Source organism: Natrononativus sp. DTA114 (assembly GCF_059736515.1).
On sequence record NZ_JCASSN010000001.1, the window covers coordinates 274335 to 329023 of the forward strand.

The window sequence follows — 54689 nt, forward strand, 5'->3', positions numbered from 1 at the left end:
GGGACCTCCGCAGCCGTCCCGCTGGGGCTGCTCGTCGCACTGACCGCGATTCCCCTGGCGCTGATCGCGCGCGGCGAACTGCTGACGCGGGTCGACGATCGCGGACTTTCGATCCGATACTCGCCGTTTCACCGATCGGAGCGCCGGATCCCGTTCGATACGATCGAATCACTCGAGCGGGGGGAGCGACGTTCGCACGGGTACGGAATCCAGTGGACTCGAGCCGGTTGGGAGTACGTGCCGGATGCCACCGAGGGTCTCTGGATCCACCGCTATGACGCCGCATCCGTGTTCATCGGGTCGGAGCGACCGCACGACCTCGAGACGGCAATCAGAAACGGACTGCACAGTCACCGGTAGCCAGCCGAGCGACGCTGGCTAGGGAAGGGTGACGTCGACGCCGGTCTGCTCGCTGGCGGCTGCGACCGTGTTGTACAGCAACATCGCACGGGTCATCGGACCGACGCCGCCGGGTACCGGGGTGATCGCGCTCGCCTTCTCGGCTGCCGTCTCGAAGTCGACGTCGCCGACGAGTTCGTACCCCTTCTCGGTGTCGGCGTCCACGCGGTTGACGCCGACGTCGATCACGACTGTCCCCGCCGAGAGCATCGAGCCGTCGACGAGTTCGGGGACACCGACCGCGGCGACGACGATATCCGCGTTGCGCGTCTTCGACGCCAGATCCTCGGTTCGGGAGTGACAGACCGTCACCGTCGCATTGCCGTCGTCGGCCTTCTGCAGCAGGAGATTCGCGAGCGGTTTGCCGACGATCTGCGAGCGGCCGACGATCGTCACGTCAGCGCCCGCCGTCTCGATGTCGTACGCCTCGAGCAGCTTCTGCACGCCGTGGGGCGTACAGGGCCGAAACCGGGTGTCGCCGGCGACGAGCCGACCGACGTTTTCGGGGTGGAAGCCGTCGACGTCTTTGGCAGGGTCGATCCGACGGATCACCTCCCGGTAGTCGATGTGATCGGGAACCGGGTTCTGGACGAGGTAACCGTGGACGTCGGGATCGGCGTTGAGCTCCTCGAGCGTGTCGTACAGTTCCTCCGCGGGCGCGTCGCCGTCGACGTCCACGTGCGTGCCGTCGATGCCGACCTCCTCGCAGTCGCGCTGTTTCATGTTCACGTACGTCTGGCTCGCGGGATCGTCGCCCATCAGCACCGTCGCGAGACCCGGCCGTGAACCGGCGTCGGCAAGGGTCCCGATCGCGTCACCCAGTCCGTCCCGGATCTCGCTCGCCACGGCGTTCCCATCGATGAGTTCGGTCATACTCGAGACGGCGAGCGCGACCCTAATCAACCCTCGGGTTCGTGCCCAATATTCTCCGATCGGGATGAGAACTATACATGTGTGTGCATATTCTCGGGTGCACGAGAGCGGTTTCACTCCGTTCGCCGTGGCCCCATCGTTGCACACGAGATGCTTCGCATCGATAACTGCACAGACAGGAGAATTAGCTCGCGCACGCACGAGAAAACAGAAACATACGCGAGGAACGGACGCGTTCGTGGACCCTACTCGTACAGCGGGTTCGACGCACAGAGTTCGTCGACCGTTTCGCTGACCTCGGCTCTGACGTCCTCGTCGTCGGGCGCGTCGATCACGCGCGCGATACAGTCGGCGACCGTTCGCAGGTCGTCCTCGTCGAACCCGCGCGTCGTCAGTCCGGGCGTCCCTGCCCGAATGCCACTCGGGTTGAACGCAGACCGCGTCTCGCCGGGAACCGTGTTCGCGTTGAGGACGATACCGGCTGCCTCGAGGGCCTCCTCGGCGTCGCCGCCGGTCGTGTCGGGGTGGGAGTCGCGCAGGTCGACGAGCACGAGGTGGTTGTCCGTTCCGCCGGAGACCAACGAGAAGCCGTGCTCCGAGAGGCGTTCGCCGAGGGCCTTCGCGTTGGCCACCGTTCGCTCGGCGTACTGCTCGAACTCGGACTCGAGCGCTTCGCCGAAGCCGACGGCTTTCCCGGCGATGTTGTGCATGAGCGGGCCGCCCTGCCCGCCGGGGAACACCGCCGAGTCGACGTCGTCGGCGTACTCCTCGTCGCACATGACGATTCCGCCGCGACCGGAGCGGATCGTCTTGTGGGTGCTACCGGTGACGAAGTCGGCGATGCCGACCGGCGAGTCGTGGACGCCCGCCGCGACCAGGCCCGTGATGTGGGCGATGTCGGCGAGGTGAAGTGCGTCAGCGGCGTCGGCGGCCTCCTGGACGTGTTCCCACTCGACTTCGCGCGGGTACGCGGAGTAACCCGAGACGATGATGTCCGGGTCGAACGCCTCGGCGTGCTCGCGCAGGCCGTCGTAGTCGAGGTAGCCCGTCTCGGGGTCGACCTCGTACTGTTCGACCTCGTAGAGCTGTCCGGTGAAGTTCGCGGGGTGGCCGTGGCTGAGGTGGCCGCCGTGGCTCAGGTCGAGGGAGAGGATCTTATCGCCCGGCTCGAGCATGGCGAAGTAGACAGCCTGGTTGGCCTGCGTCCCCGAGTGTGGCTGAACGTTGACGTGCTCGGCTCCGAACAGCTCCGTGGCCCGTTCGATAGCGAGCTCTTCGACCACGTCGGCGTACTCACAGCCGCCGTAGTAGCGGGCGCCGGGGTACCCCTCGGCGTACTTGTTGGTTAGCGCACTTCCCTGGGCGTCGAGGACGGCGCGACTCACGTGGTTCTCGCTCGCGATCATCGAAAGCGTCGACTGCTGGCGCTCGACTTCGTTTTCGAGTGCGTCGGCGACGGCCGGATCGACGGCCCGAACGTGCTCGTGGTCCATATCCGATGGACCGTCTGGCTGCTGTATAAGTGTACCCTTCCGTCCCAATTCGAACAATCAGTGTCCGAACCGCTTCGACCCCGGTGAGTATCGATTTCCACCGCCGGAGACGCAGCTTCCGAACGCACGCTACTGCTACTCTCCCGGCATGGTTCCAAATGGATATTATCATAGCTATTGCAAATATTACACTGTCCTGGCCTGATCAGAACTTCTGACGTGAGGAACACCGACAAAAATAAGTATAATGATGGCAATTACTTATCCAGGGAAATGAACTCGAATTTACTAAACAATCAGATAGGGGATATCCTCGAGTCGGTTCTCGAGGAGACGACGGGAGACGTCTACCTGATCAACCCGTCCCGGGAGGCTATCGAGGAGTTCATCACGGTTGCGACCGGGTTCGACGGCGACCTGCCGACGGTTCATATGCTCGCCGACGAGCGAACGCTCAAGGACGTGATGGACGACTTCATCGTTGCCTCGAACGCGGCCGATCTCATCGACGCAGATGCTCTCGATCTCAGGGCGCTCACCCAGGCACCGGAGAACTCGCTGTTGATCACCGACGACCGCGTCATCGCGCTCGTCCACGCCGGCGACCGCGTCGGGGGTCTCGCAACCGACGACGAAGACTTCGTCGAAGCGGCCACGGATACCTACGCGAGTCGGTGGGAGGACGCGGCGGCGTTCAACCTCCGGACGCCACCGATCACGCGCGTCCGAGAAACCCTCTCCGAGGAGATCGGCGACGACGCCGAGGCGGATTTCACCGCGATCCTGGAGTCGCTCGAGACCGCCCGCGGCGACGGCGACGGCCTCGACGAGGTCACGATCTCGCTGCTCGTCGCGGCGAAGAATCAGGCGCTGCTGTACGACATCTCGAAGTGGGGCGAGGACGTCGGTATCGCTAGCAAGGCGACGTTCAGCCGGACGAAGACCAAACTCGAGGACATGGGCCTGATCGACACCGAGAAGGTTCCGATCGACGTCGGTCGCCCCCGCTTGCGCCTGAAGATCGGCGACGAGCGCCTCGAGGAGGCCGATAACGGGCAGCTGGCGACGGTGGCTGAGTCGATTCTCAACTAACAACCTTTTACTCTGCGTTCTGGCGGTCTGACGACAGCTATGCTGTCGCACAGCCCGCCGTCACTCGGTAAAAGGTTGATCAAAAGCACTCCTCGTTCCTCTCCGCTCGCTTTACTCGCGTCGAGTCAGTCGTCGGCCCGCTCGCAGCCTTCGGCTGCTCGCGGCGAGTGTCGGTGAACAGCCTCCCCTTCCCCGGGTCCCACGTCCTCGCAGCTCGCTCGGACGTGCTCCCGGCCACCGACCTCACAGCACGGCACAATCGGTCGCGTGGCGCAACTCCCAAGTCATCGCCGCGTAACCGTTCGAGTATGTACGAGGCGGTCCACGCCCATCCCGACGGAGAGAGCACGGTCGCCAGGGTCGCGAAGACGGCGGCCGACTACGGCTTCGAGGGTGTGGTGGTTCGGAACCACTCGAGCGCCCGCGCCGACTACGACGGGGCGCGGATCGCCGAGGAGTACGGGATCGACGTCGTTTCCGGCGTCGAGATCCGGGCGGACAGTCCCGAACAGGCGAGCGGCTCGGTCGGCAACTTCCGTCCCTCGCACACGATCCTCGCGGTCGAGGGCGGTTCGAACGCGATGAACCGATTCACCGTCGAACAGGCGAAAGTCGACGTGCTCGCCCATCCGATGGCCGGCGGTGGCGACATCAATCACGTTCTGGCGAAGGCGGCCGGCGAGAACGGGGTGCACCTCGAGTTCTCGCTCGCGCCCGCCCTCCGAAAGAGCGGCGGCCAGCGGGTGCGGGCGCTCCGGTCGCTGCGAAAACTCCGCGAGATCGTCGACTACTACGACGCGCCCTACGTCGTCAGCGCCGATCCCCGGAGCCACCTCGAGCTTCGCGCGCCGCGGGAGCTTCGCGCGGTCGGCAAACAGCTCGGCGTCGACGGCGAGTGGATCGCCGAGGGACTGCGAGCGTGGGGGCGACTCGCCGAGCGCAATCGCCGCGTCCAGTCCGATTCGTTCATTGAGCCGGGGGTCGAACGGGGCAGGTATGAAGAAAACGGTTGAGGAACACGCCGCCAGATTCGACGAGAAGGCCACCGAGTACGACGAGTCCAAATCCGACGAGTACCACGCGTGTGCGAACCTCGTGATCGAGCACGCCGCCCCGGGCGAGGACGACGTGGTCCTCGATCTGGCCACCGGAACGGGCGCCATCGCGCTCGCGCTCGCCACGGACGCAAAGCGGGTCGTCGGCCGCGATATCAGCGAGGGGATGATGGAAGAAGCGAGAGCGAAGGCCGACGACGAGGGCATCGAGAACGTCGAGTTCGACTACGGCACGTTCCGGGAGCCCGAGTACGACGGTCCCGTCGACGTGGTTACCTCGAACTTCGCGATGCACCACCTCTCGGACGAGGAAAAGCGCGAGGCGATCGACGTCATCGCGGGCCTCGAGCCCCGGAAGTTCGTCCTCGGTGACCTGATGTTCTTCGGCGAACCGGACCCCGACGAGCCGTTTTACGGTCCCGAGGTCGACGATCCGGCGACCGTCGGTACCCTCGCGGACGCCTTTACCGATGCCGGCTTCTCGCTGACGGCTGTCGAACGAATCCACGACCAGGTCGGCGTGCTCGTCGCGGAGGCACCCCGCGACGGCGCGGGTGACAGCGAGAGCGCGTAACTGCCGTGAAGCACCTTCCGAAACACCTCCGCCCGCGGTGGCGGTATCTCGCTGTCGGCCTCGAGGCCTGGCCGGACGCCTCGATCAGCCGGCGGTCGTTCCAGCGGGCGGTGTGGTACGCAGGGCAGAACCTGCTGGGGGACCCGGGAAGCGCCGACGCCGATCTCACGGTCGTCCGGTTTCGGTTCGCTGACGGCGTCGGCGAGGCGCTCGTGAAGGTCCGCCACGGCGAGGCCGAACCCGCGCGAGCGGCGATCGCCTGTATCGACGAGATTGACGGCGAGGCGGTCGGGATCAGGGTTCGCGGTATCAGTGGCACGATCCGTGCCGCTGAAGAAAAGTATTTAGGACGCCGCGGGCAAGTTCCGGAAGAGAGAAACGTCGTGTTCGAGAACGAAGAGCGAGTCGCTGTCACACGGAACGGAGCGGCAGATGTGCGACTCGACGATGCGTTCGTAGGCACGACAAACCTCGATTACGATTTAGCGTGATACTATGCAGGGACAAGCCCAACAGCAGGCGTACGACCGCGGCATCACGATCTTCTCGCCCGACGGCCGACTCTACCAGGTGGAGTACGCCCGCGAGGCGGTCAAACGTGGGACGGCGAGTATCGGTGTTCGAACGAACGGCGGCGTCGTCCTCGCGGTCGACAAGCGGATTCCCTCTCGACTCATGGAGGAATCGAGCGTCGAGAAGATCCACAAAGCCGACAACCACATCGGCATCGCGAACGCGGGCCACGTCGCCGACGCCCGTCAACTGATCGACTTCGCCCGCCGACAGGCCCAGGTCAATCACCTCCGCTACGGCGAGCCGATCGGCGTCGAGAGCCTCACGAAGGAGATCACCGACCACATCCAGCAGTACACGCAGGTCGGCGGCGCACGCCCGTTCGGTGTCGCGCTGATCGTCGGCGGCATCGAGAACGGCGAACCGCGCCTGTTCGAGACCGATCCCTCCGGCACGCCCTACGAGTGGAAGGCGCTGGCCGTCGGCGCCGACCGCGGCGAACTCCAGAGCTTCCTCGAGGAGAACTACGACGACGAGAGCGATCTCGAGGGCGGCATCGACCTCGCACTCGACGCACTGGCCTCGACTAACGAGGGCTCGCTCCTGCCGGAGGAGGTCGGCCTCGCGACGATCGACGTCGAAACCGAACGCTTCGAACAGTTCGACAACGACCGGATCGAGGAGGTCCTTCGCGAGAACGACCTGCTCGACGACGGCGAAGAGAGCGACGACGACGAGTAGCGAGACTACCCGCTTTCGAGCGTCTTCTCGCGGTTTCTATCGCCTCGAGACGAATCGCTGTTATCGCGGTCGTGTTTCGCTCTGCGATAGCGGAGGGCACCGGATCGGGTCCGGCGTACGGGAAACACTCTTTTAATTGGCGGAGATACCATCACGTATGATTTCGCTCGACGAGGCGGTGACCGCGCGACTCGAGTCCCACGGCGCGCGGTTCGAAGTGTTGGTCGATCCGGACGCAGCGCTCGCGATCAAACGCGGCGAGTTCGACGGCGACCTGGAGGAAGTGATCGCCGCCGAGGACGTCTTCGACAACGCCTCGACGGGCGACCGGCCCGCGGAGACGGACCTCGAGAAAGTGTTCGACACTACCGACCCCCTCGAGATCATCCCCGAAGTCATCAGGGAGGGGGAGATCCAGATCACGGCCGAACAGCGCCGCGAGATGCAAGAACAGAAGCGAAAACAGCTGATCAACCGAATCACGCGCAACGCGGTCAACCCCCAGATGGACAACGCGCCCCATCCACCGGAGCGCATCGAGAACGCCCTCGAGGAAGCCGGCTTCACGGTCGATCCGATGGTGCCGGTGAGCGAGCAGGTCGACGAGGCCCTGGACGAACTCCGGCCGATCATCCCGATCCGGTTCGAGGAGGTGACCATCGCGGTCCAACTACCCCCGGAGTACGCCGGCAGCGTCCAGGCTCGAGTCCGCCAGTACGGCGACCTGGAGCGCGAGGAGTGGCAGCCCGATGGCTCCTGGGTCGGCGTGGTCACGTTCCCGGCGGGGCTGCAAAACGACTTCTACGACCTGCTCAACGAACACACGAGCGGCGAGGCCGAGACGCGAATCGTCAAGGACAAAGACGAATTGAGCACGCGGTAGCCGAAAACGGGTTTTACCAGTAGCCTGTTCGTCGTTCGGAGTGGGTTCTGAAATGAAGCACTCGACTCGCAACGTTCGGCTGCGGACATAACGTACTTCGGTCCGCAGACAGTAGCGCTCGAACATGGGCGAGGACGACGGGATCGATCTCCACGGCGTCTACATGATCCTCTTGGGGACCATACTCCTGTCGTACCTCGCGTTCGTCCACGGCGACCCCCTCTCGACGGAACCGCTGTCGGAGACGCGACCGCAGCGGACGCCGATCTTCGGAACGGCAGCGAGCGTCGTCAGTATCGCTGTTGGATGGCTGCTAATACTGGGCTACGGCGAGAGAATTACGGCTCGTTTCGGGTAGCGCGTTGGCGGTTCTGTTCGCCGAGAGTACTCCCCCACTCCCCATTACAAGTAACGTCTTTCAAAACGGTCCTTGCTAGGACCAGTCCGTGCTACCTGTGTTTGCAAACGTACCTTTTTACTGCGGGTCCTCGCTCCCTACGGTCGCTCGAACCGCTTGCAAAAATCTACGCTAAAAAGGCCGCTCGCTCCCGCTGGTCGCTCGCGGGTGCAGCGCTGGATGCTCTTCCGCAGCGTTACCTGCACCGCCTGTATCGAACACGGAATTCTAGCCGGGCTGGATTGCAAATAACGATGGCGGCCTGCCATATATGTCTGCACACATATCATCTGTGGAAAACTCTATCAGCCCCGAGTGGAAAGCCGGACTATGCAGCCGAAGACGAGGCGGGGACTGCTTTTTCTTGGCGTCTTCCTCGTCCTGATCAGCCTCCCGTTCTTCTGGTCGACGTGTAGCGATGTAGGATACGGACCCGACGGGCCGCCAGGTGGCTACGAACTCAACGGGTTTACTGGCGTTACAGTCACCTATACACCCGACGGCGGGGTCAATACGTGTACCGCTGGGTTGGGACCGGTGTATCTTCCGCTCGGAATTGCCATGATACTGATTGCGTTCATTCGTTAACTGATTGCTCTGTGCTGGCCGTACCTTTCACGCTCAGAATTGGATACCAAAAGTGTACTCTGCTCTACCGAGACGGATTCGTCCGGCGACGAGTTATCCGCGGCGGAAGCCGATCATGAAGCCGGCGGTGAAGCCGACGCCGAGCGAGAGCGTCGAGATCAGCGACTCGAGCCAGGTCGGATCCGCGTGGTCGGTCGTGCTGATCAGTCCCGCCGACAGCGCGTTCCAGTCGACGATCAGAATGCCCTGTGACTCGAGGTACCGGAAGACGACCAGCTGGAGGCCGATGATGACGGCGATCAGTTTGGCGATTTTCTTCGCGGCGAACCCCATAATCGCGCCGATGACGGCACCGCCGCCGAACTCGAGGCCGAGCGTGGTTGGATCGATCTCTACCATTATCGACTCTGATTCGACTCAGGTAACAAGACTGTTGTGGTAAACAGAGTTTCAGTTTATCACGGGGTGTGTGCCGCCACGGGATTGAAGACGGTTCATCGCGTAGCGGTTACTATGAGTGTCGACCGCAGAACGGAGGTGACCGATCGGCATCCATAGCGTGGCTCCACCGACGACATCCGCCCCGGCGGACGCGTCTCAGAACGTCGTCAACAGTGCCACGAGGCGACGCGTTCCGCCGATGAGTGGCAACGCAGTCGCTTCTCCAATTCCATCCCCACCATGAGAGCGATCATCGCGAAACGCGTCGACTCAGGAACGCCGGACACGGAAGAGATCACCGATCTCGCCCGCGCGGCGGGCTACGAGGTCGTCGGCGAAGTGACACAGTCGCGAACGGCTGACGCCGCCCTCCAGCTGGGCGAAGGCAAGGCGAACGAGCTGGCCGAAAAGGCCGAAATGGCCGACGTCACGACGGTCATCTTCGACAACCGACTGGGGCCGTACCAGATGTACAACCTCGGCCAGCTGTTGCCCGAGGGCGTCGAGGTGATCGACCGCTTTACGCTGATCCTCGAGATATTCGGCCAGCGCGCCCAGACCCGGAAGGCACAGCTCCAGGTCGAACTCGCCGAACTGCGGTACGAATTGCCGCGCGCGGAGGCGAAAACCAGCCTCGCCAAGCGCGACGAACACCCCGGGTTCATGGGGCTCGGCGAGTACGACGAGAGCCGCGAGCGCGACATCAAGGCCCAGATCAGCCGGATTCGGGACGAACTCGAGCAGATCGAGCAGACCGAAGAACACCGCCGCGAACGCCGCCGGGACTCCGGTTTCGATCTGGCCGCCCTCGCCGGCTACACGAACGCCGGCAAGTCGACGCTGCTGCGGCAGTTGGCAACCGATCTCGAGGTCGGAGAGAACGAGGGACTCCATCCGGATCTAGACGCGACCGCCGAATCCCAGGACCGGCTGTTTACCACCCTCGGGACGACGACCCGGCGCGCCGACATCGAGCCGCGGGACGTGCTCGTCACCGACACGGTCGGCTTCATCAGCGACCTCCCTCACTGGCTGGTCGAGTCGTTCAAGTCGACGCTGGACTCGGTGTACCGAGCGGACCTCGTCTTGCTGGTCGTCGACGTCAGCGAACCGATCGACGAGATCCACGAGAAGCTCGTCACCTGCCACGACACGCTCTACGAGCGAAACGAGGCCCCGATCGTGACCGTGCTGAATAAGATCGATCGGGTAAGCGAGGACGAACTCGAGGAGAAGCGGAGTGCTCTCTCGGCACTCGCACCCAATCCCGTTACCGTCAGCGCCCGGGAGGGAACGAACGTCGAGGAGTTGCTCGAGCGGATCGACGCGGAACTCCCCGACTGGCGCGAGGAGCGACTGGTGTTGCCGATGGCCGACGAAACGATGAGTCTCGTCTCCTGGATCCACGACAACGCCCACGTCGACGACGTCACGTACGGCGACGACGACGTGCTGGTTTCCTTTGCAGCCCGGCCGGCAGTCATCGAGCGAGCCCGTTCTCGCGCGAGCGAGCTTCGGACCCCGTCGGCGGAATCGGCGTAACTCGTCGAAAGCCGTCACTGCTGACTTCCGCAGCCGTCGCCGACCGCGATCGGACCGCATTCCGGGCGTAGACCCCATCATATAAACCGTAGACGTGAGTCTGTGGGTGCATGGAACGTGTCGCGATCATCGGTTCCTCGATGACCCAGTTCGGCCAGCGCGACGGCTGGATCCGCGACCTCCTCGCGGAGGCCGGCATCGCCTGCCTCTCCGATTCGGGGGTCGAACCGGGCGACGTCGAGCACCTGTACGTATCGAACATGGCCAGCGGCGAGTTCGAGGGCCAGGGCGGGATCATGAACGCTCTCGCGCACGACCTCGGGGCGCTGCCCGCCTACACCGAGCGGGTTGACCAGACGAGTTCGAGCGGTGGCGCGGGCATCTACGCCGCCTGGCGCTCGATCGCCAGCGGTGCCAGTGAGATGACCTTGCTCGTCGGCGGCGAGAAGATGACCCACCGCTCGACGGCCGAGGCTACCGACGTAATCGCCTCGATCACACACCCCTGCGAGTACAAACATGGCGTCACTCTCCCCTCCTTCGCGGGGATGACCGCACGTCACTACCTCGAGCGCTTCGACGCGCCCCGCGAGAGCCTGGCGAAAGTCGCGGTGAAGAATCACAAACACGGCGTCGACAACCCCCACGCCCAGTTCCGCAAGGAAGTCGATCTGGAGACGGTCCTCGAGAGCCCCATCGTCGCCGACCCGCTCAGGCTGTACGACTTCTGTCCAATCACCGACGGAAGCGCGGCGCTCATGTTTTGTCCCGAATCGGTCGCGAAGGAGTACACCGACGAATACGCGGTCGTGGCGGGCGTCGCCGGCGCGACCGACACCCACGTCGTCCACGAACGACCCGATCCGACGGTGATGGGCGGCGTCGTCGACAGCGGTGAGGCGGCCTACGAGATGAGCGGCTACGGCCCCGGGGAGATCGACGTCGCCGAACTCCACGACATGTTCACGATCCTCGAGCTCCTCCAGATGGAGGGGCTCGGCTTCGCCCATCAGGGTGAGGCCTGGAAGCGCGTCGACGCGGGCGAGACCGATCGCGACGGCGAACTACCGATCAACACCTCCGGCGGCCTGAAGTCGAAGGGCCACCCGCTCGGCGCCAGCGGCGTCGCCCAGGGCGTCGAGATCTACGAACAGCTCACCGGCGAGGCCGGCCCGCGACAGGTAGACGCCGAGGTCGGTCTCTGTTGTAACGTCGGCGGCTTCGGAAACTGCGTGATCACGACGATCATGGAGGCAGCAGCATGAGCGACCGCGAAATGACCGCCTACCGGTACGGCGACGGTTCGATCAGCTACCCCGGCCACCCCCTCGGCCAGGACGGCGAGGAGCCCGTCGACACCGTCGATCTAAGCGAGTACACCGCGACCGTCGTCACCTGGACGACGAGCACGGCAACCCCGCCGGGAGTCAGAGAGCCGAACCACCTCGCGATCGTCGAGTTCGACGTCGGCGAGGACGAATCCGTTCGGGCAATCGGACAGCTCACCACCGACGCAATCGAGACCGGCGACGAAGTCCGTCCGGCCTACGTCGAAGAGCTCCGGGAGCCCGGCGTCGGAATAAAACTTCCCGAGAGTCAGGAGTGGGACGGGTTCCGGTTCGAGCCGGTATAACGCCCGAAGTAACTCGCGTTTTCGCTACCGCCCGCCGCTCGAGTCGTCGCCACCGTCGAAGTTATCAGAGTCGTCGTGCGCGTCGGAGCCGTCTTCTTCGCCCGTATCCTGTCGATCCTCCTCGTCGTTCGAGGATTCGTCAGTCTCGTCCGGCCCGTACTGGTCCCGCAGCGTCTCGAGTTCGGCGTCGACGTCGACGCTCGTCTCCGGGTCGTCGTCAGGCTCCTCGAGTTCGATCGTCTTCACTGACTCCTCGTTCGGATCGCTCGACTCCGCGGTTTCGGTCAGTCGGGCGTCGACGTCGGACCGAAGCGCTCGAGCGTCCTCGAGCAGTTCACGCGCGCGTTCGTTTTCCGGCAGCGCTCCCTCCGAGACGGCGCGCTGAAGCGCGCCCAGCGCACCGTCGAGCTGATCGAGCGTCGTGGCTCGTAGCTCTTCGGCACGTTCCCGCGTGGTATCGGAGGCGTCCCGCGTTCGCTCGCGGGCGTCGTCTGCCGTGCGAGCGAGCCGGAGACTTCGCTGGAACGCCTCGAGCGCGCGCACGTTCGCCTCGAGAATCGCGATCAGCGTCGGGATGGCAACGTCGTCGGCGAACCGCAGTAGCTCGCGTGGTGTCGGCGGTCGGAGCGGGACTCGGGGCCGACGCCGCTCTCGCCGGCGTGACTGGGCTTGGAACTCTCCCTGGAGCTCCCTGAGCGTCTCGGTGAGCTCCCGGATGGCCTCGGCGAGGTCGTCGTCTGCGCGACTCATACGTACTGTATCACCCCCTACATGAAAAACGGGCCGATTCTCGGGGCGACCGTGCGCGCGGAAACGAGAACGCGCCGCGCGACCCAAGCGTTTTTGCTCCCGTCGACCCCCTGAACGAACGTGCGAATCGAGAACAGTTTCATTCCCGTCCGAGGAGTCGGCGAGGCGACCGAGCGACGGCTCTGGGCGAACGGCATCACTCACTGGGACGAGTTCGACGGCAGCGTCGTGGGATCGACGCTTTCCGACCGCATCGAGGCGTTCATCGACGAGGGGCGGACCCACCTCGAGCGCGGGAACCTCGGCTACTTCGCCGAGGAGTTGCCCGCTTCGAGCCGGTGGCGACTCTACGAGAACGTCCGCGAGGAGGCCTGTTTTCTGGACATCGAAACCACGGGACTTGACGCGAATCGGAACGACGTGACGACTGTCAGCGTCCATCGCGGCGGCGAGACGAAGACGTTCGTCAACGGTCGCGACCTCACTGGCGAGCGACTCCAGGCGGAACTCGACGCCGCATCGCTGCTGGTGACGTTCAACGGCCAGCGGTTCGACGTTCCGTTCCTCGAGACCTGCTACGATATCGACGCGGACGTTCCCCACGTCGACCTCATGTACGCCTGTCGAAAGCTGGGTCTCGGGGGCGGGCTCAAGCAGATCGAGACGGATCTGGGGATCGGTCGCGACATGCCCGACATCACCGGCCGCGACGCCGTCAGACTATGGCACGAGTACGAGCGGGGCGACGAGGCGGCGCTCGAAACCCTGGTCGAGTACAACCGGGCCGACACGGCCAACCTCGAGCCGCTGATGGAAACCGTAACGGGACGGCTACACGACGACGTGTTCGAGGCGGCGTGTCAGAACAGCGGGTAGGATCGGCTAACAACCGTGTAGTCGATTCGTTACAATGTTGGTTCCCTGCGGTGCTTCGAACGAAGCCCGGCCCGTCCTTGAGCAGCGGGCGACGACCCGGACACCTAACCCGTGGTACAACAAACCCTCCGCGTACATGAGCGAGTACACGTATGAAACCACCGTCGACGTCCGCCTCCGCGACGTCGACTTCATGGGTCACGTCAACAACGCAGTCTACGCGACGTATCTCGAGCAGGCCCGCGAGCGATACTTCACGGCAGTGATCGGAGAGTCGCTCGTCGACGCCGACACCGTACTCGCGAACCTCACGATCGACTACGTTCGACCTATCGAAGCCGACCAGACCGTCACCGTCGCGCTGGCCGTTCCCGAACTCGGCGAGTCGAGCCTTCCGATGGAGTACGAGGTTCGGGCCGACGGCGACCGGGCGGCAACGGCTCGCACCGTCCAGGTGATCGTCGACCGGGAGTCGGGGGATTCACGGCCGATTCCGGAAAGCTGGCGCGAGCGAATCGAAACTCACCGCGAGGACTCTCGGAGGTAGAACGACTTACCCCGACTGGAGAACGGTGACGTCGCCGTCGCTCGTGACGACGACGTCGTAGCCACAGAACTCAAATTCGACCCGCCCGGCGCCTCGGGGCGTCCCGTCGTCTCGGGGTGCAAAGAGCGCCTCGAGCGCCTCGGGATTGACGACGTCGTACAGCGCCTCGTACTCCGGGGGTTCGATCTCCGTTGCATCGACACCCTCCTGTGTGGCGACTGCATCGACGATTTCGAAACTGAGTGACTGGTGTGGTTTTGCGTCCGAACGATCCACTGAGAGTAGCATTAGAGCACACTCTTCACACGGGTGGTTATAAATCCTGTGACCTCTACGGACTTTCACTGTTCAGGGGTGGATTTCAACGTATGCATTTGGACTCCAGTGTATAAATTGGGACTTAACATACGTCTATTTCTACGACACACAGTTTTATCTAAACAATTCAAGCCTCCCTTCTTCGAGCGATAATCCGCCGTTTCCCGGCGCTTCTCTCCGGTTCAAAGCCCCCTGTTGGTTCCGCGTCGCTCACGGAGGTGTTTACGATGAGGAAGCCAGGGCGGGGATTTGAACCCCGGGAGTCTCGATTACAAGTCGAGTGCATGAACCACCCATGCTCCCCTGGCGCTGGCAGTCGGTTAGCCGTCCTCCTTTGAGTGTGTATCGCTTTCGGTCGGTGAGTCGAGTCGACGTTCCATCGCGATCCGGTGTTCGCCGTAGCCCGCACGGCGATAGAAGCGACTGGCGGACTCGTTGGCCGCCATCACCTCGAGAGTCACGACGTCGACCCCGCGACCGGCGAGTTCGTTCTCGACGGCCTCGAGAAGCGCCGAACCGATCCCCCGGTTGCGGTAGGCCGGTTCGACGTAGAGATTCGAGAGCAGCCCGCGCGTCGCGTCGAGGGTGAGCGATCCGGTTTCGACCGAGAACGAGGCGAACCCGACCACGTCCCCGTCGGCTCGAGCGACCAGCAAACTGTCGGTAACGCGGTGGGCCGTGAGCGCGTCGCGCATTGTCAGCCGGTTCGATTCGGCGGGGACGTGTGAGCCGTGTTCGCGCTGGTTGGTTGCGAGGCGGACCCAGCAGTCGACGACCGCGTCGATATCCGCCTCCGCGGCGGGCTCAATCGTGAACCGGGGGTTCGAGTGTGGGGCCATTTTCGAGTGCCGTGACGGCGGGAAGCGGTTCGGCGGTGAGCATCCGGAGGGCCGCACCGCCGCCGGTACTGACGTGGGTGAAGCCCTCGACGCCGAGTCGCCGGAGCGCGGAGGCGGTGTCGCCGCCGCCGACGATGCTCGTCTCTACGGTCGTGGCGGCGTCGTACAGCTCTCGGGTCCCGTACTCGAACAGCTCGTCCTCGTAAACGCCGGCGGGGCCGTTGAGGATGACCGTCTCGGCCTCCTCGAGGATCCGGCGATAGTACGCGAGCGTCGAACTCCCGATGTCCATCGCGCCCTCCCCTTCGCGGGGCGGCAACGCGTTGACGCCGATCTCGTGGCGCTCGCCGTCGCGAGAGACGGCGACGTCGTGGGGGAAGGCGATCCGCTCGCCGTAGGCGTCGAGCAGGTCGGCGGCGCGGTCGATCTCGTCCCAGTAGCCCTCGTCGTAGATGTGATCGGAACTGGCGTCGCCGAGGTCGACGCCGTCGGCGATCAGAAACACGTTGCCGACGACGCCAGCGGTGAGCACGTGATCCGCCAGCCCCTTCTCGAGGATGCTCCAGGCGACGTCGATCGAGTCGGGGACCTTCGCGCCGCCGAGGACGTAGACGCGAGGTTCGGCCGTCTCCTCGATCGCCCCCAGCACTTCGAGTTCCTCCTCCATGATCCGTCCCGCGTATCCCGGAAGTGCGGTGGGAAAGCCGACCAGCGAGGGCTGTGAACGGTGGGCCGCGGCGAAGGCGTCGTTGACGTAGGCGTCGAGAACGGGGGCCAGACCGGTGACGAGGTGGGTGTCCGCGGCCCGTTCTGGCTCGAACTCCATGTACTCCTCGCTGTAGAATCGGGTGTTCTCGAGGACCACACACTCGCCGTCGTCGAGGCTGGAAACGGCTTCTCTGGCGGCGGTCCCGAACGTCGCGTCGACGTAGTCGACCGGGCGCTCGAGGAGTTCCGAGAGACGGGCGGCGTGGGGCGCGAGGGTGACGAACTCGTCACCGCCGGGACGGCCCTGGTGGGCGAGGACGGCGACGCGGCCGCCACGCTCGAGGAGTTCCGAAAGCGTCTCGACGTGTGCCCGGAGGCGGGCGTCATCAGCGAGCGAGCCGTCGTCGATGGGGCTGTTGATGTCAACCCGAACGCCGACGGTCGTCCCTTCGACGTCGAGGTCGTCGAGGGTGTCGATCATTACCGATCAGTCCACCGGCCCTCCCGAAAGGTCTTTCCATCGAATCAACCGGTTTTGACACTTGTTGGCACGGTCTGGGTGGAATCGGGCTGCCGTTCTCAGACGCTGCGACAGTCCGCACAGACGGCCTGTCCGTTCGCCTCCCACAACGAGTCGGCGAAGCTGCCGCAGGCCTCACAGAGGCCCTGCGTCGAATACTCGTTGCCACCGTTGGGAACGAGTTCCGATTCTCGCTCACCGCCGTGTCCGGCGAGCGGTGCCTCGGCGCTCTGGCTCGAGGCGGTCGAGGAGGCGACCGCCTGAAAGGAGCCGGCAGCGGTGATGATGTCGCGCTGGGTGAGAACGCCGAGGGTGCGGTCGTCCTCCATGACGACCAGGTTTCGGATCGCTTCCTTGGCCATCATATCCGCAGCGTCGGTGACCGACCGCCCGGCGTCGATCGTGAGCACGGGTGCGGACATCACCGACCCGATGGTCGTTTCGGCGGGATTCGTTTCGTCTGCAACGACGCCGAGGACGTCCCACTCCGTCATGATGCCGACCGGATCGGATCCCCGCAGAACCAGCACGCAGCCGACCCGTTCCTCGCGCATGAGCTGCACAGCACCGAGAACCGTATCGGACTCGCTGACGCCGACGTATTCGGTCGTCAGTACGTCCCTGACCGACAGTTCCGATTCCATGTGTGAGTTATTCCCACAGATGGCCTAAAAACTACCCCCGGCACACTTATTCGGCCCGCTGTCGAAGTCTCTGGGGCGCTACCACTCGAGTTCGACCCGGGACTCGTCGGCCCGTCCGACCTCGAGAGCGTGTTTCGCGTCCATTCCGGCGGCCTGGGCGTTGGCCGCGCGGCCGACGCCGACTCTGAGCGAGACGCCGACGTCGCTCTCGACGTGTTCGATAGCGTCCTCGTAGTCGACTCGCTCGAGAGCCGGACAGGTGGCGATGATGTTGTCGCCGCCGACGAAGAACGAGAGACTGTCGTGGGCCGTTCGCATGTATCGCATCAACGCGGCGTACCCCTGCTCGATCTCGATGAAACTGTCGTAGGCGTTGAGCTGATCGGTGTAGTTGCCGGTGGCGTCGATCACGTCGAAGTGGGCGATCTGGACGTCGTCGTCCATACGTTCGGCCTCGTCGATTATCCGGCCGTCGAGGATCTCCCGGCGATCTTTGTCCTGGGCGCTGCCGGCGCTCTGGATCGATTCGCTCGCGTCGGCGAGCGCGCCGACGGGACTCGAGTCGGTGGCGATGCCGAGGCTGAGCGTGACGGGGTACCGGTTCCCGATCGATTCCTGGAGCAGTGCGTGATCGTTGACAGAGAGCCCGTTGGTCACCGCGATCATGTTGTCGAATCGGGTGAAGAAGACGTAGCCGTCCCGGTTGCCGACGAACTGCGAGATGTCCGCGTACAGCCGGGACTGGAGCGTCTGTAAGTCGGCTTCGCGTCGGGGTTCGGGAGTCACGGTCCACGGTCCGTAGTTGTCGATCTGAATGAGCGTAACCTGCGTATTCGTCACGGTGATCGAAGCTTTCGAACGGCGTCGTATAAGTGGTACGCAATCCAGATTCGAGACGCAGAACGAACGGGAGATCGAACGGGGTCAGGCCGACTTCTGCTCGGGGTTCGCACCGACGGGGTGGTAGTCCCAGAAGCCACCCTCGCGCATCGCACGGCCGACCGCCTTGTGCATGTCAACGATCGTCTCGAACTCGCCGGTGTCGACGTGCTCGAAGATTTCACGCATCGGGACGACTGTCTTGTAGTTGATCCGGATCGGATCGTCGCCGTGCTCCGCGACGAACTCCTCGCGCGAGAGCGGAAAGTCCTCCTCCTCGTCGACTTTCTTCGCGATGACCGCCATGTCGAACTTTCGCATCCCCTCGCTTCCCTCCTCGCCGTCGGGGTCGTGTGGCCAGTCCATACCGGGTGGTGTGCGTGGGGGCCGCAAAAGGGTTACTCTCTGGCTATCCGCGCCAGCACCGTCCACTTGCTCCGAGCGGCGAGTCGGTCAGACCGCGGCTGCCAGCAACTCCCGCTTCTCGAGACGATTCGGACGTCACTCGTCGTTTCGTTCGGCGAGTCCGAAGCCGACCTCGAGGTCGCCGCGCGATCGAGCGTAGACGTAGGAGGCAGCGAGCAGGACCGCCCCAAGGACGAGAAACGACAGTGTCCGGGCGAGGGTGTCGAGGTCGCTCGTGTCGTAGAGAAACACCTTCGCGGTCGCGAGTCCGAGGACGCCGACGCCGAGCAGTCGCACGCCGCGAACGTCGGTGTAGAGGCCGATCCCGAGCAGTGTAAAGCCGAACAGGGCCCACGCGACCGAGATACCGAGTCCCGACAGCTCGAGTCCGAGTGCGGTCACCGCGAGTCCGGTCGCGGCGGTTGCGTAGATTCCGTTGGCCGACGGCTGCGGGCCGCGCTCGTAGTCGGCCAGCGACGACTCGTCGACCGAAAGCCACCACGCCAGCGCGTAGAACACCCCGATCGAGAGCACGAACGCGACCGGGCGGCCGGTGAGCGTCGCGATCGGATCGCCGAGATCGAACGCCGGCAACTCGCTCGCGTCGACGACGAGCAGTTTCAGGGTGAGCGCCGCAGCCACGCCGTGTGCCCCCGTCCGAAAGCCGGGGGCGTCGGCCGCCCGCGAGAGGACGACCGCCCCGCAGATCACGGCGAGCGCGCCGACCGTCGCCGCGAACGTCTCCGCCGCCATGGCGATACCGGCCGCGAGGAGGAGCACCGAGAGGGTCGCTGCCGCGTCGTCGCGTCGAAGCGCCCGACGGCGCGTAACCGCGTACGCTCCAGCGAGCAGGACGGCGACGGCCATCGTGCCCACCCCGTCGACGGCGGCGTCGGGAAACGCATCACGAACTGCGATCTCGAGAAGTGTCGACGCGAAGACGGCGTTGAGAGCCGTCAGCGCGACGAGCTGGGCGCGATAGAGCCGCCCGCCCGATCGACCGTGTCCTCGGAGAACGTAGCCGCCGAGGAGGTAGAGCAGACACGACAGGACGGCGACCGTGCCGAGTGCGATCCCGGGCGGGTCGAGGGCCACGGCCCACGCTACGATCACGGCGTACGTGGCGACCACGCTGGAAACGACCACTCGGCTCCACGGTCTGACCGTCGCGATGGCGACCAGTCCGCCCGCGAGCAAGAGGACGTAGGCGGGTGTCAGGACGAGCGTCGCCGCGTCGATGCTCAGCGCGGCGGTCCCGTAACCGATGAGAAACGCCTCGCCCGCGACGAGGGGTGCGCCGTCGCGGACCGAGAGGACGGCCGTGATCCCGACGAGCAGGGTCAGCCCGGCGAGGACGACCCACAGCGGCGTTCCGATCGCTTCACGGTAGCTCTCGAACCCGTAGGCGGCGTAGAGGCTGAAGGCGGCGATTGCGAGTCCCGCACCGGCCGCGATGCGACCCCAGCGGACGTAGCCCTGGTGGTCGGCGGCGTATCGGCCTCCGGCGAACAGGGCCACGCCGCCGACCGCTCCGGCGGCGACGCGACCCAGGGGGCCGAGCAGCCCCATCTCGATAGCGAGCCGGATGAAGAACACGACGCCGACGACCAGCGCGAGCGCCCCGGCGAGCCCGAGCCACCGCACCCCCACGGCGAGTTCCCAGTCGCGGCCCTCCGCCGCCCCGTCGCCGGGTTCGGCCGTGGTCGATTCGGGCTCGACCTCCCGGTCCGGAGGCGACTCGGCGACGTCGTCAGCCTCCGACCTCGAGTCGGGCGGCTCCTCGGACGGTCCTTCGTCGATGTCGACCGCGTTCGAGCCCTCGAGAGCGTCGAGCCGACGGCCGAGGGTATCGACGTCCTCGCGAAGGCGTCGGATCTCGCGACGAAGCTCCTCGTCATCGTCCATCGTCAGTTACACCTATGTCAGCGATACTGTATAAACGATCGGGTAGGGCGTCGGCGGTCAGTCGCGGGCTGGATCGGCGCCCCGTTCCTCGCCGCCGAGTTCGTCGCCGTGTTCGTCGAGCAGCGGCGCGCGGTCGCCGACGGAGGCGTCTTCGTCTCTTGATCGGACAGCCCGCGACTTCGACCTCCGACGAGGCGACGATCAAGAACTTCCGGAACACGGTTCGGACAGTGCAGACGATTCACGAGACGCGCCCAGAGCAGACGGCCGAACGGTGCGACGATGGTCTGCTCGAGCGGGCGCTGGGCCTCGATTCCCATCTCGGTAGCGTGCCAGGTGGGCGATACGCACGTCGTTCACCCGAACACCGAGAACACCGGAGCGAGCATCAATAGTCCGACGCCGAACATGAACAGCACCGGAGATCCCGGCGCTGGCATGAGCGCGATTCCTGCAACGGCCAGCACCAATCCGAGGACGGCCGTCACCGCGGTCTGGACGAGGGAGTTCTCGAGGATGGCTGGTGGATTCATGAGACCACTCCCACAGGTAGAAAGTTAGAATTTTCTACACGAGTGACGACTGCTGATCGCTTCACGGTTCAGAGCTGACGATTTTCTCGAGGTCGTTCATTCGGTTCTGTCGTCTACTACCGGAAATACGGTGGGGGTGGGATTTGAACCACGTGAAGACGGTCGCACTCGCTTCGCTCGTGCGCTGCGACTTCCCTGATTCAAATTCAACATTCACGCTTCGCTCCTCACGTTCGTTCGTCGCAGAAGCGGTGAGGATGGGATTTGAACCACGCCCAGACGTGCTCACTACGTTGCGCGCGGCTGGTCTACTTCAAATCCCACCGTTCTCGGTTTCTCGCTCACGGCGCTCCTCGCACTGCTCGTCGCGTAAGTTCGCGAGAAAACGGTGAGGATGGGATTTGAACCCATGAGGCTGAATGCCACCTGCTTTCAAGGCAGGCGCGTTGGGCCGCTCTGCCACCTCACCTCGAGTGACCGTTCTCGATCCGGTCAAAAAGCGTTGTCGGTTGTCCGTTCGATCGTCGATCCCTCGCCGACCGAAAGCCCGAGTTCGGCGACCGCGGCCGCCGTCGCCTCGCCGCCCGGTCGCCCCGCGACGCGGCGCGCCTCGAGGCCCGCGATCGCCGACGCGAGTCCGACCTCCGTCTCGATCGTCGGGAGCATCGGCGCGAACCCCACGTCCAGACCGGCAGCCTCTCCACGACCCGCGAGCGTCGCCAGTTCCGGCGTCGCGTACGCGTCCTCGAAGTCGATCGGGGCGGCGAACCCGGCGAAGTACACCCGCCCGCCGGGTGCCGGTCCGAGAACGAGGTCGTTGCGTCGGATCGACATCGCGGCGCCGTCGATTTCGGTCCGCCAGACGAGCGCCGCCGTCGGCTCGAGGACGCCGACGCTGGAGGCGTCCTCCTGATTCAGGAGGTGAGTGACCGTGTTGCCGGCGCGGGCGGCCCGCGTCGATCCGACCTGGCGCTCGAAGCGGACGTCCTCGAGGTTCTCGAGCGCGTTCGCGGCGAGCGTTCGGGCCTCGGCTTCGGGGTCGGTATCGCCGACGACGTCCGCCGGGAGCGTCTCCTCGTCGCGGTAGTTCACCAGCAGGTCGCCGCCGCTGGCGTCGACCGCCCGGAACACGTCCGTCAGGGCGGCCTCGTACAACAGTACCGCTTCTTCGGCCGTCAGCGGCGTCTCCTCGACCAGCGACGGGAGGACGAGCCCTTCACGGGGTGGGTCGACGGGAACGACGACGATCATACTCGAGTGTGCGAGCCCGTCGGCCTTGAACGCGGCGTTTTCTCAGCCATCGGCGAGCGAGAGAGCGAGAGTCGCAACGCCGGCGCCGCCGGTGAGCCCCAGCAGAAACAGGGCCGCGCCGACGAGGAGCGACCCGCCGTCGCCGGCGGCGAGGGTCGCCACGCTACCGACAGCCGCACAGACGGCCGCGAGCCAGTCACCGGCGTCGAGCGCCACGAACGACGGGTCGGGGCGCCAGCCGAATAACTCTCCCGCTCGGGTCGCTGTCGTCCGTCGAACGAACTAAGGCGCCGGCCGGCCTCGAGACGCGTATGATCGAACGGACCCTCACCGGACTGCTGGGCACATTGATAATCATCGGAATGGCCCTCGCCGGCGGCTATGCGCTCGTCGCCAACTTCGTTCTGGAGTCCCCCGGTGAACTCCTCGTGCCGACGGTCGCGACCGCGGCGGTCACGTTTGCGGTCGTCTTCGCCCTGTTCGCCGTGGGAGCGCGCTCGGACCGCTGGCTGCAGAGTCCCTACTGGTAGTCCCCCGGCCGTATCCCTGCTGGGGTCGTTCCCGTTACCGCTCTCGCCGTCCTTTCGTCTGGCGGTAGTCCGACGTCATCAGCGACGCGAACTCCTCGATCCAGTGCTGTGTCTGGTCGTCGGTCTGGTCGGCGGGATCGATCATCGGCACGAGTTCGAAGCCGCGGCCGCGGATCGACGTCGCGTGACAGTCCGGCAGCGTCAGCCGTTCTGTGGGCGTGGTCGTGTACTCCTCGCCGATCGCCGCGAGCGCCCGCTCGCCGACCGGGACGATGATCTCGGGGTTGATCATCCGGATCTCGGCGTTGAGGAACGGCTCGCAGTTGTCGACCTCCTCGTCGGTTGGCGACCGCTCGGGGTCGCGACAGCGGGTGAGATTCGTGAGGTAGACGTTGACGAGTTCCGGCCGCTCGAGGTCCGAGGTCACGTCACAGAGGCCGAGACGCTGAAGGATTCGCTGGAAGGCCGCCCCCCGATCGTCGCCGGCGAAGGGGACGCCGACCGTGTCGGCACCCGAACTCGGCATCGCCCCGACGAACAGGAAGTCCGCGCCCACGTCGCCGTAGCCGTGGACGACCTGCGTGCGCGTCTCACAGAGCGCCGGACAGTTCCGGCAGTTCTCGTCCATGCCGAACGGGTTCGCTCGAGTCTGCTGATTCGCGTCCACAGCCGTCCCTCGCGTCACGGCTACTAAAACCGCCCGCTCTCGAGGGAGAGCCGCTCAGTCGCTCGGTGCAGCCGTCCGACCGTTCTGGCTCGGTGTGACCCGCCGCTCGAGCGCCAGCACGCCCAGCCCGAGCCCCAGACAGCCGACGATCAGCGCCGGCCACAGCAGCGCGTCGATCCCGTAGTCGAAGAAGACGCCGCCGACGACCGGGCCGATACCGAAGCCCAGCCGTTTGGCGATCTCGAGCACCGAGAGCTGCGCCCCGCGGGAGTCGACCGGCCCGACGTCGCTGGCCAGTGCGGTGATCAGCGGGGCGTGGAGAATCTCACCGAGGGTTCGCAGGACGAGAAAGGCCCCGATCAGGCCAACGCCGAGCGCCCAGGGTGCGCCGTAGGAGAGCGCGACGGCGACGAAACTGGCGGTCCAGAAGCCCGCCGAGAGCGCCAGCCCCCGGGTGCGCCGCCAGTTCGTGATCCGGGCGACGATCGGCAACTGGAGGGTGACGATCACGAGCGGGTTGAGCACGAACAGTGTTCCCAGTTGCTCGCTCGTGAGGTCGAACGTGGTCTCCGCGTGGACGGGGATCGTCGAATTCATCTGGGCGTAGGCGATCGCGAAGCCGACGTTGAGTAGCGCCAGCGCGAGGATCGTCGGATGCGTGATCGACTCGCGCCACTGCCGGAGATTGTCGCGGACGGAGGGGCGCCCCAGAGCGCGATCGGTAGCGCCCTCGAGCCCGGTCGCCGCGGGCGATTTCGGTAGCATGAGTACGAGAATAACGGCCACCACGCCGCTCGTAACCCCGTTGGCCACGAAGACGCCCGCCTGGCTGATCCCGTAGATCAGCCCGCCGAGGACGAATCCGACGCCGAACCCCGCGTTGCTGGCCACCTTGAGCAGCGCGTAGGCCCGGTCTCGAGCGTCGTCGTCCGTGAGATCCGCGATCATCGCCTGGCTGGCCGGGGTGAACAGTCCCATCACAAGCCCCGCGACCGAGGCGACGGCGATGAACTGCGGGGCCGTCGTCACGAGCGCGTACGTCGCGAGGGCGGGCGCCGCCAGCGCCATGCTCGAGACCATCACCGGCCGGCGCCCGTAGCGGTCCGCGAGGAAGCCCCCGGCGAGGGTGCCCAGCGCGAGGCCGACGCTGTTGGCGAACAGCCCGATCCCGACGAGGGTGAACGCGATCCCCATCTCGCGGTAGAAGTAGAGGGTGGCGAACGGGTAGACGAGCCCCGACCCGAGGACGTTGACGAACCGGGCGCTGGCGACGACCCAGACGCCACGATCGAACCCCCGGACACTTTCGAATCGAGACACACGTGGACCTCGAAAGCGGGACGCAAAGACGCTTTGGAACGCCGTCCACGGTCCTCTTTCGAGCGGCGAGCGAACTCATCGGATGACGGTCGACGAAAAAACGTGCCGTTCGCGGATCAGTTCCCCTCTTCGAGCGCCTCGTCGACGGGTGACCGACTCGAGCGCCCGATTTCGCGCCGGAGCACCGTCGGCGTCTCCCCGCGGGAGTACTCCGCGACCGCGACGAAGACGATCGCCCAGAGAACGGCTGCGATTCCCCAGATCACGCCGGTCGAACCCGCCTGGGCGGGGAACGCGATGGACAGCAGTCCGTAGTACGCTGCCGGCAGCGCGGCGAGCCAGGCGGCGAGTCGCCAGCCCGTAAAGCCGAGCGCGGCGAAGAGACCGTACGCGAGCGGTGCGATCGCGAGTCCGGCCATCATCACGTAGTGGCCCTCGAGCGCGTGGGAATCGACCGGAGTAGCGGAGAGTCCCCACTGAGCCACGGCGAACGCGAGCGCGGGGACCGCGGCGACGGCGACGAGCGCCAGCAGCGCCGGGCTGTAGGAGTCACCGCGTCGGAGCAGTCCTCGACCGGCCGGGTGGGCGACGAGCGCGATGCTCGTGACCGCGAGGAAGGGGAGCACCTCCTCCGGACGCCCGACGCCGTAGGCGACGGTACCGGCGCTGACGACCAGGATAATACAGAACGCGCCCCACATCGACGCGACGCGTCTGGTCGGTCGATACGCCTGCGCGAACAGCCCCAGCAGGAACGCGCCCACGACGGCGGCGATTCCCATCACGTGCAAACGGTGAATGCCGAGTGCGAGACCTGCGTCCGCGGTCCACCCCATCACGAGCAGCGCGAGCAGGTCCGGAAGAAACAGGACCGTCATCGCGGCCGCCAGCGACAGCGCGAGGTAGAAGATCCCCAGCTTGATCGTCGCTAGCGTCGAGCGGCGTTTTTTCGTTTCCTCGAGGTCGAGGTCCGTACCGGAATAGGTCGAGTCTCTCACGTTTGTTCCCATGATACTCCAGAACTAGGTACATCGCGGAACGATATAAATATACCACAACCGACATTAAATCTGGAAGGTCCGGTTCATGGGCATTTGGGGCACGAAAGCGCGCGATTCGATATTACTGTCTGTCGATAGAACCGCATACAGAATCGGCCGCCGTCAGGTGTTCGAGGGTCGATCGGATCGCGTTCGACACGACCGGTAGGCGGACGGCTACCCGCCAGCCATCGTCGCTGCCGACGGTCGGCACGCTCGAGTCTCGTGTCCCGCTCGCCGACCGCGGGTCATCGCCGCGGTTATCTGCCGAGGCCACCGCGCTCTGTGACCTCGAGGATGAACTTGACGTTGCGAACGATCTCCTCGGGGGAGGTGTCCTCGCTCTCGTCGTAGAGGTCGCTGGTCCGGTAGAGGATGTTCGCGAGTTGCTTGCTCTCGCTCGTCTCGCCGCGAACGTCGTCGGCGATCTCCCGGAGCGATTCGACGCGGTCGAGGTCCGGTGGGAACTCCTCGCCCTGCGTCGCGCCGTCGGACCTCCCTTCGTCGCCGGTGTCCTCGCCGTCCGTCATCGGCCCTCGAGTTCGTCCGGTTCGCTCGGCGGTTCGCGGCTCTCGGCCGACTCGGAGGTCGCTCGTCGGTGAACGATTCCCGTGTTGTTCGCGACGCTCGCGGTCAGCTCTCGGAGAGCCTCGCCGGTTTCGCTCTCCTCCTCGAGCACCGTCGGTGCCCCCTCGTCACCGCCCTCCCGAACGGCGGGGTCGAGCGGGATCGACCCCAGGAAGGGCATCTCGTGGGAATCGGCGAACGCTTCGCCGCCCCCGCTGCCGAAGATGTCGTGTTCGCCGCCGCAGTCCGGACAGACGAACGTTGCCATGTTCTCGGCGATGCCGAGCACGACGGTGTCGTGGCGGGCGAACATCTGCAGGCCCTTCCGGGCGTCGTCCAGCGCGACGTCCTGGGGGGTCGTGACGATCACCGCGCCGGTGACCGGCATCGTCTGGAGCATCGTGAGCTGCGTGTCGCCGGTTCCCGGCGGGAGGTCGATCACCAGGTAGTCGAGGTGACCCCACTCGACGTCCTCCGTGAGCTGCGTGATCACCTTGTGGACCATCGGCCCTCGCCAGATGACGGGGTCGTCCTCGCCCAGCAGGAAATCCATGCTCATCAGCTTCACGCCGTACTTCTCGGGCGGCACGAGTGTCTCGTCTTCGGTCGCCATCGGCGGCTCGTCGGCGTCGACCATCCGCGGGACGTTCGGCCCGTAGACGTCGGCGTCGAAGAGGCCGACGCGGGCGCCGAGCCTCGAGAGCCCCGCCGCGAGGTTCACCGCCACGGTCGATTTTCCAACGCCGCCCTTCCCGCTCGCGACGGCGATCACGTTCTTGACGTTCGGGAGCACCGTCTCTTCGCCGGCGTCGTCCCGGCCGGGGATGCTCGCCGACAGGTCGGGTTCGATTCCGTCCTCGGCGAGGGCGTCCCGTACCTCCCCGGCGATAGCCGTCTCCGTCGGCGAGTACGGCGCGCCGAGCGCGAGGTCGATGGCGACGTCGTCCCCCTCGATCTCGATGTCGTTTACGAGCCCCAGCGAGACGATATCCTCGCCCAGTTCCGGGTCATCGACGGCCTGCAACCGGTCGCGCACGTCGGCTTCGTTCATACCGATAGGTGGCGGTCGGCGCTCGAAAAGCGTTGTGTTCGTCCATCCGAAGGCGAAGACGGCCGTACGGCCTCGGGCGAATGCTCCGGGGTCAAGAGACGCGAGAATTAGGACGGGGGAGCGTAGGGCACGCTGCTGCCGTCGTCGGGATACCGCCGGAGATACTTCGCGAAGAGGTCCGCCACGCGGGTGTACGCGTCGACGACGGTATCGCGCTGGCTGAAGCCGTGGGGTTCGTCCTCGTAGCGACGGAACTCGTGTCTCACGTCGTGTTTCTCGAGTTCGGCGACGAGCTGTTCGGACTGGCTGATCGGCACGCGGACGTCCGCCTCGCCGTGAAGCACCGCGAACGGATCGTCGATCTCCGGCACCGCCCGGATCGGGCTCGCCTCGCGGTAGTTCTCGAGGTCGTCGACGAGGTCCCCGAGTTCGCGTTTCAGCAGCTGCCAGCCGACGTCGTCGGTGTCGTCGACGAACGTCTCGTAGTCGTAGACGCCGTAGAAGGCCGCTCCGCAGCGGAACCGGTCGGAGTTCCCGAGCGCGTTGACGGTCATCAGCCCGCCGCCGGAGCCGCCGAAGATCCCGACGCGGTCGCCGTCGACCGCCTCGTAGCGCTCGGCCGCGGCATCGGCGGCTGCGATCACGTCCGCCAGGTCGCCGCCGCCCCAGTCGTCGTCGTTTGCCATCCGGACCGCGCGGCCGAAGCCGTCGGAACCGCGGTAGTTCGGCCGAACGACCGCGTAGCCGAGCGCCCCGAAGTAGGCGGCCCGGTAGTCGAAACCGAACCCGTCGTAGGTCGTCGGCCCGCCGTGGGGGTTGACGACCAGCGGGACCGAGTCCGGCCCGGCGTCCGCATCCGGGAGGTGGATCATCGCGTGGATCTCGAGGCCGCCGGAGTCGTAGGTGAACGCCTCGGGCTCGGGGAGTCGCTCGGCCAGCCCCGCGGTCGTCGACGGCGTGAGTCGCTCCCCCGACTCGGCATCGACGACCGCCGGCGGCTCCGTCGGCGCGTCCCGAACCGCGAGGAGACGGTCGCCGTCGGCGTCCCAGCGCGGTCCGCTGTGGACGGCGTCGCCGGTCGCGACCTCCCGCGCGGTCGTCTCGCCCTCGAGCGCCGTCCTGTCGACGGTCACCTCCTGAACGTGGGCGCGGCCGTTCCGCGTCACCGTCACCGCGAGGCGGTCGCCGTCGGGGCTCCACCGGGGATCGGCCACCTCGGCGTTGTCGGTGGCGTAGAGCCGGACCGGACCCGCTTTTGCGTCACCCGCGAGCGCGTAGACGGCGTCGAAGCCGGTGCCGTCGTGGACGAACGCCAACTCCCCCTCGGCGCCGGGGCGTGGACGGGGACACGCCGCACGGACGCCCTCCTCGGCGAACAGCGTCTCGAGCGTGCCATCGACGTCGACGCGAACGATACTCGCCTGGTAATCGAAGAAGTGGCGGTGACTCGAGCGCGCGGCAAGGAGCGCGTCGCCGTCCCAGCGCGGATCCGCGTAGAGGAACTCGTCATCGGCGCGGACCTCGACGCCCGCACCGTCGGGGTCGACGACTGCGAGGCTCGCTCGCGAGAAGTGGTCGGTGACGACCGCGACGCCCTCGTTGCCCCACGCGAGGCCGCTGATCCCCTCGTCCCAGTCGGTCAGGACGTCGACCGCCCCGGTGTCGGCGTCGACGATCGCGAGGTTTCCCGCACCGGTGACGAACGCGATCCGGTCGCCGTCGGGACCCCAGTCGAGCCACTGGGCGTCGGTGCGTCCGTACCGCATCGCACGGGCGCCCTCGCTGGTGAGCCGGCGGTCCTCGCCGCCCGCCAGCAGCCAGAGATCCGTCCGGTCCTCGCGGTTTTTTACGTATGCGATCCGCCCGTCGGGCCCCGGTGCGGCCTGGAGCACGCTGTCGACCGTCGCGAGGTCGGCCAGCAAGCCGTCGAGGCTCGTCTCACGCGTATCACGTCGATACATGCCGCCGAGGTTGTTTCCACTTCCGCTTGAGTGTATGGCTCGCGGAACTCTCGAGCGGACTCCTCCGTGAGTGACGTTACGGCCGGAAATCGAACCGCGGCCCGCCGTACGTCGGCGGATCGGGCTCGAGTTCCACCCCCGTCTCGAACCGGACGAAGTTGAGGTAGAACGGACGACCACAGCCCTCGATCGACTCGCCCTCGAGATCGGTTACCTCGTCCTCGCCGCAGACGAAGGCGATGCCGTCGGCGTCCTCGAGCCCGTCGTCGCCGGGATCGGCGTACTCCCAGCCGGGCTGGGGAGAGATCGTAACCGATCGGTCGGCGAGATCCGGCCGTCGATCGACACTCACGACGGCCCCGCAGTGTGGACAGGTGTATCTGACGGCGACGCTCATAAGCGAACGGAGGGGCGGGGCGAAGGTAAGCCTGCGGCCATACGGTGGTGGATCCGGTTCCCAGTGGTCGACCCGGAAGCTCTTTTGTCCCGTCGGGAGTGCCCTCGAGTATGATCGACGAGACGGCCGAGGAGATCAGGGAGATGCAGACCCACAGCTCCTCGGTGGTGGCGGTAAACGCGACCCGCGCGCTCAGGGACCTGCTCGACCGGGAGTTCGCTTCCGTCGAGGAGTACACCCGCGCCCTCGAGCGAAACGCGAAGGTACTCCGACGGGCGAACCCGTCTCACGCCTCGCTGCAGAACGCCGTTCGCGCCGTCGTCGACGAGGTGGTCGACGACGACCCCGACGACGTCGAAGAGGCGAAGATGCTCACGGAGACGACGATCGAGGACGTCGTCGCCCGCGTCGAATCGGGCAAGCGGCGGGCCGCCGAGAACGCCGTTTCCCACCTGGAGAACGGGGCGACGTTGCTCACTCACGACTTCTCCTCGACGGTTATCGAAGCCCTCGAGCTTGCGACCGACGCCGGCAAGCAGTTCGACGTCTACGTCACCGAGGCCCGGCCGCGCTACATCGGTCGGAAAACCGCACGCCGGCTGGCCGCGATGGAGGGGGTCGAGACGACGCTCATCACCGACAGCGCCAGCGGCCACTACCTCACGGAGTGCGACCGGGTCGTCGTCGGCATGGACTGCATCGTCGAGGAGACGCTGTACAACCGCGTGGGCACCTTTCCGATCGCCGCCGCGGCCGGCCAGCTCGGGGTGCCGGTGACGGTGCTCGGTTCTGCCTCGAAGATCATCACCGAGGGGTTCGTCTTCGAGAACGAGTTCCGCTCCGGCGTCGAGGTGATGTCCGAACCCGCCGACGGATTCGCCGTCGGGAACCCGGCCTACGACGCGACGCCGGTCGACCTCCTCGAGAGCGTCATTACCGACGAGGGGCGCCAGACGTTCTGAATCGCTCTCCGACCGGTCGCTCATCGGCTCTTGACAGTCATCGAATCAGTCAGCGTGTCATATGACGCCCTCGAGCGTAGCTGTCGTATGCGACTGGTCCAACTGTTCGTCCCCGACGGCGAGCGACGGGGAGTCCTCGAGACGCTCGACGCCGAAGGGGTGGAGTACGCGATTACTGACGAAGGGGGAACCGGCCGATTCGAGGCGCTGGTGTCGGTTCTCGTCCCGCCGAACGGGGTCGAGCCGCTGCTGTCGCGACTACGGGCAGAGGGTCTCGACGAGGACTCCTACGCCGTAGTGCTCTCCGCAGAGACGGTGGTGTCGCGCACGGCCGAGAACTCGAGCCAGCGGTTCGCGGGGACGCGTATCTCGAGGGACGAACTCCGATCCCGCGCCGAGGAGCTCGCCCCGGCGCTCTCGACGTACCTCGCTTTGCTCGTGTTGAGTACGATGATCGCCACCGCGGGACTGCTCACCAACTCCGCGGCGACGATCATCGGCGCGATGGTGGTCGCGCCGCTGATGGGGCCGGCGCTCTCGGCCAGCGTGGGGGTCGTCGTCGACGACGACGGCCTCGCCTCCCGCGGAGTGTTGTTGCAGAGTCTGGGTCTGCTCGTCGCCGTCGCGACAGCCGCACTCATCGGGATCGCGCTTCGAGGAACCGTCATCCTCCCGCCGGGGTTCGACGTGACGACCGTCCCCGAGGTCGCCGAACGCATCACCCCATCCGTGCTCTCGCTGTTTCTCGCCCTCGGCTCCGGCGCCGCGGGCGTGATCAGTCTCACGCGGAACGTCGGCTCCGTCCTCGTCGGCGTCGCAATCGCCGTCGCCCTCGTCCCGCCGGCGGCGACGGTCGGTCTCGGAATCGCCTGGGGCCACCCGGCGGTGATCCTCACCGCGGGAACGCTCGTTCTCGTCAACCTGTTCGCGATCAATCTCACCGCGTTGCTGATCCTCTGGCTGTCGGGATACCGGCCCCACCGCCAGGAGAACGTCGGACGCGCCTCGAGGCGGGTCCGCTCGAGGGCCGCCGTCATCGTCGTCGCGATCATGCTGCTGACCGTCGTCCTCGGTGGCGTCACCTACGGAACCTACCAGGTGTCGGCCGTCGAACACGACGTCCAGACCGAGCTCGCGGCGATGAGCGACGATCCCGAGTTCGAGGGGTTGCACTTCGAGGAGGCCGCGATCCAGTACGAGCTGTACGACGTCTACGCCGACCGCCAGCCGGCGGTTACGGTTCTCGTCGAACGACCGCCGGGTGAGGAGGAACCAGCGGAGTTCGCGGATACCGTACGGGAACGTCTCGAGGCGGCGACCGGGACGGAACTGACGGTGGCCGTCGAACTGGTCGATACGCAGCGAAGCGGTTCGTGAGTCAGCGAGCGATGAGAGCGTATCGTAGCGGGTGCCAGAGGCAATTGCAAAAAGGCCACAGGTGAGTGCCAACGATTTTATTCCTGAGTTGTATACAATTATAGTATGGTATGTGATGGCTGTGGCATGGACTCTGCGGGTGGATACTCGAAAAAAGAGATCGTCAAATGGAGTCTGTCGTTCTCCTGGCCGCCCGTCCAACGGCAAAAAGTGACTGAATACTGGTGCCAAGACTGTACCAACAGCCTGGATGGTGGCAGCGCAGGCGCAGCGAGTGGTGGGCCTGGTGGCCTCTGACGCAGAAACCTGCAACGCAGTCCGACGGGGATGAGCGTTCGCCAGCCGGTGTGCCACGGCTTTCACCGATACTGCCCGTACGCAGTGACAGGCTACAGCCACGTCGTTCCGATCGCCGCTACGGCTCGTCTCGAGGCCGGTTTCCGAACGTCCGCGGTGAGCCGTCGACGGGTGTCGCCCAGTCGACGGCGTTGCGGAGTACCCGTCGGATCTCTGCGTTCTCGTAGATCGGGTACGTCTCGTGGCCCGGCCGGAAGTAGAAGATTCGGCCGTTACCGCGCCGATAACAGCAGCCGCTGCGGAACACTTCGCCGCCTTCGAACCAGCTCGTGAACACCAGCCGATCCGGCTCCGGCACGTCAAACGGCTCGCCGTACATCTCGGTTTCGGGAAGCTCGACGTACTCCTCGAGTCCGTCGGCGATCGGATGGCCGGGGTCGACCACCCACAACCGCTCGGTTTCGCCGCTCTCGCGCCACTGGAGGTTGCAGGTCGTCCCCATCAGCCGCTTGAACACCTTCGAGAAGTGCCCCGAGTGGAGCACGAGCAGTCCCATCCCCTCGAGCACCCGCTCCTGAACTCGGTCGACGACCTCGTCTGCGACCTCGTCGTGGGCCTTGTGGCCCCACCAACAGAGCACGTCCGTCGACTCGAGAACCGCCTCGGAGAGCCCGTGGTCGGGCTCGTCGAGGGTCGCGGTTCGGACGTCGTGGTCGCCGGAGAGGGCGTCGGCGAGCGTCGCGTGAATCCCATCGGGGTAGACGGCGGCAACCGCGTCGTCCTCTCGCTCGTGTCGGTACTCGTTCCAGATCGTAACGGTAGCCATCGAATTGCCGTTCGTGGGCGAGGCCAAAAGGGGAGTTGGTCGAGGGTGTCGGCGCAATCACACATTACGACTTCATATCATCTCTACTGAGACAAACGTGATGGTGTATTTGACTTAGCATATAATGGATGGATTACTGGGTCACAACGCTTATTTCGATCGCACTCCGCCTACCGATCATGGGTTCCTGGCACCGAATACGATCAAACGCACACTCTTCTGTTGAGAACTCGCCCTGCCTCCGTTTTCCACGTAAACAAGGTGTTTCCTCGTGATCGGCTCGGGAGTCGGCGTCGGTATCGTCGGCCTCGGCGGCATGGGTCAACTCCACGCACAGAGTCTCCGCGATCTCGGTGCGGAGATCGTCGCCGGCGCGGATCTGGTTCCGGAACAGCGCCAGCGGTTCGCCGACGAGTTCGGTGCCCAACCGTACGACGATCACGACAGTCTCGTCGTCGACGACGCCGTCGACGCCGTCGTCGTGACGACGCCCAACCGATTTCACGAACCGATCGCCGTCGCCGCGCTCGAGGCTGGTTGTCACGTTCTCGTCGAGAAACCCCTCGCGCACACCCTCGAGAGCGCCGAGCGGATCGCCGAGGCTGCCGAGCGGGCCGAGGGGATCTGTATGGTCGGCTTTCACAACCGTCACGCGGGCGCGACAGAACTGTTCAACGCTCACAAGAACCGCGGTCGGTTCGGCGATCTCACGCACGTCGAGGCCAACTACGTCCGGCGCCGTGGGGTCCCCGGCCCGGGATCGTGGTTTACCAACCCCGATCTCGCCGGTGGCGGGTCACTGCTCGACATCGGCGTCCACGCCCTCGATCTCGCCCTTTACGCCCTCGATTTCCCCGACGTTACCGAGGTCAGCGGCGTCGCCCGCACGACGTTCGGCCACGACGAGGCGTACGCTGACCCCGACGGGTTCGGTGACAACTGGGACGCCGAGGCCGAAACCTACGACGTCGACGATTCAGTCACCGCGTTCATCCGGTGTGCGGGCGGGCAAACGATCTCGCTCGAGGCCGCGTGGGCGACCAACCGCGAGCCGAGTATGGACTTCATCGCTCGCGGGACGGATTCCGGCGCCCAGTTCGAAATCGGCGACACCGATCTAACGCTCCGGGAGGCCGACACCGTCGGTTTCGACCACTACGCCGACGTCGAACTCACCGGCGATCCCTCCCTGACCGGCTACAAAGAGCAGGACGAACTGTTCCTCGAGACGATTGCCGGCGGCGACCAGCCGACCATGAACACCGTCGAAGAGGCGTTGACCGTCCAGCGGGTGATCGACGCGATCTACCGCTCGAGCGAGACGGGCCGGGCACAGCGACTCGATTCGACGGAGTCGGCGGCGACGGAGTCCGAAGCGAAACCGCGCATCAACTAGTCCGTGACCGACCGAGCCGACGACGACGATGAACCCCATTGCGATCTGCGCTCCAGTGGCGAGCGGAACGCTTCCTTACTGGCGTCGACGGCCACGACCGGTTACGCCAATGGGTTACGAAGCCGGAACTTCCTTATCACCGATTGTTGTACGACACCCTCAATGGGGTTCTGGCTCACTGAGAGACTCGGCACGGAACGACAACGGGGGGGCGTCGACGAGAGGTCAGTGTTCGGGTCGGCTTCCACACCCAGGAACTGTAGGGCGCTCGCGTACTACGGATGACTGGACTGAAAATACTCCGTATCGCACAGAAACTCTACCCGGAAGTAAAAGGAGGGGGACCCTACCACGCTCACGCGCTGAGTCGCGACCAGGCGGCGATGGGCCACGACGTCACGGTCATCGCGGTCCGGACCGATCCGGCCGAACCGACACTCGAGGAACGGGACGGTTACACGGTCGTCCGCTACGATCCGACGGCGACGGTGCTCGGAAACGATATCTCCGTCGGCGTCGCACGCTACCTTCGCCGGGCCGACGGGTTCGACGTGGTCCACGCCCACTCGCATCTGTACTTCTCGACCAATCTCGCAGCACTCAACCGACTCGTCGACGACGCTCCGCTCGCGATCACGAACCACGGCCTCTTCTCCCAGACGGTTTCCGAGCGGATCTTCGATCTCTACCTCCGGACGGCGGGTCGGTGGACGTTCAACCGGGCGGACGTCACGTTCTGTTACACCTCCGCCGACGAACGCCGCCTCCGGGAGTACGGAATACAGTCACCGATCGAGATCGTTCCGAACGGAATCGATACCGGGCGGTTTACGCCAGACGGGACGACGAGTGACGCGATCGACGGGGACGGACCGGCGGTGTTGTTCGTCGGGCGGCTGGTCGACGGCAAGCATCCGCAGGACGTGATTCGGCTGCTCGAGCGATTATCGTCGGAGTTTCCGGAGATCACGGCGTACTTCTGTGGCGACGGCCCGCTGCGTCCCAAACTCGAGGCGCTCGCAGCCAGTCTGGGCGTTCGCGATCACGTCCGCTTTCTCGGGCACGTCTCCTACGACGAGATGCCCGAGGTGTACCGGAGCGCGGACGTCTTCGTCCTCCCGAGCCGATCCGAGGGGATTCCCCGGACCGTGCTCGAGTCCTTTGCCTCCGGCGTCCCCGCCGTCGCGAGCGATCTCGGTCACATCGCGTCGATCGTCACCGAAGGTGGCGAAACCGCACCCGTCGGGGACGTCGACGCCTTCGCTGCGGCCGTTCGCGCCATCCTGTCGGATCCGGCGTACCACTCGCGGCTCTCGAGGCAGGGCCGCGAGTACGTGACGCGAGACGCCACCTGGGAGCGGACCGCCGAACTGACGACCGACCATCTCGAACGGATTGCGGGGCAGTGATCGTGGACGAGCGACCTGCGAGCCGGCGTCCCGAATCGGCCCCTCGAGCCATCGCGGCTGACGGCGCGTGGCGGGGGTGGTCGGGATGACGAACTCCCCGCCGAACGTCTGCCTGATCGTGATGGATACCGCCCGCGTCGATGCCGTCCTCGAGGCCCCGGAGGTCGCCCCGAACATCGCCGAAATCGCCGCCGAGGGGACGACGTACACGAACGCCTACTCGACGGGACCGTGGACGCTTCCCTCCCACGCCTCGCTGTTCAGCGGCCAGTACACCACTGATCATCGCACGCACGCGGGAACGAAGCGGTTCGATCCCGACTCACCGACGCTCGCCGAACGGCTCGGGTCGAACGGCTACCGAACCCTCGGCATCTCGAACAACACCTGGGTGAGCAGCGACTTCGGCTTCGACCGGGGGTTCGAGGAGTTCCGCGTCGGCTGGCAACTGCTCTCGAGCGGCGCGGATCTCGCCTCGGTCGCAAAAGAGGCCGACTGGACGGTCGGCCGCATCAGGGCGGGACTCTCGAAGCTGGCAAGCAGGGACGCGCCGGCCACTCTCGTCAACGTTCTCTACTCGGAACTGCTCCGCGAGCGCTACGACAACGGTGCCTGGCTCACGAACTGGCGGATCGACCGCTGGCTCGGGAATCGAGGCGCCGAGAACCCCTTCTTCGTGTTCGTCAACTACCTCGAGCCCCACCTCGAGTACGATCCGCCGAAAGCTTTCCGCGACCGATTCGTCCCGGATGGGATGGAGCCCTCGTTCCTCGAGTCGGTCAACCAGGACGCCTGGTCGTACATCGCGGGCGAAACCGAGATGGGCGACCGGGAGTTCGAGGCCCTGCGGGCGCTGTATCACGCCGAGGTCAACTACCTCGACCACCGGATCGGTCGCCTCTTCGACTGTTTCGAGGACCACGGCGTCCTCGAGGATACCGTGTTCGTCATCGTCGGCGACCACGGCGAGAATCTCGGCGATCACGGACTCATGGACCACCAGTACTGCCTCTACGACACCCTGGTCCACGTTCCGCTCGTGGTTCGGTACCCCGACCGCTTCGACGCGGACGAGGAGGACGACAGGCTCGTCGAGTTGCGCGACCTCTACCCGACGATTCTCGACCTCGCAGGCCTCGAGACCCCGACGAACGCGACCGTCTCGACGCGTTCGCTCCTCGACGACGAACGTCGGAGTCACGCGATCAGCGAGTACCGAACTCCCCAGCCCTCGATGGCTGCCCTCGAGGAGCGCGTCGGCGAACTCACGGCCGAACTCCGTCGGCACGACCGCGCGCTTCGCAGTGTTCGGACGAGGGAGTGGGCGTACATCGAGGGGACCGACGGCTCCCGGGAGCTGTACGACCGGCGGGAGGACTCCGGTGAGACGACGAACGTCGCGGCCGACCATCTGGCTGTCTGCGAAGCGCTTGCGCGAGTGCTGTCGGACCGCCTCGGTGCTCTCGAGCGCGCCGCTGGCGAAGCGACGGGCGAGATGGACGACGCGGCCAGACAGCGACTCGAGGACCTGGGGTATCTCCAGTGAGCGAGACGACCGACAGTGACGGAGACTCGTCACCCGCCCGCGGCGGTGACTCTCCGCGGGCGCTGTTCGTTCTGGCCGTGATCCGCCACACGACCTACGCCTACGAACTCGCCGAGCGGATCCACGAGCGGACGCCAGTCGACGTGACCGTCGTCTCCTATGAGGACCGGTCGGTCGAGGGACTCGAGGTGGCCGTCGCCGACGGGATGGAGGTCATCACCCTCGGTACCCGCTGCAAGCTCGACCCGCGGGCGACCTGTCGGCTTCGCGGGCTGCTCTCGAGTTCGCGCTACGACCTGATCCACACCCACCACAACTTCGTCGGCTCGCTGGCTCGCGCGGTCGCCCCGCGCGACAAACCACTCCTCGACACCCAGCACGCGGACCACCGCGACCACTACACGCTGGCCCAGAACCTCGTCAACGCGTCGACGCTCCGACGGGCCGACAGAATCATCGTAAACTCGAAGGCGACGGGTCGTTCATTCTACCCGCTCGAACGCCGACTGCTCTCGGCCGACCGGGTCGGCGTGATCTACAACGGGATCGACCTCCGGCGGCTCGACGCGGTGCTCTCGGACATCGACTCCGAGGAGCGCCGAACACAGCAGCAAGGGGACGCCCCGCAGGTCGTCACCGTCGGTCGCCTGATCGAGACCAAGAACTTCGAGACGCTCCTCCGGGCGTTCGCCCGCCTCGAGCACCCCGAGGCCGAACTGACCCTCGTCGGCGACGGCCCACAGCGAGCGTACCTCGAGTCCCTCGCCGCCGACCTCGGGGTCGCAGACCGGGTGACGTTCACCGGCACGGTGTCTCGAGAGGCGGTGTACCGAACGCTCGACGCGAGCGACCTGTTCGTCCTCTCCTCTCGCTCGGAGGGGTTCTGCGTCGCCGCCGTCGAGGCGATGGCCTGTGGCCTGCCGGTGGTCGTCAGCGACATTCCCGTGCTCCACGAAGTTGTCGCTGACGCGGGCTCCTACGCGGACCCGGACGACCCCGACGCGTTCGCCGCGCGGATACGGGCGCTGCTCGAGGATGCGGACGACCGCCTCGAGGCGGGACGCCGGGCTCGAGAGCGTGCCCGTGGCCGATTCTCGCTCGACCGGGCCGCCGCCGAGCACGCGCGGCTCTACGAACGGTTGCTCGCGGACCCGCCCGGAACCTGACTCGCTCGCGGCCCGGGATACCGGTAAACACCGACGCTACCGGGGCTGGCCGCTCTCGCAACGTTGAAGTGATGGTTACTGGTATCTGCAGGGGATACGGAGCATGGTCAACGAAGACCTGTCGGTACGCGAAAAGGCGCGCGCGTTCTGGCGCGTGGCCGCGTACAAACCGGCACTGACTGCGTTCATTATTCTGTTTAGTTTCTTCGCGGCGATCCTCGAGGGGATCGGGCTCAGCTTCCTCATTCCGATCATCGAAGTGGTCCAGGAGCCGGGCGATCCGGCCGAGATAGACGGCGCGACGGGCGCGTTCGTCACCGTCTACGACGGCCTGGGGATACCGTTCTCGCTCGGGTTCATCATCCTGGGTGTCGGGCTCATCATGACCGTCCGGTACACCTCGAGTTTCGTGGTCGCGTGGCTCAGGGTGGCCCTCCAGACCTACTACGTGCGCCACCTCCAGACGAAGTCGTTCGAGCGGGCGCTCGACGCCCGCGTCGGTTACTTCGATCGACACGGCTCGGACGACATCCTTAACGCGATCGTGACGCAGGCAGAGTACGCGGGCAAGGTGATCCGCGACTTCGTTCAGCTGTTCGAACAGCTCCTACTGGCGCTGATGTATCTGGCCATCGCGTTCTACCTCGCACCGGAGCTGACGATGATCGCGATCGTCGTACTCGGGGCGCTGACGTTTCTCGTTCGAAACGTCGTCGAACCGGGATACGCCGTCGGTGACCGAGTCGCCGAATCGAACGAGCGCATCCAGGAGGCTGCACAGGCGGGTACGCAGGGAATTCGAGACGTGAAACTGTACACCAAGGGTGACGACCTCCGCGAGCGTTTCTCCGCCTCGATCGATACGTTCACCCGGTCGACGATCACGCTCGGGCGAAACGAGGCCGCGATCGAAAAGTTCTACCACCTGGCTGCGGCACTGGTCGTCTTCGCGCTGATCTACGTCGCCCTCGAGTTCACCGGGATGGGACTCGGCGAACTCGGCGTCTTCCTGTTCGCGATGTTCCAGCTTGCACCCGTCGCGAGCCGCGTCAACAACAAATTCTACAAGATCGAGGGGCGACTCGCCCACCTGCTCAGGACCCAGGAGTTCATCCGCGAACTCGAAAAGCAGGCGGAACGCGACGAGGGTGACCGCCCCGCACCGGAGCCAGTAACGCCGATCGAGTTCGACGACGTTTCGTTTTCCTACGACACCGAAGACGGCGAGGAGCCGGTGCTCCGGAACCTCTCGCTGTCGGTCGGCCACGACGAGTTCGTGGCGTTCGTGGGCCAGTCGGGCGCCGGAAAATCGACCGTCGTCTCGCTGCTCGCCCGCCTGTACGAGCCTAATTCGGGTGAGATCCGGGCCTCGGACGTGCCGATCACGGAAATCGATCTCGAGGCCTGGCGCAAGCGGATCGCGTTCGTCCAGCAGGACCCGTTCATCTTCAACGATACCCTGCGTGCGAACGTGCTGGTCGGCAACGAGGACGCGAGCGATGCGGCCGTCGAGGAGGCGTGTGCGATCGCACACGTCACCGAGTTCACCGACGAACTTCCCATGGGCCTCGATACCGAACTCGGCGACGACGGGGTTCGGCTCTCGGGCGGCCAGCGCCAGCGCGTCGCCCTCGCGCGGGCGCTGCTCAAGGACGCGGACGTCCTCGTGTTGGACGAGGCGACGAGCGACCTGGATACGAACATCGAACGCGAGGTCCAGGCGGCCATCGAGTCGATGGATCGGGAGTACGCCATCGTCGCGATCGCTCACCGGCTCTCGACGGTGGTCAACGCGGATCGGATCTACACCCTCGAGAACGGAGAAATCGTCGAAGCCGGCCCACACGACCAGCTCGTCGACAACGACGGCAAGTACGCTCAGCTGTACGCGACTCAGTGAACGGCGTGGGGTGCACAGCAGCCTCGAGGCGGCGGACGCCACACCGGCTCGGTATCGCGTTAATACCGGTCTAAGTCGACCGGGACGAAGGATTATCCACGTCGTATCTATAACCGTAAAGGATGTACGTGCGAGTATAATTATGTATTCGTTGAATCGGCGTCTCCCACCGACGAGATCGCGCACGGCTCATCGACGTGCGTGCGGGAGAGGCAGAACTCTCTTACACCCGATGGCGAACCGGAAATCTGGTACCTGACCGTGGCCCACGATGCACCCGGCCTGGCGGCCGCGATCCCTGCGTTCGTAATCATCGCCGGTTTCGCACCCGCGACCTGGCTGTTCCCCTCGAGCGCCGGCTATCTCCTCTCGGGTGCATTCGTCTGTCTGGTACTCGTCTACGGGCTGTGGGTCACCGGTCTTCCGGATCGAATTCCGTGGGTCGCGATCGCTCTCACCGTCTACTGGCTCGGACTGGTAACCCAGTTCGTGGCCACGGGCGAACGGACGTTTCTCCCGTATCTCGTCCTCACGCCGCTCGCGATCGCGGCGCTCGTCGTTGTCGCGCCGAGGATGATCGCCAGACGCCCGACGGCGTTCGCGCGCGCGCTCACCGTCCTCGCGCTGGGGCTCTCACTCGTGGGATTCGCGTTACTCGCGGCTCACCACCAGTACGGTTTCCAGGCGCCGTTCCTCGGCGATCACGTCCACGAAATCGAGGGATTACGAACCGCGTCGATCTACTCCAACTCGAATCACTTTGGGTTCGCGGCGCTGCTCGGAGCGCTCACGAGCCTCTACCTCACGCTCGAGAGCGGAACCCGCCGGTGGCTGTGGGCGTGCGTGACGGTCGTTCTCGCGGTTGCAGTCGTGCTCTCTAACACGCGCTCCGCGATGGTTGCGGGCGCTGCGGGCGCCGTGATACTCTTCGGTGGCCTCGATCGGCGCCTCGGGATCGCAACCGGGATCTCGGCCGGCGGAACGTTCGCCGCGATCCTCGTTTTTTCCCTGTTCGAGCGGGCGGTGCTCTCGGCGCTTGGGACGCTTCTCGTCCGATTCGATGCCTGGGAGCTTGCGGTGCAGGCTATCCTCGCCAACCCCGTCGTCGGGAACGGGTTCGCGACCGGTATCCCCGTTCACAACTCGTATCTCGGTATCCTGCTACACACGGGCGTCGTCGTCGGCGGCGTCTACCTGCTGGCGATCGCCGCCGCGGTCGGCGCCGGCGCGCTTCGGGCCGTCCGCGGCGACCTGTGGAACGTGTACACGTTCGCGGTACTGGTCACCATCTGTCTTCACCTCGCCGTCGAGACGTCGACGATCGGCGGGCTGACGACCGGCGCGCTGGCGCTCGCGCTCTACCTCGGGCTGGCGGCGGACTCCTGGGGGATTCGCCTCCCGTCGCTCCAGCGGACTCCGGTCGAGAGCGCCGACCGCAACCAGCGCCGCCGGCGGGGCCACGAGTGACGGCGCCGGAACCACCGCTCGAGGAGGGAAGCTCCGATGCTATAACGAGAGCGCTGTCGGCTCCGTGCCGTCGCCTCAGATGACTTCTTCGAACTCGTTGTGGCCGTGGATGTCGACGCCCTCCTCGGTGATCTCACAGAGGAAGACCCCGTTGCCGGAGCCGGTGTCACGTTCTGCGGCGGATTTGATGCCGCGGGCGGCGACGGTCATCGCCTCCTCGTTCGAGAGGTCCTCGTCGTACTCCTGCTCGAGCAGGCCGTAGGCGAGTTGCATTCCGCTGCCGGTGACGGTGTAGTCGTCGCCCATAACGCCGCCGGCCGGGTCGATGGAGTACACGTGGCTTCCCTCGTGGTCGACGCCGCCGAGGATGGGGTGGATCGCGAAGAACGGGCCGCCGCGGGCGAAGTTCCCCGCGAGCGTCGCGAGCGCGTCGATACTCATCGGCTCGCTGCGACGGGCTTCGTAGAGGTTGACCTCCGCGCGAAGGCTCTTGATGAACGACTGGGCGCCGCCGACGCTGCCGACCATCGTCAACGCGGCGGTCGGGTGGATCTGCTCGACCTTCTGGACGTTCTTGTTCGAGACGAACCGGCCGCCGAGGCTGGCGCGCATGTCCGTCGCGATGACGACGCCCTCTGCGGTCGTCAGGCCGATGGTGGTCGTCCCCGTCTTGTTCACGTTGTCGAGGTCCGCGCTCGAGATGTCGTTGCGCGGGAGCGAGCCGAGTTCCGGATCGTACGGACTGGTATCGTCGGCTAGCTTCTCGGCCGTTCGGGAGAAGTCGGAGTCGTGCATAGGCGTACGCATTGGCGTCACTAACGACCGGCACGGTATAAAAGATCGGTGTTCACTGTCGGTGTTTCCGCTATTCCGACGGCTGTCGGCTCGCCTCGATTGCATCGCTTGGGCCGAGCCTCGGCGGAGACGGTTCTCGGCGAACGGTGGTAGCACAGACGCGGCGAAAACGGAGCGATTGGGCTCAGTCCATACTCGTTTGGGCGTTCTCGAATGCCGTTTCGGCGTTCGAGAGGAGGCGGTGGATCGGCAGGGTAACCCCCGCCTGGCGGGCGGCGATTGCAAGCGGCATCACGGCGATACCGATCGCGATACAGAGCTGGTACAGGGCGAACGTCGTCGCGTAGTACGCGCGGGATTTCATCAGCGTTCAGTCGAGGCACAACCCAGTGACATATATAAGTCTTCTTGCTCTGGAAAAACGATAACGATTGTCAATCGAGGAACGGGGCGGTGCAGTCATGCGATTCAACTGAGGTTGTCTTTCGGACAACTGGGGTCGCACTCGAGTCGGAATTCGGCTATCCCGGCTCGATTTGACCCGGGGGATTCTCATAACTTATGCCCATCATCCGGTTCTCGTGCGCACCTCGAAGCGGCGAATCACCGTCCGGTTAGCGATCCGGAGCGACGAACCGCAAAGCAGGAAACCCCCCGGACCGACCCATCACGTATGGGAAACTATCTCGTCGCGATGGAAGCCGCGTGGCTCGTTCGTGACGTCGAGCAGATCGACGACGCCATCGGTGTCGCCGTTAGTGAAGCCGGAAAGAGACTCAACAGAGAGAACATGGAGTACGTCGAAGTCGAGGTCGGCGCGACGGGCTGTCCCGCCTGCGGTGAACCGTTCGACTCCGCCTTTATCGCCGCCGATACCGCCCTCGTTGGCCTCGCCCTCGAGATGGACGTGTTCAACGCAGACAGCGAAGAACACGCCTCCCGCATCGCAAAGAGCGAGGTCGGGGGCGCGCTCAGAGACGTCCCGCTGTCGGTCGTCGAGATCTTCGAGACCGACGCCGACGACGAGTAACGAGCACCCAAAACAGCTTTCTATAACCCATGGTTATGTGCGGGTATGGAACTGCCGACGCCCGAGGACCTTCGCCAGCGCCGAACCGAACTGGGACTCACCCAGAGCGCACTCGCCGACCGCGCCGACGTCTCACAGCCCCTGATCGCCCGTATCGAGGGCGGTGACGTCGATCCGCGACTCTCGACGCTGCGGCGCATCGTCAACGCCCTCGAGAACGCCGAGCGCGACGTCATCCGGGCAGAGGACCTGATGCACGAGGAAGTCGTCAGCGTCGCCCCCGACGACTCGGTCGGGGCCGCTGCAACTCGAATGGCCGAGGAGGCCTACTCACAGCTCGCGGTGATCCAGGACGGCATCCCCGTGGGGTCGATCAGCCAGGGCGACCTGGTTCATCTCGACTCGGAGGCACGGGACGAACCGGTCGACGAACACATGGCCGAGAGCTTTCCGACCGTCTCGCGGGACGCGACCGTCGACGAAATCAGCAACCTGCTCGATCACTACAAGGCCGTGATGATCACCGAGGCCGGCGAAACCGTCGGCATCATCACCGAGGCGGATCTGGCGGCGCGCCTCTCATGACCCGGACCCCCGATACGGTGTGGACGCTCACCAGTTGATAGCGATGCGGACGTTCGTCGATCGCTGTGGCGAGCGCTCTCCCGGCGAACACGAGGCGATGGAGCGGGCGTTTCTGACCAGCACGAAACTCGAGGTTCGGTTCTGGGAGATGGCGTACACACGGGAGCGATGGGGGCTGTAGTGGGAGCGGTGGACTCGAGACGTTCACTCTCCGTGAGGTCTTTACATCCAGAAGCGTAGAGAGGATATGGCCATCGAAGCCTCGTTCGTCGCGACCGAGGGCGAGTTCCCCCTCGCCGAGGTGTTCGCGAAGTTCCCCGCCGCACAGATCGAACTCGACCGGGTCGTACCGACGAACGACGTGATCGTCCCCTACTTCTGGCTCCGGGAGGTCGACGTCGCGGAGATACAGATGAGCGGCATCGATCACCCGGGAATCGAGGAGCTTCGGGTGATCGACGAGGTCGAGGGTGAAGCGCTGGTCCGAATCGGCTGGGAGTTCGACTACGAGAGCGTGTTGACGGCGATTCACGAAACCGACGTGGCGCTCGTCTCGGCCGTTGGCCGACAGGGCAAGTGGACGTTCGAGATCCGCGGCGACGATCAACAGGCGGTCTCCGACTTTCAATCGTACTGCCTGGACTGTGAGATTCCGATCGAACTCGTGCAGTTGCACGCGCTCTCACCGCTGCATTCGGGACAGGAGTACGGCCTCACGGACGCCCAGCGGGAGGCCCTGACGCTCGCGTACGCCCGGGGCCACTTCGATTCTCCCCGCGAGGCAACCCAGGAAGAGGTCGCCTCGGAACTCGGGATCACGAGGCAGGCACTGGCCTCCCGCCTCCAGCGAGGCACGAGACGATTGATCGCGAGCACGCTAATCCGCCCGGCCGACTGAGTATATAAATCCTTTACCAAAGTAAAAGTCATGCATACCGGGACTCCGTTCGTAGCATCGACCGTGACCCGACTCGAATATGGCACGGAACATGACCATACTCTCCTCCAATCGACAACGCAAATCGAGACCGACGAGGAGAACGGTTTCTGCCGACTACGCTATGATCCCTCGATCGACGACACGAGCCTCGCCGTCATATCCGCAGTTTCGGCCGCCTCTCGGACGGAGCCGACCGAACTCGAGCCGCTACACGACGCCGTCGACACGGGCGCCCTCGACGGCCTGTTCACCCCCTTCGGAGTGGGCGGGCATCGGAAGAACATCCGGATCGCGTTCGAGTTTTCGTCCTTCGAGGTAACGGTCGAGAGCGATGGAATCGTCGAAGTGTCCCGGAGGCAATGTACCTGACGTTCGTCGATCTACAGGATGTCGAGGGGTCGATCGATCCGGACTGGTCGATCGAGTACGACGGCGACGCTGTTGATGCGGTCGAATCCGTCGTCGAAGAACTCAGCACGGACGACTCGGCCAGCTCCAGGGATCTGCAGGATCTCTCGGTCACGCTGTTCTCTGAGTGTCCGCTCAAGCGAATCGAGTGTCTCGAGGAGCGAGGGGGGAACGACTAAACTCGATGTCGAGGCCGTGCGTGGACGTTCGTCTGACTTTTGTATCCCAACCGTGAACACGCCGATAGCAGTCCTTGCCACTCCGTACGATCTGTCCTTCGGCATCCCCTGGGATGCGATAGCTGTCGACCGCGACCGAGAACACCGCGCCCAGTCGGTCGCCTGCCGCCGGGGTCAGAGCACGGCGAAGAGGAACCAGAGCAGCCCAACGGGTCCGGCGACCAGTTTCGCCTCCCCCAACGTGAGTCCGCGCGCGTAGCGCAGGCCGTGGGTCCAGATAACCGCCTGCCAGATCACGACGACCAGCGCGAGGACGACGCTCCACTCACCGCCGACTGCCAGTTCCTCGAGTTGCCCCGCGAGCAGTTCGGGCTCCGAAGAGAACGTTTCACCGTCGACGGTCAGTGCGACGACAATCGGCAATACCAGCGCCGTGAGCAGTTCGGGAATCATCGCCCAGCCAGCGACCGACAGCGTACCGACGAATGACCCCTTTCCGCCGACGAACACCGATGCCACGTGGAGCGCGATAGCGGTGAATAGCCAACCTACCACCGTCGCCACGAAGACGACCGGTAGGGAGCCGAGAAATCCGGACCAGACCTCGCTTCCGACGTCGACCTCCCGCGTCTTCGGTTCATCGATCGTACACGGCTCGGGGACCGTCGAGACGTTCGTTTCTTCGTTCATCGACTCGAAGCTCTCGCAGGTCGACGCCGGCCACGGCTCCATCACCGTCTCGGTCGTCGTCGCGTCGATGCTCGAGGCGAGCAGCCAGCCGGCCAGCCCGGCCGAGAGGGTCGTCAGAAGTGCGACGACGAAGACGACGGCGACGGCAGCACCGACCGATACTCGAGGAGCGCGGCTCTCGAAGAACGACTGCGGGTCGACCAGCAGGGTCCGAAGGCGGCGGAGCGAGCGGCGACTCGACACGACCGTGACAGGTATGTGGACCAGCATATACTTTCCGTTCGATACGAACGGTGTCCGCTGCGGCGGTCGCTCAGACGACGCCCCGGAGAACCGCACCCAGAACCGGTAGTCCGAGCGCGGCACCGACCGGGACGTAGACGGCGGGGGTCATCGACGGCAGTCGCCAGGCCGCAGGGCCGAGCGAGAGGATGAAGACGGCCAGGACGACGACGCCGAATCCGAGGCCGGCAACGAGAGCACGCGGCAGCGACCGCGAGACGAGGCCGACGAGCGCACCGCCGACGATCAGACCGAGCCAGTGCAGCCACGCGAGCACCAGTCCGACAGCGACGGCGGCGACGAGTGCGAACAGGTGGACTCGAGGCTCGGTTCGAACCCGCTCGAGTTCCGCTCGCACTCCCGATCTCTCGCGGTCACGCCCTTCAGTGGTCGACGTATCCGCCCCTTCGTCATCGCTCACGACGATCCCTCCTCGAAGGTCGTCGCAACCTCGCCCGCGATCTCGCCGTCCATCGGTTTGAACTCGCCGTCGACCCATCGGCGGAACTGATCGTCGTAGTGTGGCGAGAAGAAATCCCCCGAGTTGCCGCCGGGGAGGATCGCCCACGACCCCTCGCCGGGTTCGACCACCATCCGCCAGCTACTGCCGACCGCGGACTCGAGGCGGTAGTTGTTGACCGTGGCCGGCGAGCCGTCCATCGGCTGCTCGTCGTAGTCGAGAAACGGGGCCTCGACGCCGAACGGGTGTTCGATCGATGCGGTGGTGTTCCGGTCGCCGTAAACCGTCCAGCCCTCGGCCTCGAGTTCGGCGACCGTCTCCTCGAGCGCGCCCACCAGCAACTCGTCGCGGGGGACGTCCTCGAAGAGCGGACTGTCCGCCGGCAGCGTCTCGAGTACCCAGTCGTTCGGGTAGTACGACTCGTCCAGGTCGGTGTCGGCGAACAGCGGTTCGAACACCGCCCGGCGGTAGTGAGCGAGCCACCGCGAGAAGAGCAGCGCCCCCTCGGAGTCGCGTTCCATCCGATAGTTCCACGATTCGAGTATGTCGGCGGCGTCGGCGAGGTCGCTCCCCTGCCCGGCGCCGGCCTCACCGGTGCCGATACCACGATCCTCGAGTGCTGCGAGCAGCAGCGAGACGAACCCCGGTGCGCGCTCGTCGCGGACGTCTCCCTGGAGGTCGCGGTGAAACGCGGCGTCGAGCGGCTCGCCGGACTCGAGGCGATCGTCGAGTTCGTCGTAGATCCGCTGGCCGCGGTAGGGGGTCGCGTAGGCGACGCCGACGTAGTGGTCGGGATCGTCCGTGACCCGCTGGTTCGCCGTCGCCAGCAGATCGGGGTCGACCGCGTGGGGTTTCTCCTCGAAGGGGACGAACCCCTCCCAGGTCGATTCGCCGTAGGGCGTAAAGCCGTCCCACTCCCCCTCGCCAGCGGAGCCGTCGAAGACGCGATTACCGGAGACGGGATCGCCGTCGGCGGTCCGGATCGGGAGTCGCCCCGTCACGTAGTGCAGCGTCCGCCCGTCCGCGTCCGCGTACGTGAGATTTTGCGTCGGCAGGTCGAACCGCCGAGTGGCGTCGAGAGCGCCCTCGAGGCCGTTCGCGCGAGCGAGTTCGTAGATCGCCTCCGTCGTCCGGGTCGCCGTGAGCCCGGTCCAGGCGACCCCGACTCGCTGGTCCTCGCGTTCGATCAGCGGCCCGTGGACGGTCTTCTTGACCGTCAGCGAACGGTTCTCCCCGCCCGCGACCGCGATCTCGCGTTCCTGGGTGTCGAACGCCCGCCACCCGCCGTCGTAGCGGTAACGCTCCTCGTTGTCGTCGGTCTCGTAGCGATAACAGTCGAGAACGTCCGCCCCGACGTTGGTAAACCCCCAGCCGCTGCGCTCGTTCGCGCCGATGATGACGAACGGGACGCCCGGAAAGGTCACGCCGCGGACCGAGGTTTCGGGGACGCGGACGTGCTGTTCGTACCACAGCGGCGGCGTCATCAGTGACAGGTGCGGGTCGTTGGCGAGGATCGGTGCGCCACTGTCGGTGTGCTCGCCCGAAACCAGCCAGCTGTTCGAGCCGACGCCCGTGGGCGACTCGAACCCCGAGAGCCAGTCGGTTAGCTCGCGGCCCACCGGAGCCTCTCGGTGGTCCACCCACCGGGTCGCTGCGGTCGAATTGTCCTCGATTTCCTCGCGCAGGATCGGCACGTCGTGGTCCATCCGTTCGGGGTACAGATCCGCGAGGGCGTCCGCACCCAGCCGGTCAGCGAGCAGCGCCCGGCGGAGTTCCCCGAAGTTCCCCGTCAGATTCCAGGAGATCTGTTTCTCCATCAACAGCGTGTCGACCGGCGTCCAGGGCCGGGGATCGTACCCGAGCAGTTCGAACTCGAGGGTGAGCTGTTCGTTCTCGAAGGCCGCGTTGACGCCGTCGGCGTAGGCCTCGAGCAGGTCACCCACGGCAGTTTCCTCGAGTGGCGCCCAGGTCGCCTCGGCGGCCCCCGCGAAGTCCATCGCGACGTGGAACTCGTCCTCCGAGAGCGTGGCCTCGCCGACGAGTTCCGAGAGCTGTCCACGCATCACCCGTCGCTGCAGATCGAGCTGAAACGGGCGGTCGAAGCCGTGACAGTAGCCGACGGCGAAGTACGCCGCCGCCTCGTCGTCGGCCTCGACGTGCGGGACGCCCTCCTCGTCGATCCGAACCGTCGCCTCGCCGTATGGACTCGATACCGATTCCGAGCGCTCACGGCCGGCCGCGTTCCAGGCGGCTCCCGACAGGGGTGCGAACAGCTCGAGCACCCCGCGAGCACCCGACAGCGAGAGGCCGCCGACGCCCGCCGCGACGGCCGCCGCGAGCGTCGCCCGGCGGGTGTACTCGTTCACCATGGCTGGGAACTTGTGTGTGAGTTTATAATACTGTTCGGTCCGCCCCGACGGTCGCGTGACGACTACTGTGAGACGAGAACTCCGTGATGCGCCCACGGAGTCCGGGAGCCGGCCGGCAAGTTAGGTAGCTGCACCTCCAATGAGCAGCTATGACTCGCGTCCAGATGGCTCACACGGCCGACGGGTGGCGACTCGAGGCCTCCCACGTCGTCTCGGTTCCCGCCGCCGACGCGTGGGAGCTCCTGTGTGATACACATCGGTGGGCGGAGTGGAGTCCGACGATCGCCGGTGTCGAGTCCACCCACCGCTACCTCGAGCGGGGAACCGCCGGCACGCTGCGGAGCGTCGCCGGTCTTCGGCTCCCGTTCAGGGTTACCGACTTCGATCCGGAACGCAGGCGCTGGAACTGGACCGTCGCTCGGATCCCCTCTTCCGGTCACCGGGTCGACGAGCTCGGCACGGGCCGGTGTCGGATCGCGTTCGAACTGTCGCCGCTCGCCGTCGGTTACGCTCCGGTCTGTCTGCGAGCCCTCGAATCGCTCGAGACGATTCTGGAGCAGGACGGCGAGCCGGCTGAGCGGTAGCATCGCACGTTCAGGGGGGTCGCTCGAGCGAGAAGCGCTCTCTCGTGTCGGCGTATTGGCTCCCCGCGAGGCGGCCCACCGCGTCGATCTTCCCGACGTCGATCTTTCCTTCCGTCGTCGTCTCCTCGTCCAGGTGGACGTAGCGGACGTCGCCGAGCACGAGCGTCGAACTCCCGACGTCGACCAGCTCTCGGCGGGTACACTCGAAGGCCACGCTCGCGGCGGCCACCCGCGGCGGGTCGACGACCGTCGACGGGGCGCGCTCGAGGCCGGCGTGGTCGAACTCGCTTTCGCCCGCCGGGAGGGTCGCACTGGTTTCGTTCATCGCCGCCGCCAGCTCCATCGTGACGAGGTTGACGACGAACTCGCCGGTCGCCTCGACGTTCCTGGGCGTGTCTTTGAGTCCATTGGCGCCGTCGACGGGGGCGAACAGCACCACCGGCGGGTCGACCGAGGCGACGGTGAAGAAGCTGTACGGCGCGAGGTTGTCGACCCCGTCCTCGCTCCGGGTGCTCACCCAGGCGATGGGCCGCGGGACGACCGCGCTCGAGAGGACGCGATAGAGCGACCCCTCGTGATCCTCGACGTCGATCTCGAGCGTCTCATTCCCCGCGCTCGGCTCGCCGTCGGTCACTGGCCGTCCTCCCGGGGGTCGATGAACTCGCTGCCCGGAACCTCCTCGTCGACGGTGAAGCCGGGACCCATCGTCGCCAGTTCGAAGACGAGGCCGTCGGGATCGCTGAAGTAGATGCTCTTGAAGTAGGTCCGGTCGCGGACGGGCGAGACCCGCACGTCGTGGGCGAGCAGATGCTCGCGCCACTCACGGAGCGTCTCCTCGTCTTCGACACCCATCGCGAAGTGGTGGCTCGCGCCGGGACCGGGCTGGCCCTGGCTGCCGGGGTACTCGAAGTAGGTGATCGTCGTGCCGGGTTCGCCCTCGGGGGTCGACGAGAAGTAGTAGTGGAGGGTGCCGGGATCGTCGTAATTCTCGGTCTTCTTGACGGTGTGAAAGCCGAGAACGTCCTCGTAGAACGCTTTCGTCCGGTCCATGTCGGTGCAGATGTTCGTGACGTGGTGCAGGCCGGTCGTCGGTGGGGTTTCGTCGTCGGTCATCGGTAGGGAAACGCTCGTCGGGCAGTCGTGACGTCGAAACGTCGACCGCAGCTAACGCAGTGTTAGCTGGTACGATACCGAACTGCTATAGTGTTTCCTAACACAGTGGTTAGCAGGTAACCCCGATGTCATCCCAACAGCCCGACACGGCCGGCGAGAAGAACGGCGACGCCTGTCCCGTCGTCGAGTCGATCGAACAGATCGGCTCGCAGTGGCGCCTGGCCGTCCTCCACGAACTCCAGAACGGCGAACAGCGGTTCAACGAACTCAAGCGCGCCAGCGGCGCCAACGCCCGGACCCTCTCGCGGGTGCTCGACGATCTGGGCGAGATGGGGTTCGTCGACCGCCGGATCGAGGAGGACGCGCCGGTCGCCACGTACTACAGCCTCACCGAGAAGGGTGAGTCCCTCGAGCCGGTGTTCGCAGAAATCGAGTGCTGGGCCGGCGAGTGGCTCGAAGCGGACGTCTACGACGCCTGACGGTCGATCCGGACGAACGAGCGACTGCTCGAGGCGGATCACCGATCCGGCTCGAGTTCGACCTGCTGGAGCGACCGGTTCAGGTGGCAGACGTCGTGGGGCGGGTCGCCGTGGATCTCCCGGATGCGGTACTCATCGTCGAACTCGACGCCGTCGGGTTCGCAGAACTCGTGGCTGGGACACTCGACGTACGGACACGGCCCCTGAAGCGTCGCCTTGCTCCCGCTGTAGGCGCCCTTCGAGGGAACGTTCGCCGTAACCGTGGCCGGTTCGACTTCGACGGCGCGGACGCCCCCGTCGTGCATCGCACACTCGAGGGTCTGGGCGTTCTCACGGACGTCCGTTACTCGGTACTTGGTCCCGACGGAGAGATTGAGGCACTGGCTCCGGTAGGGACAGCCCGCGCAGCCGTCGGCCTCGCCGTGATAGACGAACTCGGTTCCCGACTCGGCGAGTCGGGTTCCGATGAGCGTGACGGTCGACATACCCGTGAGTTCTCGGTCTGGGGGGTTAAGGCTCACGTCCCATCGGCGTCGGCGACCCCGCGTCAGTCGCCGTCGCGACCGGTGAGTTCGTCCAGGCGGTCGAAGTACCGCTCGCGAGGGATCTGGTACAGCCCGCGGTAGTCGATCTCGCCGTCGTCGAACCGCTCGGCGAGGTCGACGGCGTACTCGAGGGCGTCGCCGCGGGTGGGGAACCGGTTCTCCTCCCGGAGGTGAACGTCGGGCTCGAGGTAGAGCGTGACGTACCAGTCGTCTTCGGCGGTGCGGTCGTTCGGATTGACGCCCGGTCGGCGAGTTCGTTTGCCGTGCGTGAGATACAGCGTGGGCAGACACGATGCCGGAAAGTCGTCGGCGTTGAACACGTCCGGTCGGTAGGCCAGGACGGCGCGCCCGCCCTCGCCGTCGTTCCAGACGATCCAGTTCTCGGGGAGCGCCGAGAAGTCGGTCATAGCCGCGAGTACGGCGGGCGCGCCTAAATCGTCGTCGTCCTTCGGGCCCGCCGCGGGCGAGCAGAACCTGACCGATCCGGCCGTTCACTTATATACTGTTACCCCCCAGACGTGGTGTGAGAGCCACCAACATAGATGGATTCCTGTCAATTCACACCGGAATTTGCTCCTGGTAAATATCTTTTGGGGTTAGTCTTAAGTAGTTGGATTACGCACTCATTAAACACTATCGGTATCCGTCCGACGGACCGATCCACTCTGCGCCCGTCCCCGGCGTGCCGTCGCTGCGACCGTGATCCGGTTTGCCGCGAAAAAGAGTGGTGATGGTTCACACATGACATACAACACCGCCGCCGCCTTCGCGGACGCGCCCTCCCCGAGCAGTGGGCTCGGTGCGGGGTTGCGATCGCTTCCCCCGCAGGCTGGCGGACCGTCCGGTGGCGGATACCGTGTCCACGACCACGGTCAGGTCGAATACGGCATGGGTGGCGACGGCCGCTCGCGCAGCGGTCGACGGGGGAAACCGAAACCACAACTGGCAATGATACAATGACTGGTGACATCGAGACGCTCGAGAAGCTGAGCACCGATTACAAGGAATCGATGCCCGCGGACCTGCGGGAAACGAAAACGTTCGACTGGTACCTCGAGGCGGCCTACGAGGACCCGAAGATCACCCGCAACGCCCACCAGCGGGTCGCGGATATGTTCGATTACTACGGGACGACCTACGACGAGACGGAAGGGGTCGTCGAGTACGAACTCGCGAGCAAAGATCCGCTGGGTGACGGCGAGAACACGTTCTACGGCACCGTTATCCACCAGTCGATCCACGAGTTCGTCAACAAGGTCAAGTCGGGTGCCCGCAGGCTCGGCCCCGAGCGCCGGATCAAACTGCTCCTGGGACCGGTCGGCTCCGGGAAATCCCACTTCGATAAGCAGGTTCGCAAGTACTTCGAGGACTACACGCTCCGCGAGGAGGGCCGGATGTACACCTTCCGGTGGACGAACCTCGGCGACGTGATCCGTGACCAGGACCCCACGGACGACACCGTCCGGTCGCCGATGAACCAGGACCCCCTCGTGCTCCTCCCCTACGAGCAGCGACTGTCGGTGATCGACGACCTGAACGAGCGCCTCGACGCCCCCTACACCATCCAGAACGAACAGAGCCTCGACCCCGAGAGCGAGTTCTACATGGATCGGCTGCTCGCCGCCTACGACGACGACCTCCAGGCGGTCCTCGAGAACCACATCGAGATCGTTCGGCTCGTCGCAGACGAGAACAAGCGCCAGTGTCTCGAGACGTTCGAACCCAAGGACAAGAAGAACCAGGACGAGACGGAACTCACCGGCGACGTCAACTACTCGAAGATCGCGGTCTACGGCGAGAGCGATCCGCGAGCGTTCGACTACTCGGGGGCGTTCTGTAACGCGAACAGGGGGATCTTCAGCGGCGAGGAACTGCTCAAACTCCAGCGGGAGTTCCTCTACGACTTCCTGCACGCAACCCAGGAGATGACGATCAAGCCCAAGAACAACCCG

The 54689-nt window shown here is 65.5% G+C and carries 62 protein-coding genes, 2 tRNA genes and 1 pseudogene (2 of these 65 cut by a window edge); 32 read left to right on the forward strand and 33 right to left on the reverse strand.

The features are described 5' to 3' along the window. Nucleotides 1–360: the 3' portion of a hypothetical protein gene (locus AC6I6S_RS01435; protein ID WP_497947935.1), read on the forward strand. Its footprint begins 117 nt before the window's first position; the window shows 360 of its 477 coding nt (coding positions 118–477); the start codon falls outside the window, past its left edge; it ends in the stop codon at nt 358–360. 18 nt (nt 361–378) lie between these two features. Here AC6I6S_RS01435 and AC6I6S_RS01440 read toward each other — a convergent pair whose 3' ends face one another. Further along, nucleotides 379–1272 carry a bifunctional methylenetetrahydrofolate dehydrogenase/methenyltetrahydrofolate cyclohydrolase gene (locus tag AC6I6S_RS01440; protein ID WP_497947936.1) on the reverse strand — a complete coding sequence of 298 codons (894 nt, stop codon included), beginning with the start codon at nt 1270–1272 and terminating at the stop codon, nt 379–381. A gap of 245 nt (nt 1273–1517) precedes the next feature. Continuing rightward, the gene (gene glyA, locus AC6I6S_RS01445; RefSeq protein WP_497947937.1) at nt 1518–2765 is read right to left on the reverse strand and encodes a serine hydroxymethyltransferase; all 1248 of its coding nucleotides are present in this window, start codon (nt 2763–2765) and stop codon (nt 1518–1520) included. 273 nt (nt 2766–3038) lie between these two features. Here glyA and tbsP point away from each other — a divergent pair, with 273 nt between their 5' ends. From tbsP to AC6I6S_RS01485, 8 genes are all read left to right on the forward strand, one after another. After that, nucleotides 3039–3857, forward strand: coding sequence for a transcriptional regulator TbsP (gene tbsP / locus AC6I6S_RS01450; protein ID WP_497947938.1), 819 nt, complete (start codon nt 3039–3041; stop codon nt 3855–3857). Between the two features lie 308 nt (nt 3858–4165). Continuing rightward, nucleotides 4166–4870 (forward strand): RNase P subunit p30 family protein, encoded by a 705-nt coding sequence (locus AC6I6S_RS01455; RefSeq protein WP_497947939.1) that lies wholly within the window; start codon nt 4166–4168, stop codon nt 4868–4870. Then, the gene (locus AC6I6S_RS01460) at nt 4854–5486 is read left to right on the forward strand and encodes a class I SAM-dependent methyltransferase (RefSeq protein ID WP_497947940.1); all 633 of its coding nucleotides are present in this window, start codon (nt 4854–4856) and stop codon (nt 5484–5486) included. The genes AC6I6S_RS01455 and AC6I6S_RS01460 overlap by 17 nt, the downstream gene beginning before the upstream one ends. Before the next feature lie 5 nt (nt 5487–5491). Next, on the forward strand, nt 5492–5977 hold the full coding sequence (locus AC6I6S_RS01465; RefSeq protein WP_497947941.1) for an Rpp14/Pop5 family protein: 486 nt from the start codon (nt 5492–5494) through the stop codon (nt 5975–5977). A 4-nt stretch (nt 5978–5981) separates the two neighbouring features. Next, nucleotides 5982–6740, forward strand: coding sequence for an archaeal proteasome endopeptidase complex subunit alpha (psmA, locus tag AC6I6S_RS01470; protein WP_497947942.1), 759 nt, complete (start codon nt 5982–5984; stop codon nt 6738–6740). 157 nt (nt 6741–6897) lie between these two features. After that, nucleotides 6898–7623 (forward strand): ribosome assembly factor SBDS, encoded by a 726-nt coding sequence (locus tag AC6I6S_RS01475; RefSeq protein WP_497947943.1) that lies wholly within the window; start codon nt 6898–6900, stop codon nt 7621–7623. 124 nt (nt 7624–7747) lie between these two features. Then, nucleotides 7748–7981 (forward strand): hypothetical protein, encoded by a 234-nt coding sequence (locus tag AC6I6S_RS01480; RefSeq protein ID WP_497947944.1) that lies wholly within the window; start codon nt 7748–7750, stop codon nt 7979–7981. 369 nt (nt 7982–8350) lie between these two features. Next, entirely contained in the window at nt 8351–8608 is a 258-nt protein-coding gene (locus AC6I6S_RS01485; protein ID WP_497947945.1) for a hypothetical protein, read from the forward strand. A gap of 93 nt (nt 8609–8701) precedes the next feature. Here AC6I6S_RS01485 and AC6I6S_RS01490 read toward each other — a convergent pair whose 3' ends face one another. Next, entirely contained in the window at nt 8702–9007 is a 306-nt protein-coding gene (locus AC6I6S_RS01490; protein WP_497947946.1) for an FUN14 domain-containing protein, read from the reverse strand. A 282-nt stretch (nt 9008–9289) separates the two neighbouring features. Between AC6I6S_RS01490 and hflX the strand changes: the two genes are divergently transcribed. From hflX to AC6I6S_RS01505, 3 genes are all read left to right on the forward strand, one after another. Beyond that, a complete protein-coding gene (hflX, locus tag AC6I6S_RS01495) occupies nt 9290–10591 on the forward strand; it encodes a GTPase HflX (protein WP_497947947.1) in 1302 nt (433 codons plus the stop codon). Between the two features lie 110 nt (nt 10592–10701). Continuing rightward, nucleotides 10702–11856, forward strand: a complete 1155-nt coding sequence (locus tag AC6I6S_RS01500) for a thiolase family protein (protein WP_497947948.1) — start codon at nt 10702–10704, stop codon at nt 11854–11856. Next, nucleotides 11853–12224, forward strand: a complete 372-nt coding sequence (locus AC6I6S_RS01505; protein WP_497947949.1) for an OB-fold domain-containing protein — start codon at nt 11853–11855, stop codon at nt 12222–12224. Before AC6I6S_RS01500 ends, AC6I6S_RS01505 begins: the two co-directional genes overlap by 4 nt. A gap of 24 nt (nt 12225–12248) precedes the next feature. Here AC6I6S_RS01505 and AC6I6S_RS01510 read toward each other — a convergent pair whose 3' ends face one another. Continuing rightward, on the reverse strand, nt 12249–12974 hold the full coding sequence (locus AC6I6S_RS01510; RefSeq protein ID WP_497947950.1) for a DUF7547 family protein: 726 nt from the start codon (nt 12972–12974) through the stop codon (nt 12249–12251). A 120-nt stretch (nt 12975–13094) separates the two neighbouring features. Between AC6I6S_RS01510 and AC6I6S_RS01515 the strand changes: the two genes are divergently transcribed. Next, nucleotides 13095–13850, forward strand: a complete 756-nt coding sequence (locus AC6I6S_RS01515; protein ID WP_497947951.1) for a ribonuclease H-like domain-containing protein — start codon at nt 13095–13097, stop codon at nt 13848–13850. A 136-nt stretch (nt 13851–13986) separates the two neighbouring features. Then, nucleotides 13987–14397 carry an acyl-CoA thioesterase gene (locus tag AC6I6S_RS01520; RefSeq protein ID WP_497947952.1) on the forward strand — a complete coding sequence of 137 codons (411 nt, stop codon included), beginning with the start codon at nt 13987–13989 and terminating at the stop codon, nt 14395–14397. A gap of 6 nt (nt 14398–14403) precedes the next feature. Here the strand turns inward: AC6I6S_RS01520 and ddfA are convergent, their stop codons facing one another. The 12 genes from ddfA to AC6I6S_RS01580 form a co-directional block, all read right to left on the reverse strand. Further along, nucleotides 14404–14685 (reverse strand): DdfA family disk-determining factor, encoded by a 282-nt coding sequence (gene ddfA, locus AC6I6S_RS01525; RefSeq protein WP_497947953.1) that lies wholly within the window; start codon nt 14683–14685, stop codon nt 14404–14406. A gap of 264 nt (nt 14686–14949) precedes the next feature. Then, nucleotides 14950–15023, reverse strand: a tRNA-Thr gene (locus AC6I6S_RS01530). 12 nt (nt 15024–15035) lie between these two features. Continuing rightward, the gene (locus AC6I6S_RS01535) at nt 15036–15554 is read right to left on the reverse strand and encodes a GNAT family N-acetyltransferase (protein WP_497947954.1); all 519 of its coding nucleotides are present in this window, start codon (nt 15552–15554) and stop codon (nt 15036–15038) included. Further along, a complete protein-coding gene (locus tag AC6I6S_RS01540) occupies nt 15520–16743 on the reverse strand; it encodes a phosphoglycerate kinase (RefSeq protein ID WP_497947955.1) in 1224 nt (407 codons plus the stop codon). Before AC6I6S_RS01540 ends, AC6I6S_RS01535 begins: the two co-directional genes overlap by 35 nt. Before the next feature lie 98 nt (nt 16744–16841). Next, nucleotides 16842–17426, reverse strand: a complete 585-nt coding sequence (locus AC6I6S_RS01545) for a CBS domain-containing protein (protein ID WP_497947956.1) — start codon at nt 17424–17426, stop codon at nt 16842–16844. Between the two features lie 78 nt (nt 17427–17504). Then, complete coding sequence (locus AC6I6S_RS01550; RefSeq protein WP_497947957.1) at nt 17505–18266, reverse strand: GTP cyclohydrolase III; 762 nt, start codon at nt 18264–18266, stop codon at nt 17505–17507. Between the two features lie 84 nt (nt 18267–18350). Next, nucleotides 18351–18671: a DUF5785 family protein gene (locus tag AC6I6S_RS01555; protein WP_497947958.1), complete on the reverse strand. Its 321-nt coding sequence runs from the start codon at nt 18669–18671 to the stop codon at nt 18351–18353. 135 nt (nt 18672–18806) lie between these two features. Next, entirely contained in the window at nt 18807–20615 is a 1809-nt protein-coding gene (locus tag AC6I6S_RS01560) for a DUF2339 domain-containing protein (RefSeq protein WP_497947959.1), read from the reverse strand. A 356-nt stretch (nt 20616–20971) separates the two neighbouring features. Next, the gene (locus AC6I6S_RS01565; protein WP_497947960.1) at nt 20972–21148 is read right to left on the reverse strand and encodes a hypothetical protein; all 177 of its coding nucleotides are present in this window, start codon (nt 21146–21148) and stop codon (nt 20972–20974) included. Nucleotides 21149–21534: 386 nt separating this feature from the next. Continuing rightward, nucleotides 21535–21617: transfer RNA gene (locus AC6I6S_RS01570), tRNA-Ser, on the reverse strand. 23 nt (nt 21618–21640) lie between these two features. Further along, a complete protein-coding gene (locus AC6I6S_RS01575) occupies nt 21641–22399 on the reverse strand; it encodes a hypothetical protein (RefSeq protein ID WP_497947961.1) in 759 nt (252 codons plus the stop codon). Nucleotides 22400–22441: 42 nt separating this feature from the next. After that, on the reverse strand, nt 22442–22615 hold the full coding sequence (locus AC6I6S_RS01580; RefSeq protein ID WP_497947962.1) for a hypothetical protein: 174 nt from the start codon (nt 22613–22615) through the stop codon (nt 22442–22444). Between the two features lie 95 nt (nt 22616–22710). Between AC6I6S_RS01580 and AC6I6S_RS01585 the strand changes: the two genes are divergently transcribed. After that, nucleotides 22711–22929, forward strand: coding sequence for a hypothetical protein (locus AC6I6S_RS01585; RefSeq protein ID WP_497947963.1), 219 nt, complete (start codon nt 22711–22713; stop codon nt 22927–22929). Nucleotides 22930–22963: 34 nt separating this feature from the next. Here AC6I6S_RS01585 and AC6I6S_RS01590 read toward each other — a convergent pair whose 3' ends face one another. The 7 genes from AC6I6S_RS01590 to AC6I6S_RS01620 form a co-directional block, all read right to left on the reverse strand. Further along, on the reverse strand, nt 22964–23596 hold the full coding sequence (locus AC6I6S_RS01590) for a uracil-DNA glycosylase (RefSeq protein WP_497947964.1): 633 nt from the start codon (nt 23594–23596) through the stop codon (nt 22964–22966). Nucleotides 23597–23650: 54 nt separating this feature from the next. Then, the gene (locus AC6I6S_RS01595) at nt 23651–24916 is read right to left on the reverse strand and encodes an MFS transporter (protein ID WP_497947965.1); all 1266 of its coding nucleotides are present in this window, start codon (nt 24914–24916) and stop codon (nt 23651–23653) included. A gap of 116 nt (nt 24917–25032) precedes the next feature. Then, nucleotides 25033–25926: a hypothetical protein gene (locus AC6I6S_RS01600; protein ID WP_497947966.1), complete on the reverse strand. Its 894-nt coding sequence runs from the start codon at nt 25924–25926 to the stop codon at nt 25033–25035. Between the two features lie 290 nt (nt 25927–26216). Further along, on the reverse strand, nt 26217–26486 hold the full coding sequence (locus AC6I6S_RS01605) for a DUF7976 family protein (protein ID WP_497947967.1): 270 nt from the start codon (nt 26484–26486) through the stop codon (nt 26217–26219). Beyond that, a complete protein-coding gene (locus AC6I6S_RS01610) occupies nt 26483–27574 on the reverse strand; it encodes an Mrp/NBP35 family ATP-binding protein (protein ID WP_497947968.1) in 1092 nt (363 codons plus the stop codon). Before AC6I6S_RS01610 ends, AC6I6S_RS01605 begins: the two co-directional genes overlap by 4 nt. A gap of 107 nt (nt 27575–27681) precedes the next feature. Next, a complete protein-coding gene (locus tag AC6I6S_RS01615) occupies nt 27682–29535 on the reverse strand; it encodes a S9 family peptidase (protein WP_497947969.1) in 1854 nt (617 codons plus the stop codon). Between the two features lie 76 nt (nt 29536–29611). Next, complete coding sequence (locus tag AC6I6S_RS01620; RefSeq protein WP_497947970.1) at nt 29612–29932, reverse strand: DUF7969 family protein; 321 nt, start codon at nt 29930–29932, stop codon at nt 29612–29614. Between the two features lie 110 nt (nt 29933–30042). On the opposite strand from AC6I6S_RS01620, the gene AC6I6S_RS01625 reads away from it, so the two are divergent. After that, entirely contained in the window at nt 30043–30894 is an 852-nt protein-coding gene (locus AC6I6S_RS01625) for an eIF2B alpha/beta/delta subunit family protein (RefSeq protein WP_497947971.1), read from the forward strand. Between the two features lie 87 nt (nt 30895–30981). After that, a complete protein-coding gene (locus AC6I6S_RS01630) occupies nt 30982–32271 on the forward strand; it encodes a TIGR00341 family protein (protein ID WP_497947972.1) in 1290 nt (429 codons plus the stop codon). A gap of 415 nt (nt 32272–32686) precedes the next feature. Here the strand turns inward: AC6I6S_RS01630 and AC6I6S_RS01635 are convergent, their stop codons facing one another. After that, nucleotides 32687–33394 (reverse strand): ThuA domain-containing protein, encoded by a 708-nt coding sequence (locus tag AC6I6S_RS01635; RefSeq protein WP_497947973.1) that lies wholly within the window; start codon nt 33392–33394, stop codon nt 32687–32689. Between the two features lie 271 nt (nt 33395–33665). Here AC6I6S_RS01635 and AC6I6S_RS01640 point away from each other — a divergent pair, with 271 nt between their 5' ends. The 6 genes from AC6I6S_RS01640 to AC6I6S_RS01665 all read left to right on the forward strand — a co-directional run bounded on the left by AC6I6S_RS01640 (nt 33666) and on the right by AC6I6S_RS01665 (nt 42278). After that, nucleotides 33666–34790, forward strand: coding sequence for a Gfo/Idh/MocA family protein (locus tag AC6I6S_RS01640; protein WP_497947974.1), 1125 nt, complete (start codon nt 33666–33668; stop codon nt 34788–34790). Between the two features lie 290 nt (nt 34791–35080). Next, on the forward strand, nt 35081–36199 hold the full coding sequence (locus AC6I6S_RS01645; protein ID WP_497949281.1) for a glycosyltransferase family 4 protein: 1119 nt from the start codon (nt 35081–35083) through the stop codon (nt 36197–36199). A gap of 85 nt (nt 36200–36284) precedes the next feature. After that, complete coding sequence (locus AC6I6S_RS01650) at nt 36285–37745, forward strand: sulfatase family protein (RefSeq protein WP_497947975.1); 1461 nt, start codon at nt 36285–36287, stop codon at nt 37743–37745. Continuing rightward, nucleotides 37742–38911, forward strand: a complete 1170-nt coding sequence (locus AC6I6S_RS01655; protein WP_497947976.1) for a glycosyltransferase — start codon at nt 37742–37744, stop codon at nt 38909–38911. The genes AC6I6S_RS01650 and AC6I6S_RS01655 overlap by 4 nt, the downstream gene beginning before the upstream one ends. Before the next feature lie 103 nt (nt 38912–39014). Continuing rightward, nucleotides 39015–40811 carry an ABC transporter ATP-binding protein gene (locus tag AC6I6S_RS01660; protein WP_497947977.1) on the forward strand — a complete coding sequence of 599 codons (1797 nt, stop codon included), beginning with the start codon at nt 39015–39017 and terminating at the stop codon, nt 40809–40811. Between the two features lie 261 nt (nt 40812–41072). Then, entirely contained in the window at nt 41073–42278 is a 1206-nt protein-coding gene (locus AC6I6S_RS01665; RefSeq protein ID WP_497947978.1) for an O-antigen ligase family protein, read from the forward strand. Between the two features lie 75 nt (nt 42279–42353). Here the strand turns inward: AC6I6S_RS01665 and psmB are convergent, their stop codons facing one another. Both psmB and AC6I6S_RS01675 read right to left on the reverse strand, forming a co-directional pair. Then, nucleotides 42354–43085, reverse strand: coding sequence for an archaeal proteasome endopeptidase complex subunit beta (psmB, locus tag AC6I6S_RS01670; protein WP_497947979.1), 732 nt, complete (start codon nt 43083–43085; stop codon nt 42354–42356). A 172-nt stretch (nt 43086–43257) separates the two neighbouring features. After that, the gene (locus AC6I6S_RS01675) at nt 43258–43437 is read right to left on the reverse strand and encodes a hypothetical protein (protein ID WP_497947980.1); all 180 of its coding nucleotides are present in this window, start codon (nt 43435–43437) and stop codon (nt 43258–43260) included. Nucleotides 43438–43746: 309 nt separating this feature from the next. Between AC6I6S_RS01675 and AC6I6S_RS01680 the strand changes: the two genes are divergently transcribed. The 6 genes and pseudogenes from AC6I6S_RS01680 (at nt 43747) to AC6I6S_RS01705 (ending at nt 46215) form a co-directional block, all read left to right on the forward strand. Beyond that, nucleotides 43747–44103 (forward strand): DUF555 domain-containing protein, encoded by a 357-nt coding sequence (locus AC6I6S_RS01680; protein ID WP_497947981.1) that lies wholly within the window; start codon nt 43747–43749, stop codon nt 44101–44103. 45 nt (nt 44104–44148) lie between these two features. Beyond that, nucleotides 44149–44688, forward strand: a complete 540-nt coding sequence (locus AC6I6S_RS01685) for a CBS domain-containing protein (RefSeq protein WP_497947982.1) — start codon at nt 44149–44151, stop codon at nt 44686–44688. Nucleotides 44689–44734: 46 nt separating this feature from the next. Next, nucleotides 44735–44869, forward strand: a pseudogene (locus AC6I6S_RS01690) (thiaminase II); the annotation flags it as partial. A 66-nt stretch (nt 44870–44935) separates the two neighbouring features. Further along, the gene (locus AC6I6S_RS01695) at nt 44936–45586 is read left to right on the forward strand and encodes a helix-turn-helix domain-containing protein (RefSeq protein WP_497947983.1); all 651 of its coding nucleotides are present in this window, start codon (nt 44936–44938) and stop codon (nt 45584–45586) included. 30 nt (nt 45587–45616) lie between these two features. Beyond that, the gene (locus AC6I6S_RS01700) at nt 45617–45997 is read left to right on the forward strand and encodes a HalOD1 output domain-containing protein (RefSeq protein ID WP_497947984.1); all 381 of its coding nucleotides are present in this window, start codon (nt 45617–45619) and stop codon (nt 45995–45997) included. Further along, nucleotides 45988–46215 (forward strand): hypothetical protein, encoded by a 228-nt coding sequence (locus tag AC6I6S_RS01705; protein WP_497947985.1) that lies wholly within the window; start codon nt 45988–45990, stop codon nt 46213–46215. Before AC6I6S_RS01700 ends, AC6I6S_RS01705 begins: the two co-directional genes overlap by 10 nt. 174 nt (nt 46216–46389) lie before the next feature. Here the strand turns inward: AC6I6S_RS01705 and AC6I6S_RS01710 are convergent, their stop codons facing one another. From AC6I6S_RS01710 to AC6I6S_RS01720, 3 genes are all read right to left on the reverse strand, one after another. After that, nucleotides 46390–47148, reverse strand: a complete 759-nt coding sequence (locus AC6I6S_RS01710) for a Yip1 family protein (RefSeq protein ID WP_497947986.1) — start codon at nt 47146–47148, stop codon at nt 46390–46392. 70 nt (nt 47149–47218) lie between these two features. After that, nucleotides 47219–47608 (reverse strand): hypothetical protein, encoded by a 390-nt coding sequence (locus AC6I6S_RS01715; RefSeq protein ID WP_497947987.1) that lies wholly within the window; start codon nt 47606–47608, stop codon nt 47219–47221. Beyond that, on the reverse strand, nt 47605–50016 hold the full coding sequence (locus AC6I6S_RS01720) for a penicillin acylase family protein (protein ID WP_497947988.1): 2412 nt from the start codon (nt 50014–50016) through the stop codon (nt 47605–47607). Before AC6I6S_RS01720 ends, AC6I6S_RS01715 begins: the two co-directional genes overlap by 4 nt. Before the next feature lie 149 nt (nt 50017–50165). On the opposite strand from AC6I6S_RS01720, the gene AC6I6S_RS01725 reads away from it, so the two are divergent. Then, nucleotides 50166–50600 (forward strand): SRPBCC family protein, encoded by a 435-nt coding sequence (locus tag AC6I6S_RS01725; RefSeq protein ID WP_497947989.1) that lies wholly within the window; start codon nt 50166–50168, stop codon nt 50598–50600. Nucleotides 50601–50610: 10 nt separating this feature from the next. On the opposite strand, the gene AC6I6S_RS01730 is transcribed toward AC6I6S_RS01725, so the two are convergent. Both AC6I6S_RS01730 and AC6I6S_RS01735 read right to left on the reverse strand, forming a co-directional pair. After that, nucleotides 50611–51234 (reverse strand): flavin reductase family protein, encoded by a 624-nt coding sequence (locus AC6I6S_RS01730; protein WP_497947990.1) that lies wholly within the window; start codon nt 51232–51234, stop codon nt 50611–50613. Beyond that, nucleotides 51231–51713, reverse strand: a complete 483-nt coding sequence (locus AC6I6S_RS01735; RefSeq protein ID WP_497947991.1) for a VOC family protein — start codon at nt 51711–51713, stop codon at nt 51231–51233. Before AC6I6S_RS01735 ends, AC6I6S_RS01730 begins: the two co-directional genes overlap by 4 nt. Before the next feature lie 125 nt (nt 51714–51838). Here AC6I6S_RS01735 and AC6I6S_RS01740 point away from each other — a divergent pair, with 125 nt between their 5' ends. Beyond that, nucleotides 51839–52192: a winged helix-turn-helix transcriptional regulator gene (locus tag AC6I6S_RS01740; protein WP_497947992.1), complete on the forward strand. Its 354-nt coding sequence runs from the start codon at nt 51839–51841 to the stop codon at nt 52190–52192. Between the two features lie 38 nt (nt 52193–52230). Here AC6I6S_RS01740 and AC6I6S_RS01745 read toward each other — a convergent pair whose 3' ends face one another. Then, the gene (locus AC6I6S_RS01745) at nt 52231–52677 is read right to left on the reverse strand and encodes a UPF0179 family protein (RefSeq protein WP_497947994.1); all 447 of its coding nucleotides are present in this window, start codon (nt 52675–52677) and stop codon (nt 52231–52233) included. 62 nt (nt 52678–52739) lie between these two features. Continuing rightward, nucleotides 52740–53144, reverse strand: coding sequence for a DUF5820 family protein (locus AC6I6S_RS01750; protein WP_497947995.1), 405 nt, complete (start codon nt 53142–53144; stop codon nt 52740–52742). 549 nt (nt 53145–53693) lie between these two features. Between AC6I6S_RS01750 and AC6I6S_RS01755 the strand changes: the two genes are divergently transcribed. Continuing rightward, nucleotides 53694–54689: the 5' portion of a PrkA family serine protein kinase gene (locus AC6I6S_RS01755; protein ID WP_497947996.1), read on the forward strand. It continues 1077 nt past the right edge of the window; the window shows 996 of its 2073 coding nt (coding positions 1–996); the start codon lies at nt 53694–53696; the stop codon falls past the right edge of the window.

Excerpts from the sequence above, each read along its gene's own strand:
- AC6I6S_RS01635 (WP_497947973.1), bottom strand. The coding sequence starts at position 33,394 with ATGGCTACCGTTACGATCTGGAACGAGTACCGACACGAGCGAGAGGAC.
- AC6I6S_RS01585 (WP_497947963.1), top strand. The coding sequence starts at position 22,711 with ATGATCGAACGGACCCTCACCGGACTGCTGGGCACATTGATAATCATC.
- AC6I6S_RS01600 (WP_497947966.1), bottom strand. The coding sequence starts at position 25,926 with ATGGGAACAAACGTGAGAGACTCGACCTATTCCGGTACGGACCTCGAC.
- AC6I6S_RS01545 (WP_497947956.1), bottom strand. The coding sequence starts at position 17,426 with ATGGAATCGGAACTGTCGGTCAGGGACGTACTGACGACCGAATACGTC.
- AC6I6S_RS01740 (WP_497947992.1), top strand. The coding sequence starts at position 51,839 with ATGTCATCCCAACAGCCCGACACGGCCGGCGAGAAGAACGGCGACGCC.
- AC6I6S_RS01650 (WP_497947975.1), top strand. The coding sequence starts at position 36,285 with ATGACGAACTCCCCGCCGAACGTCTGCCTGATCGTGATGGATACCGCC.
- AC6I6S_RS01575 (WP_497947961.1), bottom strand. The coding sequence starts at position 22,399 with ATGATCGTCGTCGTTCCCGTCGACCCACCCCGTGAAGGGCTCGTCCTC.
- AC6I6S_RS01505 (WP_497947949.1), top strand. The coding sequence starts at position 11,853 with ATGAGCGACCGCGAAATGACCGCCTACCGGTACGGCGACGGTTCGATC.
- AC6I6S_RS01735 (WP_497947991.1), bottom strand. The coding sequence starts at position 51,713 with ATGACCGACGACGAAACCCCACCGACGACCGGCCTGCACCACGTCACG.
- AC6I6S_RS01490 (WP_497947946.1), bottom strand. The coding sequence starts at position 9,007 with ATGGTAGAGATCGATCCAACCACGCTCGGCCTCGAGTTCGGCGGCGGT.
- ddfA (WP_497947953.1), bottom strand. The coding sequence starts at position 14,685 with ATGCTACTCTCAGTGGATCGTTCGGACGCAAAACCACACCAGTCACTC.
- AC6I6S_RS01565 (WP_497947960.1), bottom strand. The coding sequence starts at position 21,148 with ATGAATCCACCAGCCATCCTCGAGAACTCCCTCGTCCAGACCGCGGTG.
- psmB (WP_497947979.1), bottom strand. The coding sequence starts at position 43,085 with ATGCGTACGCCTATGCACGACTCCGACTTCTCCCGAACGGCCGAGAAG.
- AC6I6S_RS01675 (WP_497947980.1), bottom strand. The coding sequence starts at position 43,437 with ATGAAATCCCGCGCGTACTACGCGACGACGTTCGCCCTGTACCAGCTC.
- AC6I6S_RS01615 (WP_497947969.1), bottom strand. The coding sequence starts at position 29,535 with ATGTATCGACGTGATACGCGTGAGACGAGCCTCGACGGCTTGCTGGCC.
- AC6I6S_RS01460 (WP_497947940.1), top strand. The coding sequence starts at position 4,854 with ATGAAGAAAACGGTTGAGGAACACGCCGCCAGATTCGACGAGAAGGCC.
- AC6I6S_RS01625 (WP_497947971.1), top strand. The coding sequence starts at position 30,043 with ATGATCGACGAGACGGCCGAGGAGATCAGGGAGATGCAGACCCACAGC.
- AC6I6S_RS01660 (WP_497947977.1), top strand. The coding sequence starts at position 39,015 with ATGGTCAACGAAGACCTGTCGGTACGCGAAAAGGCGCGCGCGTTCTGG.
- psmA (WP_497947942.1), top strand. The coding sequence starts at position 5,982 with ATGCAGGGACAAGCCCAACAGCAGGCGTACGACCGCGGCATCACGATC.
- AC6I6S_RS01685 (WP_497947982.1), top strand. The coding sequence starts at position 44,149 with ATGGAACTGCCGACGCCCGAGGACCTTCGCCAGCGCCGAACCGAACTG.
- AC6I6S_RS01705 (WP_497947985.1), top strand. The coding sequence starts at position 45,988 with ATGTACCTGACGTTCGTCGATCTACAGGATGTCGAGGGGTCGATCGAT.
- AC6I6S_RS01560 (WP_497947959.1), bottom strand. The coding sequence starts at position 20,615 with ATGGACGATGACGAGGAGCTTCGTCGCGAGATCCGACGCCTTCGCGAG.
- AC6I6S_RS01630 (WP_497947972.1), top strand. The coding sequence starts at position 30,982 with ATGCGACTGGTCCAACTGTTCGTCCCCGACGGCGAGCGACGGGGAGTC.
- AC6I6S_RS01540 (WP_497947955.1), bottom strand. The coding sequence starts at position 16,743 with ATGATCGACACCCTCGACGACCTCGACGTCGAAGGGACGACCGTCGGC.
- AC6I6S_RS01440 (WP_497947936.1), bottom strand. The coding sequence starts at position 1,272 with ATGACCGAACTCATCGATGGGAACGCCGTGGCGAGCGAGATCCGGGAC.
- AC6I6S_RS01510 (WP_497947950.1), bottom strand. The coding sequence starts at position 12,974 with ATGAGTCGCGCAGACGACGACCTCGCCGAGGCCATCCGGGAGCTCACC.
- AC6I6S_RS01700 (WP_497947984.1), top strand. The coding sequence starts at position 45,617 with ATGCATACCGGGACTCCGTTCGTAGCATCGACCGTGACCCGACTCGAA.
- AC6I6S_RS01480 (WP_497947944.1), top strand. The coding sequence starts at position 7,748 with ATGGGCGAGGACGACGGGATCGATCTCCACGGCGTCTACATGATCCTC.
- AC6I6S_RS01695 (WP_497947983.1), top strand. The coding sequence starts at position 44,936 with ATGGCCATCGAAGCCTCGTTCGTCGCGACCGAGGGCGAGTTCCCCCTC.
- AC6I6S_RS01535 (WP_497947954.1), bottom strand. The coding sequence starts at position 15,554 with ATGGCCCCACACTCGAACCCCCGGTTCACGATTGAGCCCGCCGCGGAG.
- AC6I6S_RS01680 (WP_497947981.1), top strand. The coding sequence starts at position 43,747 with ATGGGAAACTATCTCGTCGCGATGGAAGCCGCGTGGCTCGTTCGTGAC.
- AC6I6S_RS01475 (WP_497947943.1), top strand. The coding sequence starts at position 6,898 with ATGATTTCGCTCGACGAGGCGGTGACCGCGCGACTCGAGTCCCACGGC.
- AC6I6S_RS01520 (WP_497947952.1), top strand. The coding sequence starts at position 13,987 with ATGAGCGAGTACACGTATGAAACCACCGTCGACGTCCGCCTCCGCGAC.
- AC6I6S_RS01620 (WP_497947970.1), bottom strand. The coding sequence starts at position 29,932 with ATGAGCGTCGCCGTCAGATACACCTGTCCACACTGCGGGGCCGTCGTG.
- AC6I6S_RS01555 (WP_497947958.1), bottom strand. The coding sequence starts at position 18,671 with ATGGACTGGCCACACGACCCCGACGGCGAGGAGGGAAGCGAGGGGATG.
- AC6I6S_RS01455 (WP_497947939.1), top strand. The coding sequence starts at position 4,166 with ATGTACGAGGCGGTCCACGCCCATCCCGACGGAGAGAGCACGGTCGCC.
- AC6I6S_RS01610 (WP_497947968.1), bottom strand. The coding sequence starts at position 27,574 with ATGAACGAAGCCGACGTGCGCGACCGGTTGCAGGCCGTCGATGACCCG.
- glyA (WP_497947937.1), bottom strand. The coding sequence starts at position 2,765 with ATGGACCACGAGCACGTTCGGGCCGTCGATCCGGCCGTCGCCGACGCA.
- hflX (WP_497947947.1), top strand. The coding sequence starts at position 9,290 with ATGAGAGCGATCATCGCGAAACGCGTCGACTCAGGAACGCCGGACACG.
- AC6I6S_RS01500 (WP_497947948.1), top strand. The coding sequence starts at position 10,702 with ATGGAACGTGTCGCGATCATCGGTTCCTCGATGACCCAGTTCGGCCAG.
- tbsP (WP_497947938.1), top strand. The coding sequence starts at position 3,039 with ATGAACTCGAATTTACTAAACAATCAGATAGGGGATATCCTCGAGTCG.
- AC6I6S_RS01605 (WP_497947967.1), bottom strand. The coding sequence starts at position 26,486 with ATGACGGACGGCGAGGACACCGGCGACGAAGGGAGGTCCGACGGCGCG.
- AC6I6S_RS01750 (WP_497947995.1), bottom strand. The coding sequence starts at position 53,144 with ATGACCGACTTCTCGGCGCTCCCCGAGAACTGGATCGTCTGGAACGAC.
- AC6I6S_RS01485 (WP_497947945.1), top strand. The coding sequence starts at position 8,351 with ATGCAGCCGAAGACGAGGCGGGGACTGCTTTTTCTTGGCGTCTTCCTC.
- AC6I6S_RS01720 (WP_497947988.1), bottom strand. The coding sequence starts at position 50,016 with ATGGTGAACGAGTACACCCGCCGGGCGACGCTCGCGGCGGCCGTCGCG.
- AC6I6S_RS01725 (WP_497947989.1), top strand. The coding sequence starts at position 50,166 with ATGACTCGCGTCCAGATGGCTCACACGGCCGACGGGTGGCGACTCGAG.
- AC6I6S_RS01745 (WP_497947994.1), bottom strand. The coding sequence starts at position 52,677 with ATGTCGACCGTCACGCTCATCGGAACCCGACTCGCCGAGTCGGGAACC.